Genomic DNA, 53,475 nt, shown 5'->3' with positions numbered 1-53,475 from the left:
GGGGTGTCGCCGTCGGCGAGGTTGGCGTTCTTGACCTTGGCCATGGTGTGCATGGCGTGCACCAGGGGGACGCCCCAGCGCTGGGCGGCGAGCCAGCCGACGTGGCCGGAGAGCCAGTAGTGCGAGTGGACGAGGTCGTAGTGGCCGGGGCGGTGTTCGGCCCACGCCTGCATCACGCCGTGGGTGAAGGCGCAGAGCTGGGCGGGCAGCTCCTCCTTGGCGAGGCCCTCGTAGGGTCCGGCGTCGATGTGCCGGACCAGGACACCGGGGGCGAGTTCGACGGTGGGCGGGAGGGCGGCGGAGGTGGCCCGGGTGAAGATCTCGACCTCGATGTCGATCGCGGCGAGGCGCTGGGCCAGCTCCACGATGTAGACGTTCATGCCGCCTGCGTCGCCGGTGCCGGGCTGGTGGAGGGGGGAGGTGTGCACCGAGAGCATCGCGACGCGGCGCGGCCTGCGGTGGCCGAGGCGCATGCCGCTCAAGCGGGAGGCCGTCGCCGGGGAGCGCCGACCGAGCCTGCCGACGTATTGGCTCACGTGCGGTTCCTCCCTGCCGCGGGCATGCCTGAGGAGGGCGTCCCGCGCCCTCCACGGGGGTGCAACGCCGGAAGGGGGTGCTCCATTTCCTTCGGGTTTCGGACGGGGGTTTCTTTGCCCAATCATTACTGGGGGTCGCTCAACCGTTCGAGTGGGGGGTGGGGGGGGTGGGGGGTGAGTTGGTGCTTGGTGGGGGGTGGGTTCCCGTACGGGCGGAGGCTCGGCGGGGGGGGGCGGCTTGTACGGCTGGATGCTTGGTGGGGGGCGGCCCGTACGGCTGGATGCTTGGTGGGGGGGCGGCTCGTACGGGCGGATGCCCGGCGGGGAGCGGGTGCCCGTACGACCGCGTGCCCGGCGGGACCAGGTGTCCGGCGGTCCGCTTACCCTCGTAGCCATGGCATCCCGTGCGACCTCCCGCCCCGTGGGCACGGTCACGCGGGGGACCACCAACCCCAACCGGCTGCGCCGCATGGACCGCTGGATCGCGGCGACGCACGGCCGTGAGCTGCGCCGGGCCGCCGATCCGGTGGCCGTCGACCTCGGGTACGGCGCCGCCCCCTGGACCGCCGTGGAACTCCTCGCCCGGCTCCGCGCGGTGGCGCCCCGCACCCGTGTGGTCGGGGTGGAGATCGACCCGGCGCGGGTCGCGGCGGCCCAGCCGTACGCGCGGGACGGGCTGGTCTTCCGGCACGGCGGCTTCGAGGTGCCGGTCCCCCGGCCGCCGCTGCTGATCCGGGCGGCGAACGTGCTGCGCCAGTACGACGAGGGGGAGGTCGGCGCGGTCTGGGAGCGCCTGTGCGCGCGGCTCGCGCCGGGGGACGCGGTGACCGGGTCGGCCGGGGGGCTGCTGGTCGAGGGGACGTGCGACGAGATCGGACGCCGGCATGTGTGGGTCGCGCTCGGGCCGGAGGGGCCGCGCACGGTCACCTTCGCCGCCCGCCTCGCCGTCCTGGACCACCCCTCCGACCTGGCCGAACGCCTGCCGAAGGCGCTGATCCACCGTAATGTCCCCGGTGAGCCGGTGCACGCGTTCCTGCGCGACTTCGACCGCGCCTGGGCCGCCGCCGCGCCCTACGCCTCGTACGGCGCCCGGCAGCGCTGGATCCGCGCGGTGCGCGCGCTGACCGCCGACTGGCCGGTCACCGACGGTCCGGGGCGCTGGCGGCAGGGCGAGATCACTGTCCGCTGGGACGCGTTGGCACCCCGTACGTGACGGTTTTCCCCCTCGTTTCCCCGGCGGGCCGAACCGCGCGGAACGATCTCAGTGAGTCGTTCGTCACCAAGTCGGGGAGATCGTCGTACGTCGCGTGCATCCGGGGGAGGGAGTCAGGGCCTCCGCCGGGTCGCGCCGCGTCATGCGCGATGCCTCGGGTGGCGCGGGTTACTGACGGTTAATCAGTGGGGGGCGGGGTTATGACACCGGCAGCAGCACCATCGCCGACGCCGGCGCCGGCATCGGTACCGGCACTCGTACCGGCCTCGGTATCGGCACTCGTACCGGCCTCGACGTCGGCATCGGTATCGGCATCGGGCAGGCGCGGGCTGATCGCGGCGGCGGTCTCCGTCGTCTGCGCGGTGACGATGCTGGTGGTGCCGGGCACGGCAGCCGCCGCGCCGACCCCGGAGCCGACCCCCAGCGCCCCGTCGGCCTCGGGCCCGGCCTCGAACTCGGGCCCGGCCACCACAGCCGAGCTGGAGATCGTACGCATACAGCTGGACGACCTCTACCACGACGCGGCGGTGGCCACGGACGCCTACAACGCGGCTGAGGAGCTGGCCGACCGGCAGTCCGCGGAGATCGTCGACCTGGCGGGGCAGATCGTGGCGGGCGAGGAGAAGCTCGCGGAGCTGAAGGCGCAGGCGGGCGCCGCGGCCCGCGCCCAGTACCGCACGGGCGGGCTGCCGCCCGAGGCGCAGCTGATGCTGAGCGACGATCCGCGCCAGTTCCTGGACGGCGCCGGGCGCATCCTCCAGGGCGAGCGGGCCACCGACAAGACCCTCGCCGAACTGGAGCAGATCCAGGACGACTTGGAGCTGTACGCCAAGGACGCCTCCGCCGGCTGGGAGAAGCTGGAGGCCAACCGCAAGGCCAAGGACAAGGCGAAGAAGGAGATCACGGAGCAGATCGCCGCCGCCGAGCAGCTCGAATCCCAGCTGGAGCAGGACGAGAAGGAGCGCCTCGCCGAGCTGGAGCGGCAGGCCGCCGCCCGCGCCCAGACGGCCTGGGTCGACACCGGGATACTCGACGAGATAAACGAAACAAACGAGACAGATGAGACGAGCGGGATAGCGGGCGGCACGACCACCGCGGGCGAGCAGGCGGTGGCGTGGGCGAAGGACCAATTGGGCAAGGCGTACGAATGGGGCGCCGAGGGCCCGGACACCTTCGACTGCTCCGGACTCACCTCCGAGGCATGGGCCGCCGCCGGTACGCCGATACCGCGCACCTCGCAGGAACAGTGGCGCCAGCTGACCCGCGTCGACGTCGCGGACATGCGCCCCGGCGACCTGATCGTCTACAACTCCGACGCCAGCCATGTGGCGATGTACGTGGGCGACGGCTCCATGGTGCACTCCCCGCGCCCCGGGCGGACGGTGACCATCGCCGGTGCCGGTTCGATGCCGATCCTGGGGGTTGTGCGGCCGGGGGCGTGAGCCTGGGGCGGGGGTGACGGCAGGTGTACGGGCGGCGGTGCCGTCGGGTGACGGGTGGCGGTGCCGCCGGGTGACGGGTGGCGGGCGAAGAGGGCCGACGGGTGGCCGGTGCCGGGCGGCATGTGACCCGGCGCACGCCGCCTCGGGGCCAAACCCCGCACCGACGTGACCTTCGTCATTCCAGGCCAGGGGCGGGGTGCCCAACTGCGGTACGGATCGCGGCATATGACATTGGCCGCCTGCCGAGCGACCTGCCACGCCCCATTCCAATCGGGCGCCACCACCCGCTAGGGTCCCGGTCGGTAGGCCGAGCACCCTCGGCCTGCCGTGCCCTCGGGGGGAGGGAAGGAACCCAGGACCATGCCCGTACCCGTACCGCGGCAGAGAGCGATCCCGGCCGTGGAGAGTGGTCAGGCGCACGCCACGTCCGCGTCGGCGCCCGGCGGCTCCGCCATGGGGTCAGGCCCGGCGTCCGCCGCCGAGCCGGTCACCGAGTCGGTCACCCAGTCAGTCGCCGAGTCGGTCGCCGAGTCGGTCGCTGAGTCGACGGTGGGCTCCGTCATGGGGTCCGCCACGAGACCCGCCGTGAGACCCGCCGTGGGGTCGAGCGCGGGTGGTCCGTCCGCGCTCCCGGTCAAGGATCCCGCCGCCGGTGGCGCGCTCACGCTGCTGCTGATCGAGGACGACCCCGGCGGCTCGGCGATCGTGCCGGAGCTGCTGGACTCCGCCGGACAGCCGATCCGGGTCCGTACGGCCCGCAATCTCACCGAGGCCGGACGGCTGCTCACCGACGATGTGCACTGCATCCTGCTGGACCTCGCGCTCTCGGCGCGCGGGGCCGGATCCGGGGTCGCCGCCGCCGGTACGGCAGGCGCCGTCGGTACGGCAGGTACTCCCGGAACGGCAGGGACGTCCGGCGCCCCGGGCCTGTCGGGCCCCTCCGCCACCACCCCAGCCACGTCCCCCGCATCCACCACACCCACCACCTCCCCCACTATCCCGGCCGACCCCGACGAGCTGGCCGTACTCCGCCACGTACTGGAGCTGGCACCCCGGCACGCCGTGCTCGCGCTCACCGCGTCCGGGGACTCCGAGCGCGGCGCCGAGGCGGTACGGGTGGGCGCGCAGGACTACCTCTTCCGCGATGAGCTGGACGGCCGGCTGCTGAGCCGGGCGATCCGGTACGCCGTGGAGAGGAAACGTTCCGACAGCGCCGAGCGGCGGCTCGCCGAGGGCCGGCTGAGGGCACAGGAGAACGCCCGTCTGGAACGCGGCCTCCTGCCGACGCCGCTGCTGGAGGGCTCGTCGCTGCGGTTCGCCGCGCGGTACCGCCCCGGGCGCTCGCGCGCGCTGCTCGGCGGCGACTTCTACGACATCGTGCGCACGCCCGACGGCACGGTGCACGCCATGATCGGCGATGTGTGCGGCCATGGGCCGGACGAGGCCGCGCTGGGCGTGGCGCTGCGGATCGCGTGGCGGGCGCTGACCTTCGCGGGGCTGTGCGGGGACGAACTGCTGGGGACCTTGCAGCAGGTGCTGGTGCATGAGCGGAACGATGACGAGATCTTCGCGACCCTGTGCACGGTCGACATCGCGCCGGACGCGCGCCGGGCGGGCCTGTGCCTGGCCGGGCATCCGGCCCCGCTGATCGCCCGCGCGGGACGCCCGGCGGGCCTGCTGCCGCAGGACAACAACGGCCCCGCGCTCGGCCTGCTCCCGGGCGCCCGCTGGCCGCGGATGCAGGTGGAGCTGGGGCGCGAGTGGAGCCTGATGCTCTACACCGACGGGCTGATCGAGGGGCGGATCGGCGCCGGGCGGGAACGGCTGGGCCAGGACGGGATGGTCACGATGGTCCGCCGCCAGCTGACGGAGGGGCTGCGCGGGGAGTCCCTGCTCCGGGCGGCCGTCAGCGAGGTACGGCAGCTCAACGGGGGCGAGCTGACGGACGACGTGGCGGTGGTGCTGCTTGAGCGGGGGTGACGGAGGTGACGGGGCGGGAGCAACTGGGCCGAGACCCTGGCGCGAAGGACCTACCACCCACCGTCACGGAAACCACCCTACGAACCGGGCCTACCGCCCGCCGTTGTACGGACCGTAAGGACCGTCGCTGCTGGAGCCGCGGTGGGAGCGACCGCCGCCCGGGAGACCGCGGAGGGCCGGCCGGACATCGACCATGTAGACGATGGTGGCGATGAGGCCGATGATCGGCAGGAACGACAGGACGCCGAAGATCAGGTTCACCACCAGGGCGAGGGCGAGGATGATCAGCCAGAACGGCTTGGTCTTCTTGTCCGCCGCGCGATAGGCGTCCTCACGGCGCGTGGCCGCGTCGATCAGCGCGAAGGCGCTGAACACGGTCAGCGCCAGGTTCAGCAGCCACAGAAATCCCGTGAACCCCTGCATCAGCACAACGTCCACCACCCGTATCGGATCGTCCCTACCCCGTCACCGTACCCGCAACGGCGTCCTCACCACGAGGAGAACGGGCCGGGCACCCAGGAAGTGCCCGGCCCCTGCCGGAGTCACGCCGCTCACTCGGCGGGCGGCGTGGTCTTCTTCGCGGTGGTCCTGCGGGGGGCCGGGGCCTTCTTGGCCGGAGCCTTCTTGGCGGGGGCGGCGGCCTCGGCCTCGCCGTCCTCCTTGACGTGGACGGACTCGACCGGCTCGACGGGCGCCGCCTTCGGCTCGACGGCGACGGCGATGTCCGCGGCGGACTCGGCAGCCTCGCCACGCCAGGTCTTGACGGTCTGCTCGCCGTGCTCGGCGACCTTCTCGTAGGTCTCGCGGGCCTTGACGACGTACTCGGCGGCGACGCCGACACTGCGCAGCGCGAGGTCCGTGGCGCTCTCGCCGAGCTTCTTGAGATCGGTGTCGAGCGTGCTGCCGAGCTTCTTGAGGTCTCCGTCGAGCCCGTTGATGAACTCGTTGACCTTGACCTGGAGGCTCTCCTGGGTCTCCTTGACCCGGGCGCCGGCCTCCTTGGCACGGGTGGCGGCCTTCTCCTGGACGGCCTTGGGGTCGGTGCCGCGCACGGCCTCGATCCGGGCCGGTGTCTCGGCCCGCAGCTGCTCGACCAGCCCCGGCACCTTCTTGGCCTGCTGGTAGGCCAGGTCGGCGGTGCCGGCGGCGAAGTAGAGCGGGGTCGGGTCGCTGAAGGTCTTGCGCAGGTCGTCGGTGATGGCCATGGTGAGGGTCCTCCCGTATTCACTTTCGGCTGAGGGTCGGTGGTGGTCCGCGTCGGTCGCCGGTGTCTCCCTGGTCAGGTTCACCCGGCACCCCGCCGCGGGCCGGCATCGCCGCGGTCGTCGGATACGGGACCGGTGTCGGGGTCCCGCACGTCACGCACATCACGCACATCGCGTACATCGCGTACGAAGTCGTCGCCCCCGGCGGACACGTCCCCGTCCGCCCCGGGCGCCACGAACCCGTTCTCCTTCCGGAACGACTCGTACACCTGGAGCAGCACCTGCTTCTGCCGCTCGTTCAGCGTCGGGTCGGCCAGGATCACCGCGCGGGTCTCGACCTCGACCGGATCACGCTCCGCGTCAAGGATCCCGGCCCGCACGTACAACGTCTCGGCGGAGATCCGCAGCGCCTTGGCGACCTGCTGCAACACCTCCGCGCTCGGCTTGCGCAGCCCGCGCTCGATCTGGCTCAGATACGGATTCGACACCCCGGCAGCCTCCGCGAGCTGCCGCAACGACAACTGCGCGTTGCGCCGCTGCTCGCGCAGATACTCACCAAGATTGCCGACGTTGAGCGATGCCATGCCTCCACCATGCCCCCCACTGCTAACTTTTGCAAGCACCCGCTTGCAAAAGTGCGCTGCGGACTGACTGGGCCTGGCGGAGTCCCACTGTTCTGGCGTCTACCGCGCGGCTGGCCAGTCGGCGCCGACCTGGTCTGCGACGGAGAATTCGGTTTCGCAGTCTGGGCACGTCGCTCGTCCGAACACGTAGGTCAGCGCGTGGGCGACCTCGTGTTGGCCGTCGGAGAGTGCGATGTCGTGGAGGCGTCGACCGATGCCGTCGAGGTTGGCCGGGTTCGCCGGTAGCAGGGGGCTCGTCTCGACGTCGTCGTCCGAGAGCGCGTAGTCCTCGCTGGTGGAGAAGAATCCTCGCTCGCCGAGGACGATGAACAGGCCGGTCTGGCAGCCGGGGCAGTCGACCTCGTACTCCTCGTTGCTCAGCCCCCAGGCCAGGTCTTCGCTCCAGCCCACGACACCTTCGAAGCCCAGCATGGCTTCCAGCAGGTGGATGTAGTCGGTGCGATCGGATGGCGTCCGGAGCTGCTGGTTCACTGCCACCAGGAGGCTCTCGATCTCCGCGGCGTGCCGCGCGCGGACGTCGCCGGCTCCGTGCGGCTGCTCGGCGCCCGCCATGATGGCGCCTGCCAGAACCAGGGCGCTCACCGTCTGCTCTCGGTCGCCACTGCCGGCTACGCCGGCCAGCCAGGGCAGCGCCGCGAAGCTGGCCGAGTAGACGCTGCCCTGGTGGCACAGCGCTGACCACAGGTCGCTCCAGAGCTCGGGCTTCGGTTCCGACGCGATCCGGTCCAGCAGGGCGGGTATGTCTTCTGCCGAGCCGTAGGCGTGGCTGAGTTTCGACCAGTCCGTCATGCACGGATCCAACCAGGTTGATACGCCGACCCTGGTCCCGGCTTCATCCTCATGAGGGGTTTCGCCCCAGATGATCTGGCGGATTCCCAATGTTTCTGGACAGTCGCGTACATGGGGCCGGGCACGGAGGGGTTCGAGGTCAGTTGGCGGGATGCCGGGGGTGAAGGCCGGAGGCCGCTGGCCGAGGCAACGGCTGTCGAGTTCGAGGCGGGGCTGCCGGTACGCGGGTTCCCGTCCTACCGCGGTCAGCGGAACTTTCCAGGGCTGTACTGGTCGGCCACGACCGGCGGGCATGTGGGGTTCGAGTCGTGGCTGGAGCAGGGATCACGCGATGCTGCTGGACTTCATGCCCGAGGGACCGGGCTGCTGTCGCAGCCGTTGTGGCTGTTCTGGCGGAACGAGAAGGGCCGGACGGTCTCGCAGCGCCGGACCACTTCGCGCGGTTCGAGAACGGTAGGGGGCTGCTGTCTCATCTGCTGGCCGCCGAGGATTTCGAGTTCCTCGGTCAGCGGGAGGGTTCACCATTGGTGGCGCCGTCCGCGTTGCTGGACACAGTCCCGCCGCAGGAGGCGGAGAAGGCCGCCGCCTGGGAGCGGCAGCAGCTGGAGCTGGACTCCGGAGGCCGGGGTTGAGGCCGGGCAGCGGCCCGAATACGACCCAGCCCTGCGCACCTTGGAGGAGCGGGTCGCCGCGAAGGCCACTGAGCTGCGTTCCCTTGGCTGGGCGGTGAGCACGCGGACGGTCGAGCGGATGCGGGCTCGCTACCGGGATCAAGGTGTCTGGGGGCTGGCCGATCACCGCAAGACGCGTCTGTCCTCGCCAACAGGCCGCACCGATGAGCGGGTAATGGCAGCCGTCGCGGAGGTGCTCGCGGCGCAGGCAGACGAGTCGACCGGCACGCGGGGCCGGGTGCGGCGCCGAGTCGAGACGCCGCAGGTCGACGTCTCCGCATTGCCTGCTCATTGCCTGCTCACACTGCATGCACCGCCGCGGGATCACCAGGCCCGTCCTCGCCCATCATCCCGCCGATCTCCGGCTCTTCCGCCGACACGGCATCTGGGTACACGGCAACCGCTACTACCCGCGTCGGTCACCTCCCAGAGCACGTTTCCGCTGAGCACCGACACGGAGGATCGCCCGGCGCTTCCCCGACACCAAGGAAGCCATCTACGGGAACGTCATCAGACGACGCGTCGACGAGCGGGAGCACATCGCCACCTATCCAGAGTTCGCCACGCTGCTGGGCATGGTGGCCGATCCTGTTTGGCGGGCACTACGAGCGCTTCGCCGATGAACGAACCTCAGCCAGCACCGGCGCACCATCGACACCGTCTACACAGAGGCCGAGCAGCGGCTGAACGTCCCCGCCCTTCGCGGGACTCCACTCCCACACCTTCTCCAACGACGCTCTCTTCCGCTGCACCGATTCCCTGGGAAGGTCTCCGATGCTGGTGACGACGCCGGACGACTACGACGCCCTACGGGATGAGTCCCACCAGAATCGATACCTCGGCTTCGGCCTGCCGGGCACGCCGCTGCGCACGTACGCCGGTGCCAGGCTTGTCCTCGGCCGACCAGTCTGGCTCGTCCGCGGGATCCTTCGTCGCCACCTTGGTCACCTTCAGCCCGGCGGCCCGGCCTCGGGTGTGCCCGGCTGGTATCAGGTCGTTTGTCCGGACCAAGAAGCGGCCATGTAGGCGAACGCCCCGGAGGGCCGCTGCGGACCTTGATGCCTCGACGATGCTGCGAGGCAAGGTAATCGAGGTAGTCGAGTATTTGCCGGTGACCCGGTAGCCACTCGCGGACACACGAAGGCGGCCCGGCGTCAGCGGGCGGCGGTGCCGTCTGTGGCCTCGGCGCGCAGGGCCTGCGCCACGCGCTCCTCGACGACGCGGGCGACGGCCCAGCAGGCCGCGGCGTCCAGCCGTTTGTACGTGGCCGCCGGACGTACCTCCACGACGGCGGCCATCTCTTTTGGCCCGGTCGTGAGGCGGACCTGTACGGAAACCGTCGTGTCCGACGGCCCGCACAGGGTCAGATCCAGGGTGCCGTGCCCGAACGCGGTGATCTCGTCCAACCGCAGGACGGGGTCCTTCTCGACCGCGCACCGCACGCTGTCTGTCAGCTGGAAGGCGGTCCTGCCCGCGATGGCGGGTACCCGCACCTCACGGACGGAGGGCAGGGCCACGGCTTCGGGGCCGAGCGTGAACCCGTACCGGCGGGCCGTGCGGGCCGCCCTCACCAGTGTGGAGGTGGACAGCACGGCAGCGAAGGCGAGGGCGACCACCGCGCCTGCGGCCAGGGCCTGAGGGACAGCCCCACTCCAGGGTGTGCCGTCGCCCACGACCAGCACGGCGGTCGTGGCTGCCGCGCACACCGCGCCGGTCGCCAGCGCGGGCAGAGCCAGCCGGCGGACGACCCCCAGCCAATAGCCGAGCATTGCATCGTTCCTCTCGCATATGAGGAAATCGAACCATACGACGACCGGCGCCCGGGGGCTCTGCCGCCCCCTGGCGCCGGTCGGCGCGTACGCAGCGTGTCCCCGCAGGCCCCGTGACTCTGGGCGGTCGTCCAGGTACGTCTTCATCGTGATCGGATTCGTGGTCCCCGCAGTCGACGCGGAATACCTACGCGCCGACCTGCGCCGAATCCGAAGGAATCGACCTCAACGAGATCTTTGTCAACGGTGACTTCTCCCTGCTGGACTAGTTCGGAATCCGCGCTCGCTCTGCCCGGCGTTCCCCCACAGCGCAGCCGAGAACGCTGCAACCATCTGAGGGCCGGTGATTGTCTGGGGCTGGCTTGGGGTGTCCATCGGGTGCCCTCCGTGCCGGGTGGTGCAGGTGATCCAGCGTGGAAACTGTTCGGGCGGACCGTGGAGGTATCCGATGGAACGACCCTTGCCGGGCAGGGGCGTTGTGAACCAGGGAGTCAAGGAACATCGGCGTCGAAGCCCGGGACCGGAGGGGTGGGCCGGTGGAGCCGGTGTGGCTCACGGTGGCCGGCTGGGGCTCATTGGTTCCTTGCTTGTGCAACCCATGTCGATGCCAGGCCGTCCAACTCCTTGACGGACGGCTGCCGAGCACGCAGGAGGGCACCTGATGAAGAAGGACCGGACGACGGACGCGGCTGGGGAGAAGGACCGCGAAAAGTGGATGGCTCGTTTCCAGGTGCGACTGGCCATGCAGCCGGGCGTGGACCGGGCGGTCGTGCTCCAGGCGGTCAAGGAGGTCACAACGCACTGCGCGGATACGGGAGAGCACCCGCGGACCGCCTTCGGCGACCCGGACGCCTGCGCCGTGCAGGCCGCCGCACGGCTGGTGCCGGCGGACCGGGCGGCGCACGCGAGGCGGCAGGACGCCGCGGTGGACGCGCTCGACTCCGTGCTGAAGAAGGCCCGGGGCGTCGCCGGTCTTTGACCGGTTGACGCGACTTCCCTCACGGCCCGGCACCCAGGTCCCGTCCTTTGCGGCTGCTGGGCGGCGCGGGCCATCGACGGAGCGTCGGAGCCGGTGGCACCGGTTGTGCCCTTGCGCGCTGCTGGTGACAGGAGGCGTGCCGTCCCGGTGACATCCCTCGTGCTCGCCCGGTCGAAGTCGCAGGCCAGCCGACGCTGCCCGTGCTGAATATCTGCCGTACTCGATGTCCGCCGCCGCGGCCCGCGCCCCGCAGCCCCAAACCTCGCCGCATGCCCCGCGCCCCGCGCTAGCCTCGATCGCATGATCGTATGGCTCAACGGCACCCACGGCGTGGGCAAGACGACGACCAGTGCGCTCGTACAGCCGCTGCTCCCGGATGCGCGGGTGTTCGACGCCGAGAAGGTCGGTGAGACGCTCATGGACATCACGCCGGGGCTGCCCTCGACGGACAACTTCCAGCACTGGCCGCCATGGCGACCGCTCGTGGTCGAGACCGCCCGCCACGTGCTCGACTACACCGGCGGCATCCTGGTGATGCCCATGACCGTCCTGGTCGAGCAGTACTGGCGCGAGATCAGCGCGGGCCTCGCCCGTCACTCCATTCCGGTCCGGCACTTCGTCCTCCACGCCGACCAGGAGACCCTCCGCGAGCGCATCGCGGGGGACACGATTGTCGGCCCCAACTCCTCGTTCCGACTCACCTACCTCGACCCCTACGCCGAGGCGGCCCGCACCTGGCTGCACGCCGAGGCCGAGGTCATCGACACCACCCGCCTCACACCCGCCCAGGCCGCCCTGCGGATCGCGGAGGCCGTCAGTAGCTGGCCTCCTACGTCGGCGGCCGACCGGGCGCCCGCCTCAAGGAACTGGTGTGCCGGAGCACGGCCAAGCAACTCGCCCACGAGGCCCGTAGGCCCGGCGCCCGCAAGTGGTGGGTGAAGGAGGGCAAGCGGGCCCGGCGACTGAAGGACGCGGAGGCCGCGGAGGACCGGACTCCGGCTGCGGCGGAGCGGGCCACCCGGGCGTAGCCAACCAGCAGCAGGCAGCAGGCAGCAGACAGCAGACAGCAGACAGCAGACAGCAGACAGCAGACAGCAAGGATCATGTGACCGGCCGAGGGGCGCAGCCCACGCGGTACGTCATCACCCTCCGGCCACCCCCAGCCAACCCCCAGCCGCCCCGCCCCCCGGCGGCCACCCCCGGCCAGACACCCCCTTACCCCCCGATACCACTTGGGCAAAGATGGCCCCATGCCCCTCCCCGTGCCCTCCGCGCACTCCACGCCCCAGGACGACCTCCGTTTCTATCTCCAGTCCGCCCGCGAGGCCCTGCTCTGGAAGCTCGAAGGGCTCTCGGAGTACGACATCCGTAGGCCCCTGACCCCGACCGGCACCAATCTGCTGGGGCTGGTGAAACACGTGGCCGGCGTCGAACTGGGCTACCTCTGCGACACCTTCGGCCGCGCACACGGCGAGGCGCTGCCCTGGCAGGGGGACGCGGGCGAGACCAACGCCGACATGTGGGCCACCGCCGATCAGTCGCGCGAGGACATCGTGGGCCTGTACCGCAGGGCCTGGGCCCACGCCGACGCCACGCTCGACGCCCTGCCGCTGGACACGGTCGGCCGGGTGCCGTGGTGGCCCAGCGACAGGAACGAGGCGACCCTGCACCACCTCACGGTCCGGGTGATCGCCGACACCGACCGCCACGCCGGCCACGCCGACATCCTCCGCGAACTCCTCGACGGCGCGGTCGGCATGAGCGAGACCAACACCAGCCTGACCACCGACGACAAGGCCTGGTGGGCGGAGTACCGGGACCAACTGGAGCGGTCGGCCAGGGAGGCGTCGGACCGGTCGGAGGCGTAGGCCCCCTCGGACCTGCCGGGTGGGAGGCCCAAGTCCACCTCCCACCCCCCACCCCACCAACACCCACCTTTTTGTACGTACTTGGCATCCGCCCCCACCCGAGCGACGCTGGACGCCTGACGTGATCAGGACGCCGCGAGTCGCTCCAGGCGGCGGTGACCCCAGTCGGAGAGGGGGGCGAGGGCCTCGGACAGTTCCCGGCCGAAATCGGTCAGGGAGTAGACCGTCTTCGGCGGCAGTACGTCGTACACCTCCCGGTGCACCAGACCGTCCTGCGCCATCTCCCGCAGTGCCTGGGTCAGCACCTTCTCGCTGAGCCCGGGTGCCTGGCGGCGCAGCTCGGCGGGCCGCTGCGGGCCGGACTCCAGCAGCCACAGCAGCAACGTCTTCCACTTGCCGTCGATCACGGCGACCGCCGCGGTCACACCGCAGACGTTCAGATCATGGGCACGGCCACGTGTCATACGGAACCCCGTTCCTCACCGATACACCTGAACGCGACGACAAGCACGGCAACGGACACGGCTACAGGCACAACCAAGGCCCCGACCCTGAACGCCACCGTCACCGTCCTCGGCCTCGGCCCCATGGGCCGCGCGCTGGCCGGGGCCTTCCTGGCGGCCGGACTCCGTACGACCGTCTGGAACCGCTCCCCCGGCAAGGACACCGACCTCGTCGCCCGGGGCGCCCACGCCGCCCCCTCCGCCGAGGCGGCCGTCGCCGCGAGTGACCTGATCGTCGTCTGCGTGGTGAACTACGACGCCGTGGAAGCCGTCCTGCGCCGCCCCGAGGTCACCACCGCCCTCAAGGGCCGTACGGTCGCCAACCTCACCGCCGACACCCCCGAACGCGCCCGTGACCTGGGCGGATGGGCGGACAAGCACGGCATCCGCTATCTGGACGGCGCCATCATGACCCCGACGACGACCATCGGCACCCCCGACGCCGTGTTCCTCCACAGCGGACCCGAGGACCTGTACGACGTCCACCGCCCCGCCCTCGGCACGCTCGGCGGCACCCACACCCACCTCGGCACGGATGTCGGCCGGGCCTCCGCCTACGACATCGCGCTGCTCGACATCTTCTGGACGGCGATGTCCGGCTACGCGCACGCCCTCGCGGTGGCCCGCGCCGAGGGCATCACCGCCCGGGAACTGGCCCCCTTCGCCCAGGGCATCGGCGCGATCCTGCCGCCGCTGTTCGACCGGATGGCGACGGACGTGGACGACGGCAGCTACTCCGGCGAAACGAACCCGATCACCTCCGCCGTCTCCTCCCTCGCCCACATCATCCACACCTCCGAGTCGCACGGCATCGACGCGAGCGTCCTGCGCGCGACCGAGGGCCTGGCCCGCCGAGTCATCGCCCTGGGCCACGGCGAGGACGGCTTCCTCCGAGTGACGGACCTCCTCAGCCGCCGCTGAGAACCCGCCCAGCCCCCTCGCCCTGCCCGATCCCTCGCCCTGCCTGATCTCTCGCCCTGCCTGATCCCTCGCCCCGCCCCCTCAGCCCCCGCCCAGCCACTCCCGTACGACCCCGAAGTCCGCCTCCGTCAGCGCCCGCCGGTGATCCACCCGATGCAGCAGGGCCGGGCCGGGGTGGTGGGCGCCGACCCAGGCGTGGTCGGCGGCGCCGATCTCGTCGTCCAGCCAGACGAAGGCGCGGCCGGCCGCGTGCTCGACGAGCGGCCGGGTCTTCCAGTGGACGCCACCGCTCGGCCGCGGCTGGTCGGGCCAGTCCAGCACCGGCAACGGGGGCAGCCCCAGCCAGGGCGCGATCACATCATTGGCGTCGTCCAGCCAGGTCGAGGCCCACACCAGGACACAGTCCAGGTCCCGGAGCCGATGGCCGAGGCCGGGGTCGATCCGGGTGAGCAGCGGATGCGCGTGCGGGTCCGCGCCGCCGGACTCGTACACGGGATACGAGTCCGGCGCCCCGTACGGCAGCAGCGTGCCGTCGACGTCGAGAAACAGCAGTGGGCGCATGGAAACAACGTTGCCGTACCCGCCCGTCAACCGCTAGCGTGAATCGTATGACTGCCGGGTTAGCGGCCTTGTGCCGCGAGCGAGTTAGGTACCCGGCCTCTGAATGAGGCGGGTGCGGGCCAGAGGCCCGCCGTTTCCTCTCTTCACCCTCATCACCCGCACCACCCCAGGGATCATGAAGAGAAGGAGACGAAAGCCCAGCATGCCCAATGATTTCAATCAGCAGGTCATCGACGAGTTCCGGGCCCGGAAGGGCCGCGTCGGCGGCTACTTCGAAGGCGCCCGGCTGATCCTGCTGACCACCACCGGGGCCCGTTCGGGCACCCGGCACACCACCCCTCTCGGCTTTCTCGCCGACGGCGACGGCCGGACCCTGGTCATCGCCAGCGCCGGCGGCTCACCCCGGCACCCCGCCTGGTACCACAACGTGCTCGCCCATCCACGGGTGACCGTCGAGAGCGGTGTCTTCATCTACGAGGCCGACGCCACCGTGCTCACCGGCGAGGAGCGCGAACGGGCCTGGGCACGGGCCGTGGAGACGGACGACGGCTGGGCGGAGTACCAGCGCAAGGCGGGCCGGGTGATTCCCGTGGTCGCCCTCCAGGAGGTGCCGGTCGACGGCCCGCCGCAGATCAACGCCGATTCCCCGGGCGAGGCCCTCAAGGCCATCCATGACGGCTTCCGCTACGAACTCTCCCTGCTCCGCAAGGAACTGACCGAGGCCGACGACGGAACCGGCAACGGGACCGGGGACGAGAACGGGAACCGGACCGGGACGCCCCTCGCCACCCAGATCCGCATCAACTGCCTCACCTTCTGCCACGGCCTGCACAACCACCACACCGGCGAGGATCTCGGCATCTTCCGTGCCCTTGCCGACCGCTATCCCGAGGCCGCACCGGCGCTGACCCGGCTCCGCGAGGAGCACGACCGGATCGCGGAGCTGGTGGCCGAGTTGGAGACGGTGGTCACGGGCGAGAGCCCGAAGGCGGCCGTACGCGCCGAGGTGGAGCGGCTGACGGCCGAACTGGAGGCGCATCTGGCGTACGAGGAGGAGCAGTTGATGCCGCTGCTCGGCTGAGGTGACCCGACGGGAGACCGCCGACCGCACAGCCGGGAACGCGCCGGCGGCACGGCGGCGACGGCAGGCACGGCTGATACGGCAGGCACGGCTGATACGGCTGCGACGGCCGTGCCCGCCTGGGACCCCGAGCCCCTCCGAGCCCCCCAGAGACCCCGAAGACCCAGGTCGGCCATAGCGGCCAGATCAGCCAGAATGGCCAGAATGGCCAGAGCGGGTCCGAAAGGGGGCCGCATCGGGGCCCAACCGAGGCCAGACCAGGCCCGGCCCGCCTAGAACGGCAGCGGTCTCCCGTGCACCACCTCCAGCCCGGACACCGCCCGGGTCAGCACCACGTACAGCCGGTGCAGCCCGCGCTCCTCCGCAGCCACGATGGCGGCGGGCTCGACGGCGACGACATGGTCGTACTCCAGCCCCTTCACATCACCCGCCGCCACCACCGCCAGCCGCGCACCCACAGCCTCGGCCCCGCCCACACCCACCCCGGCCGCGTCCGCCCTCTCGACCCACTCACCCCTCCCCACCCCCTCACTCCTCCCGGCCCTCTCGACGCCTACCCTCGCCTCACCCACCATCTCGGTCCCCTCGGCCCTCTCACCCCCCTCAGCCCCCTCGGACCCCTTGCCTCGCTCAGCCCCCTCGGTCCCCTCAGCCCCCTCAAATCCCACCCCCGCCGCGCGGAGCGCCTCCCGCACCCACCCCACATCGGCGTCCGCCGCGACCACCCCCACCGACCCCTCCCTCTCCAGCGCGTCCCGCGCGGCGGCCACCACCGCCCCCGGCAGATCCCCGCCCGCCGCCCGGATCCGCAACTCGCCGTCCCCGCGCAGGGACCGCCCCGCCGGTACCTCCACGTCCAGCCGGGGCAGCAGCCGGTTGGCGAGCCCCAGGACCACGCCCGGCACCCGGAACCCCGTGGTCAGCGGTACGACCACGGCGTCCGGCTTGCCCAGATGGCGCAGGCTCGTCGCCCAGGAGCGGGCGGCCCACGGGGTGGTGCCCTGGGCGAGATCACCGAGCACGGTCAGCGACCCGAACCGGGCCCGGCGGGCGATCGCCCGGCACTCCATGGGGGACAGATCCTGCGCCTCGTCGATGACGACATGGCCGTACCCCTCGGGATGGGCGATCAGCCCCGCCACCTCGTCCAGCAGCACCAGATCGGCGGCCGACCAGCGCGCCGACCGCCACGACCGGGGCGGGCGCGCCCACCGCAGGGTGTCCCGCTCCCCTTCCTCCAGCAGGCCGTCCGCCGCCCGCGCCAGCGCGTCCGGGTCTCCGAGCAGCCCGGCGACCACCTCCTCGGGCCGCACCCGAGGCCACACGGCGTCGACACCCGGCCCGAGCAGCCGCGAGACCCTCCGCACCCAGGCCGGCGAACACGGCCCGGCCCGCCGCTCGGCCCGCAGCCGCACGCGCTCGACCAGCCGGGTCTGCACCCGCTCCCGCCCCACCGCGTAGGGCGGGGCCTCGCCCAGCACCCCCACGACGACCTCGGCCACCTCCTCCCGCCCGACCCGCCACCGAGAGGACCCGTCCACCACGACGACCGCCTCACCCGCGTCGGGGTCCACCCGCTCGTACAAGGCCCGGCGCAGCACCTCGGCCATCCGGATGTCGTGCTTGAGGCGGGCGGCCGGGGAACTGTCCTCCCCGGACCGGCCCCCCGTGGCCAGCTCGTCCCGCAACGTGGACTGCCGTACGCCGCTCTCGCCGAGGGCGGGCAGGACAGCGGCGATGTACCGGAGAAAGACCCGGTTGGGCCCGAGAATGAGCAGCCCACCGCGCCGCATCCGCTCCGGATGGCTGTACAGCAGATAGGCGGCCCGATGCAGCCCCACGGCGGTCTTCCCGGTCCCCGGGGCGCCCTGCACACACACCGACTCGGTGAGATCGGCTCGTACGAGATCGTCCTGGTCGGGCTGGATGGTCGCCGCGATGTCCCGCATGGGGCCGACCCGGGGCCGCTCGATCTCACGGGCGACGATGGCACTGGTCCGGGACTCGCCGCGCGCGAGCCGCTCGTCCTCCAGCGAGGTCAGGTCGGCGGAGTCCCCCCGGCTGCCGGGCGCCCACCCGAACCGGCGGCGCACGGCGACGCCTTGCGGATCGGCGGGACCGGCCTGGTAGAACGCCCGGGACACGGGGGCGCGCCAGTCCACGACGAGAGGCGGGGCGGCCGGATGCTCACCGACCCGCAGCCGCCCGATGTGCAACGCGGAGTGTCCGCCGCCCGCCGGCTCACCACCCCCATCTCCAGCGTCCGCGAAATCCAGCCGCCCGAAGAACAACGGCCCCTCGGGCAGCTCCCGCAGCGCCTTCGCCCGACTGCGCAACCGATACCCGAGCACCTCGGCATCCGCCCCGGACGCGGAGGCGTTCGCCCCGATCACCACCTGCTCATCGGCCCCGTCGACCATCGCGGCGAGGGCGGCACGGCAGCGGTCGTGATGGGCACGCTCATGGAGAAGGGCCTGGTGGGAAGGATCGGGCGCGTTCATGACCCAAAGATACCCAAAAACGTAACCGAGTTAAATTATTAACCTGGTCACATCACCCGATCGGGTCACTCACCCCGCCGCCCTCAACCCGGTTGACCCACCCTCAACCCGGCCAGCCCACCCTCAAGCCGGTCGAACGCCCGCTCGGCGGCGGCCACGGCATCCCGCCGCACCACCTCCACCGCCTCCCCACCGGCCACCCGCCGCCAGTTCTCCTGCGCCAGAATCCGCTGTACGGCGATGATCTGCCCGGCCGCGAGCCGCGCGTCCAGGTCTCCGCCGAGCGCCTCGGCGAGCGCGGCCTCGGACCGTTCCACATGCGCGGAGGCGCGGGCGACGAGCGACGGAGTCCCGTAGAGCAGGGTGTGAAAGGCGAGCACCTGCGGATGGGCGTTGAGCCCGGTGACCGGGTCCCCCCGCTCCAGCCCCGCCAGAAAATGCCGCCGCAGCGCCGCGATCGGCGTCGGCCCCTCCCCCACCACCCGCGCCGCCTCGCCCTCGTGATCCGCGATCCGGTACAGCACGAGATCCTCTTTCGCGGGGAAGTACCGGAAGAGCGTCGGCTTGGAGATCTCCGCCGCGGCGGCCACCTCCGCCACGGACACCGCGTCGAACCCCTTCTCCAGAAACAGCCCGATCGCGGTCTCCGACACCACCTCGTACATCCGGCGCTTCTTCCGCTCCCGCAGACCACCGGTACCGCTGTCGCTCATGGGGAGAGCCTACGCATCCCGCCCCAGCGGTCCCTTGACTCGGCGACCCGGCGACCCGCTGACCCGGCAACCCAGCGGCTCAGCGGCTGGGCAACCCAGCCGCTCAGCGCCCCCGCTGCCCGGCGACTCGGTTGCCCAGCGGCTCCACGGTCCTCGCCTCCACGGCCCCCGGCTCCACGGCCCCCGGCTCCACGCCGGTTCGCCCCGCCCCGGCGTCCGCGTCCACGGCGACACCGCGCGGCCGGTCGGCAGCGGGGCACCAGCCGGGGCCGAAGAGGCCAGAGGTGCCGGAGGGAGCGGTGGAGGCGGCCGGTGCGGTGGACGTCCGGGTCGCCAGGTCCCGTGCGTGCCACTCACGCAGAGCCCGTACCGCCGCCGCCGGACCGGCGGGGGCACCGGCGTCCTCCAGTTGCCCCCACGCCCGCTCCAGCGCCCGGCACACCCGGCCCGCCGCGTCGGCGTAGTGCTCGGCGCCGGCGTCGTCGGGCAGGGCGAGCGCGGCGCGCATGACATCGGGGAACACCGACTGGACGTACTCGAAGCCCACGTAGGTGCCGAGATCGGGACTCAGACCGACGGTCAGCTCCGGGCGTTTCGCCTGGCGCATCGCGTCTTCCCACCGGTCCTGGGCGAGTTTGCGCTCCCCCGCGTCGTAGTCCATCCGGACCAGATGGGTCGCCAGGTCGTGCAGGGGATCGCCGTACAGGCTGAGTTCCCAGTCCAGGAGGGTGAGCCGCTCGCCGCCCGGGGCCGGGGTCACGATCACGTTCGCCCGGTGGACATCGGTGTGCAGCAGGATGAAGGGGCGTGCGGTGAGCCCCGGGCGGGAGCCGAGGAAGTCGTCGACGAGCGTGGGCCGGATCCCCAGGGCCTCGAAGAGGAGCCGGAAGCGGGGAAGGTTGCGGTCGTGGACCCGGTGCTTCGTGAAATCCGCCAGCCTGCGCAGAAAGCCCTGGCTGTCGCCGCTCTGCGGCCAGTCGGCGGGCAGCGCGGGCAGTTCCTCGGCCGGTACGGCGGCCAGTGCGGCGAAGACGCCGGCCAGTTCTTCGATGCGCGCCTCGGCGAGCGGCCGGTCGGCCGACTCCTCGGACAGCGGGTGGCCTGTGACGTAGGCGTGCAGAGACCATTCTCCGAAGTCCCACAGACAGCGCGGGACATCGTCCAGCCGCTCGCTCACCACACGCAGCACCTCGGACTCCCGCCAGATCCGGGGCACGACCTCGACCGTCTCGAACGGCACCCGGAACTTGGCCCGCACCTGGCCGGAATCCATCCCCAGCAGATAGGCCAGCGGCTGGCCCAGCTCAAGGATGTGGTTGCTGTTGTGGTGGCCGACCACCACGTCCCCGGCGGCCCTGGCGCGGCGACGCCCGGCGAAGTACCGCACCAGTGCGTGGTGCGCCGGATGGGGCGGGTGGTGCTGCATGGACGCAGAGCGTACCCGGGGTGGTGATCGTTCTCACGTTTTGCCCCGGGGATCTCAGGGAGGGCCGACACCCCGCAAGGCCACGACCAGGACACCCCTGTGCGCACCTCGCTCGGTCACCGCCCGGTCAAGACCCCTTCACGGCCTTCAGCAACGGTTCGAGCGAGAGCAGAATGTCCCTTTCCGGCACCCCCGCGTCCCGCATCCGCCGGATCGCCGAGTCACTGCTCGCGTAGCCCAGAAAGGGGACCCCGGCGGTGCGCGCCGCGGCATGGTCGGTGGAGCTGTCGCCGATCATCAGGGTGTCCTCGGGCGCCGCTCCCATCGCCCGCAGGGCGCGGTGGAGCGTGTACGGGTGAGGCTTGAGCAGATCCAGTTCGCCGGTACGTCCGTAGATGTGCGGGGCGAAACAGGACAGCAGGTCGCGGCCCTTGAGGTACTCCTCCGCCGTGCGGGCCGAGTTGTTGGTCACGATGGCCAGCTGAGTACCGACCGCCACCCAGGTCCGGATCAGCGCGTCCGCGTACGGGGTCGGCCAGGCGCCCCCGGCGGCCCGCAACTCGCACTGGGTGAGGTGCTCTTCGAGGTCCAGGACGAGATCGATGCCCGGCTGCCGGGCGGCGAGCGAGCTGAGCACCCAGTGCGGATCGGGGCTGCGCAGCTCCTCGGTGGTGAGCAGATTGACCCGGCCATGTGCCCGCAGCCACTCGACTTGCTCCTCCGCTATCCGCGACGCCGGGTACCCGGCGAACAGCCGACAGATGGGCCCGTCGAAATCGAAGAGGACATACCGCGTGCCCCTGACCAGTTCGCCAAGTTCCTCGGCCGCCAGCGCCACCAGGTCCGTCCGTCCAGTCTCAGGAGTCACCAGCTGAGTGTCTGCCGCACTCAGCTCGATTCCCAGAGGGCATCGAAGCAATTCTGGATGTCCTCGACGATCGCCGCGTCCTGGCCTCCCCGGTCCCGCCGGAACTCGAACAGCGAGGAGTTGAACCCGCTCACATCGAGGACGTCGAAGGGCTCGACGTCCGGCAGCTCCTCGTACGGGATCCTGCTGACCCGGTAGTTGCCCTGAAGCGCGAGGGTGCCGTTGAGTACGTACTGCTTCACGGAGGGCACGAACGGCAGGGGCTTGAAGGTGACCTTCGCGTCGACCCCGTATCCCCCCAGGACCGATGTCACATAGAAGTCCATCACCTTCGTCTGATCCTTGATCTGCTGTTTGAGACGGCTCTGCAATTGCTCCGCCCGCCCCGCGTCCCCATCCACCGGCACCGGATACGGCAACCCCACCTCCGGCCCCGGCAGCAGGCACCGCACCTCCACCGACTGGGGGCGGACGTCGCCGCGTCCCACGGCCGTGCACATCTGGCCGATCGCCCACAGGAGGGTCTCGGCGGTGAAGCAGAGGGCGTCGACGCGGACCCGGGGGGCGCGGAAGGCCTCGGCGAGGTAGGAGATGAGGACCACCCGGGCGGCGCGGGAGCGGTCGGGGTCGGTGCGGTGTTCGGCCACGCGGGGCGGGCTGCCCTTGCTGACGTGGGTGAGGAGGCCGTCCTCCCTGAGGGCGTGCAGGGCCTGGCGGACGGCGCCGCGCTCCACACCGAACTCCTCGACGAGTTCCGCCTGGGTGGGCAGCCGGTCGCCGGCCTTCAGCTCGCCGACGCGGATCCGCTCACGGAGCACGCCGGCGATCTCCTGCGGGGATCGTCTGGTGTCGTTCTCGGAGGTGTCCTGGGTGGCGTGGGCGGATCGGGTGGCGTGGGTGTCCTGGGTGGCGTGGTGCTCCTGGGCATCGCGGAGATCGGCATTCTCGGAATTCCCGGCACTGCCGGCGTTGTCGGCGTTGTCGGCACTGTCGGCGTTGTCGGTGTCGGCGTGGTGGTCGGGGTGGTCGTTCACTGCCACGTACTCCTGGAAGCCGGGATCAGCCGGGATCAGCCGAGGGTCAGATCTGTGGTGATGGTTTCCCAGAGTGCGTCGAACCACTTCTGGGACTCGTCGACGAACGCCCCGTCACGGTGGCTCGCCTGTGCCAGGAAGGAGAAGAGGACGGAGTCGTTGCCCCCGGCGTCGTACAGCTCCGGGATCGCGCCCTCGGCCTCGCGCCGGGTGACCGTGTAGTACGACATCAGCGCCTCCTCCCCGTTGAGCAGGAACAGCTTGAGCGGCGGGGTGAAGGGCAGGGCGCGGAAGCGGACGGTGACGTCGATGCCGTGCGAGCCGCGCAGGGAGCGCAGGTTGTGGCGCAGGACATGGCCCTGGGCGTTGCGCTGGGCCAGCCAGCGCTGGTGCACGGACTCGTCGTCGCCGGTGACCGGCGTCGGGAAGGCCAGGTCGATATGGCGCGAGGGCAGCAGCAGCCGTACGTCGATGGACTCGGGGCGCAGTTCGCCGGAGTGGATGCGCAGCAGCGGTTCGCCCAGGGCCAGCATCAGGATCTCGGCGGTGAGGCAGACGGCGTCGACCCGGACCCGGGGCGCGGCGAACGCCTCCATCAGCCGTGGCGCCAGCCCGACCGCCGTCAGCTGGGGTTCGTCACCGGGCGCCGCCGGGCGGGCGATCCTCGGCGGGCTGCCCTTGCTCACATTGCTGAGCAGCCCGTCGTCCTGGAGCGCGCGCAGGGCCTGGCGGATGGTGCCACGCTCCACGCCGAACTCCTCGGCGAGTTCGGCCTGGGTGGGCAGCCGGTCACCGGCCCTCAGCTCGCCGCGATGAATGCGCTCGCGCAGGATGCCGGCGATCTCCTGCGCTGTGCGCCTACTGCTGCCGTTCACTGCCACGTTCTCCTGGGTCACGACCAAACGCTACAACTCGGATCGGGATGGTGGGAGTTGAAGGAAAGTTGTTTATAAGTATCCACCAAGTGGGGACAACCATTGCAGAGTTGGTAACCAACTTACGGCAGTTGGCGGAAGCTTTGCCTCCCATGCCGAACCGCCGCCCCGGCTGTCCGAAGGGGGACTCACACCATGCCTGCCCTCGCCCTCCTCTCCGCCGTCTTCATCATCGGTTTCCAGCAGCTGGTCCAGTGGAAGTACGGCGCCGCGGGCATCGTCGGCCTGCTGCTGCTGTCCGTCGGCGTCAAGGCCAAGAGCCCGGCCATCACCTCCGCGGGCACGGTCCTGCTGGCCCTGCTGCTCACCGGCCCGGCCATGTGACCGCGGGCACATCGCCCGGGAGCCGGTCAGTCCGCCAGCGTCAGCTCCGAACTGATCGTCTCCCACAACGCGTTGAACCAGTCGTACGACTGCGTCACAAAGGTGGTGTCCCGCAGGTCGTCGCCCTGGTCGAAGGCGAACAGCATCGACCGCGTGCCCTCCGCGTCGTACATTTCCAGCTGCTCGTGCCCGACCTCCTCCTCGCGGCGCGTCAGCGTGTAGTACGCGAACAGCGCCTCCCGCCCATTGATCAGATACAGCTTCACCGGCGGGGTGAAGGGCAGCGCGCGGAACGAGACCCGCACCTCGACGCCATGTGTGGAGCGCAGCGCGAGCAGATTGTGCTGGAGCACCTGCCCCTGGGCGTTGCGGTGCGCCAGCCAGCGCGGATGCACCGGATCGTCCGGCCCGCGGGCCCCGACCCGACGCGGAAAGGCGAGGTCGATGTCGCGCGAGGGCAACAGCACCCGCACATCGACCTTGGCCGGTTTCAGCTCCCCGGCGTGGATCCTGCGCAGCGGCTCGCCGATCGCCAGAGTCAAGGAGACCGAGGTCAGACACAGCGCGTCGATCCGGACATGCGGGGTGGCGAACGCGTCCGCTATCCGATGGGCCAGCGCCACCGTGGTCGGCTGCGGTGAGGCGAACGGACCGGCCGGCACCCGGCCCGGGTCGAGGGCGACGGTCGCCGGGCTCCCCTTGGAGACATTCGTCAGCAACCGCTCCGCCTGGAGCGTCCGCAGGGCCTGACGCACGGCACCCCGCTCGACCCCGAACTCCTCGGCCAGCCGCGCCTGCGTGGGCATGCGCTGACCCGGCCGCAGCGCCCCGGACCTGATCCGGGCGCGCAGCTCCTCGGCGACCTCTCGGTGGGTCCGGTCAGACCGCGCGGACCGCAGAGGCCGTTTGCTCCCCTTGACGGAGGCATTTTCCGGGTCCACAACCAAACACTACAACTTCCCGCCATCTTCAGACAGTTCAAGGAGAGGTGGTTATGAGCCGATCCAAGCGGAGATAACTACAGTGAAGTTGGTCACCAACTTCTACAACATGGTCAAGCTTTCAGAAGGTTGGCCATCGGGGGGATCGGGCTCCCTTCCGGAGGGGAGCCGGGAGTCCGGTCGCTACGGATGCACAGCCACAACCACACATACGAGTACCGCCACAACCGCATACGCGCACAGCCACAACTCCATGCACAGCCACAACTGAACAGCACGCTACGGATGCGTGAGTCCACCGTCACCGGCAGCGAGAGGAGAGATCAGAACATGTCCGGGCACCAAGGCCGCCTGGACGTACGCAGCAGGGCGTCGGCCTTTTGGGCGACGCCCGCTCGTTCTTCCCGGACCCGGCCGAGCGCGGCCAGCCGCACCGCCGACCCGTCCCCGAGCCACAGCTCGCTCAGCGCGGCGATGTCGAGCGCGAGATCGGCGCCGTCGCCCGTCGGCGTGCACGACACCCCCGCCGCACCGGCGTCGAGCCGGAACCGCCCGCCGCTGAGCCCGGCGGCATCGGCGACATCGAGCACCAGCGTCCCCTCCCCGCCGTAGGTCCGCGCCTCAAGGGCGGCCACGACATCGAGGATCCGCACCCACAGCCAGTCCACCTCCCCGGTGAGCTGCGCGGCGCGCGGGTCGGGGAGCAGATCGGGCACCAGGTCGTCCGCGGCCCGATAGCCGGTCCTGACCCGGGTGACCCAGTCGACGGAGCAGAGAAAGCGCCACAGCGCGCGCTCGGCGGCGGGGGTGACGGCGATCAGGTCCCGCACGGTCGCCGTGTTCTGCGGCTGCTTGCGGTCCCCCCAGTGGTCGTCGACGGCGTAGGCCGCGTACCCCTCGACCTCGCCGTCCGCCGAGCGGTAGACGGCGTAGAAGGGCTCGGTCCAGGGGGCCGCGTCCCGCCGTACGACGCCCGTCGTCACGTTCCACCAGCGCTCGCCCCGGTCGATGACGCCGTGCTGGCGGGCGCGGAGCCGCTCATGCAGTTCGGGCCCGGTCCTGCGGACCTCCTCGCCGTCGACCAGGTCGATCCGCCCGCCGTCGCCGGGGACCGGCAGCCGCGGGTCGAGACCGGCGCGCGGCACCTCGATGGTCCATTCGGCGGTCCTGACGGCCGGACCGAAGCCGTACCGCCCGTAGATCGGGTACTCGGCGGCGATGAGTGTCGCGACGACATCGCCGCGCTCGCGGGCCGCCGCCAGGTCCTGGGCCATCATCCGGGTCAGGATGCCGCGGCGGCGGTGGGTGGCGGTGACGGTGACATTGGAGATGGCGTCGGCGGGGACGGACCGCCCGCCGACGGCGGTGAGCGACTGGTCGAAGGACCGGAACGTCCCCACACAGCGCCCGCCGTCGAACGCGCCGAGCGTGCGGCCCGGTTCCACGTACGAGGCCCGGTCCGCGGCCTCCGCCTCCGAGACCTCGGGACTGCGCAGAAACCCGACGTTCAGCGCGCGGCTCCACTCGGCTATCTCGGCGGGGTCGATCGGACGTACGGCGATCTCGGCGGCGTCGGTGACCTCGGCGGTACCGGCGATGGCGTCACTGCGGCTCATGAGATCACGGTAGAGGGAGGGTGCACGGGTGTCGCGGGGTTTTCCCGACACCCCCGCCCGCCCGCACGCCCCTCCCCCTCACTGCTTCACTTCCCCCTCACACTCACACCAGCAGATCGTCCACCTGGGCCTCCCCGTCCCGGTAGCGGCGGGCGATCTCCGCGCTGCACTCGTCGGTCGTGCGTTGCAGGGTCTGGCGGCGGCGCGAGACCTGTTGCTCGTAGCGGACCAGGCGGACCATCGCCGAGGTCAGCTCCAGGTCCGTCCGGGCGTCCAGGGCCGACAGTTCCACCTCGCCGAGCATCTCGGCGGCCAGCCGCCGGTACTCCTCGCTCTGCGGGGTGCCCAGGGTGACATGGCGGGCGGAGGAGCGCTGGCGGGCCGGCCCGTCCGTGAGGATCTCCGGGAGGCGGTCCATCAGCGCCTCGCCGGGCGCCACGAGGGACGCGGTGCCGCGCCGGGCCAGTTCCGCGCGCAGGATGTCGATACGGCCCTGGAGCAGCCGTCGTACGTAACTCAGGTCCGCCTCGTCCCGCTGGGCGTCCCGGCGCAGGGTGCGCAGTTCGGGCAGGCTCAGCGTGGTCAGATCGTGCTCGGGCGCGGCCGGCGGCAGCGCTGGACTGCCGGTGCGCTGTACGGGCGGCTGTGCCGCGCGTGTCAGCGGGACCGGGCTGGGCGGCTGCCCCGTACTCGGTGTGCTCATGTGCCTCAACCGTCCCCTCGACGGGTGTGTGGGCAGCATCGTGCCACCCCAAGTGGCCGCTATGTGACCGAGTGCCCCCGATCGGCCCCAGATGGGGGGTTGGCGGGTGCGGTCCGCAGGCCCGGCATGATGGTCGTATGCGAGCCGTGGTGCAGAGGGTGGACGGTGCGAGCGTCGTCGTGGACGGCGAGACCGTCGGGGAGATCAGTGGTGAGGGGCTGTGCGTGCTGGTCGGTGTCACGCACGACGACACGAAGGAGCAGGCGGCCCGGCTGGCCCGCAAGCTGTGGTCGATCCGGATGCTGCACGACGAGCGGTCGTGCAGCGACGCGGACGCCCCGCTGCTGGTGATCAGCCAGTTCACGCTGTACGGGGACGCCCGCAAGGGCCGCCGCCCCACGTGGAACGCGGCGGCGCCGGGCGAGCTGGCCGAGCCGCTGGTCGAGGAGGTCGTGGCCCAGCTGAGGGGGCTGGGGGCGACGGTGGCGACGGGCCGGTTCGGGGCGGGGATGCGGGTGTCCCTGACGAACGACGGGCCGTTCACGGTGCTGCTGGAGATGTGAGCGCACAGGCCCCGGGCCCCGACAGCGGCGCCTGGGCGCTACGGCGTGACCACGACCTCCTGGGCCGCCGCCGTCTCCCCGGCGAGCAGCCGCGCGTCCACCGGTACATTCCGCTTGACCAGCGCGAGGGCCACCGGCCCCAGCTCGTGGTGGCGGACGGAGGTGGTGATGAAGCCGATCCTGCGGCCCTCGCCGCCGTCGGTGCCGTCGTCCGCCACGCGGATCTCCGTGCCGTGGGGCGGCAGATGCACATCGCTGCCGTCGAGGTGCAGAAAGACCAGCCGGCGCGGCGGCTTGCCCAGGTTCTGGACCCGGGCGACCGTCTCCTGCCCCCGGTAGCAGCCCTTCTGGAGGTGCACGGCCGTCCCGATCCAGCCCAGCTCGTGCGGGATGGTCCGGTGGTCGGTCTCGAAGCCGAGCCGCGGCTGATGATGCTCGACGCGCAGCGCCTCGTACGCCAGCAGCCCGGCCGGCGGCCCCGCCTTCGCCGGGTAGGACTCCAGGTCGGCACGGGGGACGAACAGATCACGGCCGTACGGCGTCTCCCGCACGGCCCCGCCCTCGGGGACCTCGGCGATGGAACCGGCGGGGAGGTACACGACGGCGATGTCGGCGGTGCGGTCCTCGACCTCGACGCGGTAGAAGAACTTCATCGACTCCAGGTACGCGATCAGCGCGCCCTGGGTGCCCGGCTCGACATGGGCCCAGACCGTCGTACCGTCGTCGACCAGATACAGCGCGTGTTCGATATGGCCGTTGGCGGACAGGACCAGCGCCTCGGTGGCCTCGCCGGGCGGCAGCTCGCTGACGTGCTGGGTGAGCAGCAGATGCAGCCAGCTCAGCCGGTCGTCGCCGGTGACGGTGACGACCCCGCGATGCGAGAGGTCGACGAAACCGGTGCCGTCGGCGAGTGCGCGCTGTTCACGGAAGAGGTCGCCGTAGTGGGCGGCCACGCCTTCGTCCACACCCTCGGCGGGAACGGCGCCGGGAAGGCTCAGCAGGGGGCTCTTCATACGCTAAGCCTACGACTCGGTAGTTGAAGCTTTGCCAGAAGCGCCGCCAGAAGTGGCACCGGACGTCCCTGCGGAGGTGCTGCCGGAAGCGGCGGCCACCGCCTTGGCGGCACAGTCCCGGCACCGCCCGAAGATCGCGAAGTGCTTCATGTCGGTGTCGAAACCGAACTGCTCCCGCAGTTTCGCCGTGAAGTCCGCCGCGACGGCCACATCGGCCTCGATCACGTTCGTACAGTCCCGGCACACCAGATGCAGATGGTGATGCCGGTCGGCCAGGTGGTACGTCGGCGCCCCGTGCCCCAGATGCGCGTGGCTGACCAGCCCCAGCTCCTCCAGCAGCTCCAGCGTCCGGTAGACGGTGGAGATGTTGATCCCCGACGCCGTCCTGCGGACTTCGCCGAGGATGTCGTCGGGGGTCGCGTGCTCCAGGGTGTCCACGGCTTCGAGCACGAGTTGCCGCTGCGGTGTCAGCCGGTAACCGCGCTGCCGCAGATCGCTCTTCCAGTCGGTGCTCACCACACCACGAGTCTAGAACTACTTGAAGAAAGCGATCCCGTCGTCCGGCATGTCGTCCGGCAGGGCCTTCGCCCAGCGCTCCACGTCCTCGGGCGTGACGACCTTCTTCAGATGCGCCGACATGTACGGACGCAGCTCGACGTCGGGGGTCTGCTTCTCGCCGACCCACATCAGGTCGCTCTTGACGTACCCGTACAGCCGCTTGCCGCCGGAGTAGGGGCGGGAGCCGGGGGTGCGGGCGACCGCGTCCGTGACCAGGTCGATCTGGGGCTTCTGGTGGGCCAGCTCGCCGTACCAGATCTCGATGACACCGTCGTCGCGGGTCATCGTCACCTCGACCTTGCGGGTCTCCTCGATCCGCCAGAAGCCGTACTCGCTCTCCAGCGGGCGGACCTTGTTGCCGTCGTTGTCCAGCACCCAGGTGTGGGACCGGTACTCCAGGAAGTCCCGGCCGTCATGGGTGAAGGAGACCTCCTGCCCGAAGTTGCACTTCTCGGAGCCGGGGAAGTCGTGCACGCCCGCGCCGGCCCAGTCGCCGAGCAGGAAGACGAGCGGGACAAGGTCCTTGTGGAGGTCGGACGGGATCTCGATCATGAGCAGTGGTTCCTCGGGGACGGGGCAGCCGGACGGGGGAAGGTCAGCGCTGGCCCTGATACAGCTTCTTCACGGCCAGCCCGGTGAACGCGAGAACGCCGACGCAGACCAGGACGAGCAGAGCTTCGAAGAAATAGACCACGGAAATGCTCCTCGGTGAGCGGATACGGCATGCACTGGGCCGGGCCCCAGCTTACGCGTCCGGACCCCGGCCCTCTTTGTGAGGTAGGCCCACCGGGGACACCCCTGCCGGGCACCCCCGACACCCCCGACACCCCGACACCCCGGGCGGCCCCCAGCCACCTCAGCCCTACGGCCGGGTGGCCTGGTGGCCGGGTGACCAGGTGGCCGTCAGCCCAGCAGCTGGCTCTGGAGGACGACGGTCTGCTGGAAGGGCACGTCCGCCACCCCGCCCTTCCTGGACTGCACGATCACCGCGTAGACGTTCCCCGTGGCGAGATACGCCTGACGAACCTGCTCGGCGCCGTACGGCTCGGGCTCGGCGTAGGCGGTGCGCTGGATACCGGACCCGTTCGCGGCCTCCGGGAACGACTCGTCGTAGACCGAATCATGGGCGCCGACCAGCGGATACGTGGGCGAGACGAAGGGGATGGCATCGGCCTCGACCCCCATGTCCACGGCCTCCGCGGTGCCGAACCGGAGCAGATAGATCCGGGTCCGGGTGCCGTCCGGCGTGGTCCAGCCGCGCGCGGCGATGTGGCGCAGACCGGTGTCGACCAGTTGCTGCCCCAGCGCCTCACGGTTCGCCTTCCCCGTGAACTCGGCGAGATAGTCCTCCGTCGGCAGCCAGCCGTCGGCGCCGCGCAGCGCCTTGTTCTCCTTCGCCCCCGAGGGAGCGGGCAGCACCAGGGCCCGCAGATCGGCGTGGTACGCCCCACTGGTGTTGCCCTCCGCGAACGGCCCCGGGCGGCCGGCGGGCAGCGGCGGCCGGACCAGCTCCGGATACTCCCAGCGCCCGTCCGCCTCCGTGGCCAGCCCCGGCACGTCCGTACGGGTCATGCCCGTGATCCCGTACGCGGTCGCCGACCCGACGGCGACGAACACGGCGACGGCGGCGGTCCACCGCAGCACGGCCCGCAGCACCCGCCGCTCACGCGGGGCGGCGGGCGGCGGCACGTCCTCGGCGGATGCCGGTACGTCACCCACGGGCGGCGGTACGTCGTCGGCAGGCGGCCCGGCGGCGAGCGCGCCCACCCCGGCCCCCGCCACTCCGGCCCCCGCCTCCGGCCCCGCCTCGATGCTCTGGTCGCTGTTCATATCGCTTTCCCCGGCTCGGTGATCCGGTCCAGTTGGGTGCGTACGAGGTCGGTGACCCGGACCCTGTCGAGGGACTCGGTGCCGGAGGCGACGACCGACACCAGGACGTCACCGACGGCGGCGGAGCACAGGACCGTACTGAGCCCCCTGGGCTCCCAGAACTCCACGGCGCCGCTCTCGTCGGAGGCCACGAAGCACTCCGCGTCCTCGTACCCCTCGATCTCCAGGCTCTCGCTGTCCGTCAGCGTGCCGAGCATCTCGCGCGCCAGCCGGGAGACATCCTGCACGGCGGTCCGGTTCGCCATCCGCTCCAGCGTGATGTTCGCCGAGAAGATGTCCTCGTCGTAGACGAACGTCGGGGAGTCGGCGCTGAAGTAGCTGCGCAGGGCCAGTCCCTGGCTGCGCTGCCCGTCGATCTCCTCCTCCATTTCCGTGCGCAGCGAGCGCGGCAGCCCGCGCAGGGTCTCCTTGCGCAGGGCGGCGGCCTCGGCCCCGCTGAGCTGGGCGTCGTGGCCGTACTGACCGACGTCGGGACCACGCGACCAGCCGCCCTCACTCCCGTACGGCACCAGCATCCCGGCGAGCCCCTGCGTCACGGGCGCCACAGGCCCCTCGGCGGTGGCCTTGGGGAACGCCCAGCGCGGAGCACCCGCGTCCCGGTCGGCGTTCCGCACGGTCACGACGGTCGCGCCGATGCCCGCGACCAGCGTCCCGGCGAGCACCGCACATGCCGCGACGACGGCGATCCGCCGCCCCCGCCCCGTCCCGCTCACAGCCGCTCCATCTGTCGCTCGGCCAGATCCATGATCATCTTTTGGGTGACCGGCCGGTCCCGGTAGACCCAGATCTCCATCGCGATGTCACCGCGCGAGGCATGCGCCTCGGCCGAGTACCGCGTCTCGTACGCCAACTCGGTGTCCGGCTCCGGGTCGACGTAGGCCGTACCGTCGCCGGTGCCGGGAATGTGCCAGCTGTCCACGTCGCCGTCGGCGTCCGCCCAGTCCTTGTGGTTGGCGACGGATTCCACCGAGGCCAGGGACTCCTCGTTGCGGAACTGCAAGAGCCGCACGGTCACCCGGGTACCGTCGCCGGTCTCCCAGCCCGCGATGGCGGACCGGCGGAACTCGCTCTCGACGAGTTCGGTGAACTTCCGCGCCCGGTCGGTGAAGCCAAGGGCGTACATGCCCATGTCCTCCCACCCGTCCGAGTCCACCAGCCAGTCGGCCTCCGTCGCCCCGGCAGGCTTCTGCACGAGCAGCTCGCGCAGATCGCCGTCTGTGCGCACCTGCCGGTCCTGAGCGGCCGACAGCACAGGGACCTCGCCCTCGGCCTGCCCCATCGAGGGCTGCGACAACGGCGGCAACGGTGTGGGCGCGCGTCCTGCCTGGACGACGTATCCCGTACACGTACCCGCGACGACACCGAGAACGGCCGCCGCGGCGATCAGCAGGGCGGTACGGCGGACCCGCCCCCTGCGGCGGCCCTCGGGCGCGGCCTCCGGCGCCTCCTCCGGTACTCCCGGTTCCTCCGGTACTCCCGGTTCCTCCGGCGCGGCTTCCTGGGCGTCCGGTCTTTCAGAGTCTTCCAACGTGTCCCCCCAGAGGACATGAAGCGCGGATTCCGTTCACGCGCTGCACAGGTGACTCGTGGCTGCCGCCGCGGGTTGCAGGGAAGTTGATTACGATTCGGCGATCATGAAGGCCCTGGACGACGCCTCTGGGTGGCCGCCGGGCCGGCGGGCCCGGTTACCCTGCGGGCATGGCGAAGAAGCTCGTGATCAAGGTGACCGCGGGGGCCGATGCCCCCGAGCGCTGCTCGCAGGCGTTCACCGTCGCCGCGGTGGCCGTGGCCAGCGGGGTGGACGTGTCCGTGTGGCTGACCGGTGAGTCCGCGTGGTTCGCGCTGCCGGGCCGGGCGGCGGAGTTCGAGCTGCCGCACGCGGCGCCGCTGCCCGACCTGATCGAGTCGGTCCTCGCGGCGGGCCGCCTCACCCTGTGCACCCAGTGCGCGGCCCGCCGCGAGATCACCGAGAAGGACGTCATCGAGGGCGTGCGGATCGCCGGCGCCCAGGTCTTCGTACAGGAGGCACTGGCCGACGACACGCAGGCGCTCGTCTACTGACCCCTCAGGGCCTCGCCGTCTCGATCCACAGGCAGAAGGGGTGGCCCGCCGGGTCGAACAGGACGCGTACGTCGTCTTGGGGCTGGTGGTCGGCCGGCCGGGCTCCCGCCGCGACCGCCCGGGCCGTCTCGGCCGCCAGGTCGTCCACCTGGATGTCGAGGTGCAGCATCATCTGCTGCGCGCCGGGTGCGCGGGAGGGCCAGACCGGGGGAACGTACTCCGGTTCGGTCTGGAAGGAGAGGGCCAGGCCAGGGGTGCCCTCGGGCGGCCCGATGAGCACCCAGTCGGGTTCCTCGCGGCGTACGACGTAGCCGAGCAGCCGCTGGTAGAAGCCGGCGAGTACGTGGGCGTCGGGGGCGTCGAGAACGACCGTGGACAGTCTGGTGGGCGACATAGGGTCTTCCTACCAGGCGGGATTCCTACCGGGACGGGATTCCTACCAGGGCGGGATTCCTACCGGGGCGGCTTCTTGCCGTCCAGTTCGTCCCACCACTCGTCCGACTTGGGATCCCCGGAGGGGGCGTCCCACCAGCGGTCCTCGGGGCCCCGGCGGTTCGCGACGATCGCGGCCACGGGCGGGATCACCATCGCGACGACGCACAGCGCGACCGCCGCCGGGATCGACCAGATGCGGACGACCCCCCACGCCAGGACGAAGAGGCCGATACACGTCCCCATCATGGCGAAGTAGACATGACGCCTGCGCGCGTACATAGGTCCAGCTTAGGCCCGGACACGCCGAAGGGCCGCGCCCCGGGAGTCCAACCCGTGGGACGCGGCCCCTGTGCCGGGGTGCGCGATCAGACGGCGATCGCGACCTCCGCGAGACCGCCCTGCTGGGCGACGACCGTGCGGTCGGCGGTGCCGCCGGGTACGAGGGCGCGGACGGTCCAGGTGCCCTCGGCCGCGTAGAACCGGAACTGGCCCGTGGCGGACGTGGGGACCTCGGCGGTGAACTCGCCCGTCGAGTCCAGCAGCCGCACATAGCCCACGACCGGCTCGCCGTCGCGGGTCACCTGGCCCTGGATGGTGGTCTCACCGGGCTTGATCGTCGAGGCGTCGGGGCCGCCGGCCTTCGCTCCACACATGCTGTCTCTCCAGAAGGGTCGGTCGGGGTGGATCTGGTGTCGATCGGGATCGATCAGGGTCGATCGGGGTCGATCGACAGGGGATTGCTCTTGGTGCGTGGCTTACTTGTTGGCGCCCAGCTCGATCGGCACGCCGACCAGGGAGCCGTACTCGGTCCAGGAACCGTCGTAGTTCTTGACGTTGTCGACGCCGAGCAGCTCGTGCAGCACGAACCAGGTCAGGGCCGAGCGCTCACCGATGCGGCAGTAGGCGATGGTGTCCTTCGCCAGGTCGACCTGCTCGTCGGTGTACAGCTCCTTCAGCTCGTCGTCCGACTTGAAGGTGCCGTCGTCGTTGGCGTTCTTCGACCACGGGATGTTGCGGGCGCTGGGCACGTGGCCGGGGCGCTGCGACTGCTCCTGCGGCAGGTGGGCCGGGGCGAGCAGCTTGCCGGAGAACTCGTCGGGCGAGCGGACGTCGACCAGGTTCTGCGCGCCGATGGCGGCCACCACGTCGTCGCGGAAGGCACGGATCGAGGTGTCCTGGGCCTTCGCCTTGTACTCGGTCGCCGCGCGCTCGGGCACCTCGGTGCCGTCGACCAGCTCGCGGGCGTCCAGCTCCCACTTCTTACGGCCGCCGTCGAGCAGCTTGACGCCGTCGTGGCCGTACAGCTTGAAGTACCAGTACGCGTAGGACGCGAACCAGTTGTTGTTGCCGCCGTAGAGGATCACCGTCTGGTCGTTGGCGATGCCCTTCTCCGACAGCAGCTTCTCGAAGCCGGCCTGGTCGATGAAGTCACGGCGGACCGGGTCCTGGAGGTCCTTGGTCCAGTCGATCCGGATCGCGTTCTTGATGTGGTTCTTGTCGTACGCGGACGTGTCTTCGTCCACCTCGACGATCACCAGAGACGGGTCGTCCAGGTGCTCCTGAAGCCAGTCGGCGTCAACCAGGACGTCGCTGCGGCTCATGCGCTTTCTCCTCCGGGGCAGTTGCGGCGGGGCGTGCGAAATAGCTGAAAAGTCTTCGAAGGCGGTGCGCTCGCGCTCGGGGCGGGCGCACGCGGGCCCTGAGCAGGGCCGTGCGGGGGGAAGCGGAAAACAGAAAGCTTCCGCTGATCAGAACGGGCGACAGAGCATGGCGGCAACGCGGCACAGGTCCACTGCCCGCCGCTTGGTGAGATCCGCCTGTCGCTTCATGGGCTCGATCGTAAGGACGGACGGGTCGGCATGTCACCGCCGTGTCGTATATTGAGACGCGATCGTCCGCAATGTGGGATGTGTATCGGGTCCGGGCCGTCGCCGCCCCGCCCCCGGGCACCCACGCGCCGGATCGCACCTGCTGGGCGGACGCCTTGTCTCACCCACCGGACGGCGCTCGGCCGCCGCCGGTTCTCGGCTTACCCGGCGAGCACCACGTTCGAACCCGTCACGGAGATCTCCACACCATTGCTCGCGGCCTGCACCTTGTCCAGCCGGATGCCGCCCGGGAGATCGTCGATGGCCTGCTGGAAGTCGGTGATCCGGCGGATCGCGTCCTCGGCCAGATCGACGCCTGCCAGTTCGGGCAGCGAGTCCGTGCGCACCTCGACGTTGTCGCCCTCGACACTGACCGTGCTGAGCACGGACATCTCCTGGGTGCCGATGACCGGCGCCTCGACCTCCACGGCGACCTTGATCTTGCCGTCGCCGCCGTCGGAGAGGCCGGTCACCCGGGCGGTGACGCCGGGGGCGACCTCGACGGGCTCGGACCGCGCGGCCTTGAGCAGTTCGGCATAGTCGATGATCGCGGTGCCGGTCGCGCCGGCCGCGGTCGCGGAGCTGAAGTCGCCGGAGAAGTCGACGCCCTTCATGTTCGCCTTGAGGTCGTCGATCCGGATCTGCTCACCGTCGCCGGTGGGCGCCTCGTAGGTGTCGATCCCGACCTCGACGTCGTCCAGCGTGCCGCCGATGAGCTGGGTGAGGAACGGGAAGCCCTTGATCGACACGTCCGGTTTCTGCGCGAGGCCCTCGGTGCTCTGCAATCTGCCCGCGGCCTCACCCTCCGCGAAGTTCACGGCCAGCCGGTCCGCGGCGACGAACAGCCCGCCCAGGATCACCACGACGATCAGAAGTATTCGCAGCGCGCGCATGTTCCCCACCTCGGGCGGACTCGACGGACGGCAGTCACGGTAACCCCGGCGGAAAGTCCCGACGGCGAATTGTCGATCACCTGTGACAACGGGGCCGGGCGCCGAACCGGCGGGGGCGCGGGGAGGGACAGTTCGGCGCCCCCTCCGCCTCCCCTCCCCCCACCCCTCGGTCTCAGCCGATCGCCCGCCCCAGTACCCACACCACCGGTGCCGCCGCGGCCAGCGGCAGGGCCACGCCCGCGGTGAAGTGCACGAACCTCGACGGGTAGTCGTAGGCGGCGACCCGGTGCCCGATCAGGGCGCCTGCCGCGGCCCCGGCGCCCAGCAGCGCGCCCCCCGCCCCGAGGCCGGTGGCCCCGCCCACCGCGATGCCCGCACCGGCGGCGGCCAGCAGCGCCACCGTGACGGAGGCGGGCGTCGGCAGCGGGAGCGCGCGGGCGAGCAGCGCGATGGCCACGGCGGCGGCCCCGGCGCTCACCGCGGCGGGCTCGGCCGCGAGATACCCGGCCGCGACGATCGCCAGCGCGGCGGAGACCACGGTCGCCATCAGCCCGTACATCCGCTCGTCGGGGTCGGCGTGCGAGCGGAGCTGGAGGACCAGCGTGAGCAGCACCCAGACGCCGAGGGTCCCGAGGATCGCGGCGGGGCCGTGGTCCCGGCCGACCGCGAGCAGTACGGCATCGGCGGCGAGCGCCCCGGCGAAGGCCAGCGCGATGCCCTGCCGGGCCGGCCACATCCCGTTCAGCCGGAACCACCCGGCGGCGGTGACGCCCTGGAGCGCGACGAGGGGGATGAGCAGCGCGTACGGCCCGAAGGGCGCGGCGGCGGCGAGCAGCACCCCCAGCAGCGCGGTGAGCGCGGCGGGCTGCCCGCCGGGCTCGATGATCGGTGACCGGCCTTCGAGCCGGGCGCGCTGGGCGTCGGTGACGCGGGCGTTCCCGGCGAGCGTGGCTGGACCGTACCCGGGCCCCTGCTCTGCTGCCCCGCCCTCGGCGGGCGAAGGCCGCTGACTCTGCGGAGACGGAGACGGAGACGGAGGCGCAGAGGACGAGGGAGAGGGAGAGGGGACGGGAGCGGGCGTGGGCGTGGGAGGCAGATATGAGGTCTGTTCGGCCGCGTTCACCGGGGGGTGCGTCTGGGTCTCCCAGGTCTGCCCCTCCCACTGCTGGGTGTACTGCTGCTGGGCCTGCGGGTCCTCGTAACCCTGCTGCCAGTTGGGGTCGTACGCCTGCGGGTACGGCTGTTGCGGGTACGGCTGTTGCGGGTACGGCTGCTGGGGATACCCCTGCTGTGGATATCCCTGCTCGTACCCCTGGTGGTACGGGTGCTGCCCCTGCTGCCCCTGCTGTTCCTGATAGGGCGGGTTCGGCTGCTGCGCTTGATAGGGGCCCTGATACGGGCCCTGTCCCTCATACGGCTGGTAGCTCATCCGTCGTCATCCTCCTGCGAACGGCGGGAGCACCTCGACCGTGCCGCCCTCGGCCAGCCGTACCGTCTCATGCGCGCGGGTCCCGACGGGGTCGCCGTCGATGAGGAAGGAACAGCGGCGCAGTACGCGGTCCAGTTCCCCGGGGTGCCGCTCGCGCACGGCGGTGAGCAGCGCGGCGAGGTCGGCCGCGTCGTACGGCTCCTCGGCGACCCCGGCGGCGGCCTTCGCGGCGGCCCAGTAGCGCACCGTGACCTTTGCCATCTCGTCCCTCTGTCGGTCCTTCTGCCGGTTCTTCTGCCGGTCCTGGGTCGGACCGGTCCGGCGGTGAACAAGGATCAGGCTAGCCCGCCCGGCGCAGGGCCCAGTGCCCGATGCGGGCGAGGAGTTCGTCGGCGGCGGCGTGCTCGGCGTGCCCCATGCCGCCTTCCAGCCAGAGTTCGCCGTGGTCACCGGCAGCGGCGGCCAGCATGCGGGGGTGGTCGACGGGGAAGTAGCCGTCGCGGTCGCCGTGGACGATGAGCAGCGGGGTCGGGGCGATCCTCGGCACCGCCTCGACCGGGGAGACGGGGACGGGGTCCCAGCCGCCGTTCTGGATGCGGGTGCGCAGGCCGTACCGGCTGACGAGGCGGCCCTCGGGCCGGGTCACCAGCCAGTGCACGCGGCGCATCGGGGCGGTGCCCCGGTAGTACCAGCGGGCCGGGGCGCTCACCGAGACGACGGCCGCGCTCTCGCGCGCGTGCAGCGCCCCGTGCCGCAGCACCACGGAGCCGCCCATGGAGAAGCCGACGGTGACCACGCGCGCGTGCCCCTGTTCCCGCGCCCAGGCGACGGCCGCCGCCAGATCGAGGACCTCACGGTCACCGACGGTCGAGCGCCCGCCGGAGGCGCCGTGGCCTCGGAAGGAGAACGTGACGACGGCACCGTACCGGCGGAGCGCCCGGGCGATGCGACGCACGTGCGGCTTGTCCACGTCCCCGGTGAAGCCATGCGCCACGACGAACGCGATCTGGCCGGAGGGTGACGTCAAAGTGTCGTATACAACGTGACCCCGCTCGTATACGGCCTCGACGCGCACACCGTCCGCCGTCTGCAAAAACGTCCGCGAGGCCGCTGAGCTGGCCGTCTCGGGCGTCTCACTCTGCGGACGGACGGTAGTGGATCGGGCCACATGACCTGCCGGACCGTTGCTCATGTGGGTATTCTGCTGGGCAGAGGACTCGGGCAACGTAGCCCCCGAGTCCTTTTGTGCTTTCGAACGCGTTGTATACGAAACGGGAAACCCCAGGTGACCGGGGGACCGTGGCTGTGTACGGGCCGACGGGATCGCAGCGCAGCGACGCACCGCAGTGACGCACCGCACACGTCCTCGCAGGGACCGAGGAGGAACCAGACATATGAGTTCTCTGCTGCTCCTGACCAACGCCCTCCAGCCGTCGACGGAGGTGCTCCCCGCGCTCGGCCTGCTGCTGCACAACGTGCGGGTGGCCCCCGCCGAGGGCCCCGCCCTCGTCGACACCCCCGGTGCCGACGTCATCCTGATCGACGGCCGCCGCGATCTGCCGCAGGTCCGCAGCCTGTGTCAGCTGTTGCGCTCCACCGGCCCCGGCTGTCCGCTCATCCTGGTCGTGACCGAGGGCGGCCTGGCCGCCGTCACCGCCGACTGGGGCATCGACGACGTCCTGCTCGACACGGCCGGTCCGGCCGAGGTCGAGGCCCGGCTGCGGCTGGCCACCGGCCGTCAGCAGCTGGTCAACGACGACTCCCCCATGGAGATCCGCAACGGCGATCTCTCCGTGGACGAGGCCACCTACAGCGCCAAGCTCAAGGGCCGGGTCCTGGACCTGACCTTCAAGGAGTTCGAGCTGCTGAAGTACCTGGCCCAGCACCCGGGCCGGGTCTTCACCCGCGCCCAGCTGCTCCAGGAGGTGTGGGGGTACGACTACTTCGGCGGCACCCGGACCGTGGATGTGCACGTACGGCGGCTGCGCGCCAAGCTCGGCCCCGAGCACGAGTCGCTGATCGGGACCGTGCGCAACGTCGGCTATCGGTTCGTCACGCCGGAGAAGGTGGAGCGGGCCGCCGACGAGGCCAAGGCGAAGGCCGCGCGGCCGACACCGGAGAGTGCCGGGAGTGCCGGGAGTGCCGACAGCGTGGTCGCCGTGGCGGCCTTGGAGGTCCCGGCCGAGACCTGATGGGCGGGGGGCCGGATCATCGCCCCGGCCCCCGACCGCCCTCGGCGGCGCCCCGGCGGCACCCGAAGGCTTCGGCGAGGCGTTGCTCCCGCACAGAAAGCCCACAGCCGGTACCGCTCTCTCCCTGCCCAGGGCGGATCAATCCGCGTAGACTCCGCGCGTGGCCAAGGTGACTAGAGATGACGTGGCGCGGCTGGCGGGAACGTCCACAGCCGTCGTCAGTTACGTCATCAACAACGGACCCCGGCCGGTCGCCCCGGCCACGCGCGAACGCGTGCTCGCCGCCATCAAGGAGCTGGGCTACCGCCCGGACCGGGTGGCACAGGCCATGGCGTCCCGGCGTACCGATCTCATAGGTCTGATCGTGCCGGACGCACGCCAGCCGTTCTTCGCGGAGATGGCGCACGCGGTCGAGCAGGCCGCGTCCGAGCGCGGGAAAATGGTGCTGGTCGGGAACTCCGACTACGTGGGCGAGCGCGAGGTCCACTATCTGCGCGCCTTCCTGGGGATGCGGGTCTCCGGCCTGATCCTGGTCAGCCACGCGCTGAACGACCTGGCGGCGGCGGAGATCGACGCGTGGGACGCCCGGGTGGTGCTGCTCCATGAGCGCCCCGAGGCGATCGACGACGTGGCGGTCGTCCTGGACGACGTGGCGGGCGCCCGCGCGGCCGTCGCGCATTTGCTGGAGCACGGCTACGCGTACGTGGCCTGTGTCGGCGGCACCGCGGACACCCCGGCGGTGGGCGACCCGGTCTCCGACCATGTCGAGGGCTGGCGCCAGGCGATGACCGACGCCGGGCTGCCGACCGAGGGCCGGGTCTTCGAGGCCCCGTACAACCGCTACGACGCCTATCGCATCGGCCTGGAGATCCTCTCCGGCCCGAACCGCCCGCCCGCCGTCTTCTGCTCGACCGACGACCAGGCCATCGGCCTGCTCCGGGCGGCCCGCGAACTGCGCATCGACGTCCCCGGCGAGCTGGGGGTGGCCGGCTTCGACGACATCAAGGAAGCGGCCCTGACCGACCCGCCCCTGACGACGGTAGCCTCCGACCGCTCCGGCATGGCCCGCGCGGCGGTGGACCTCGTCCTGGACGACGGCCTGCGCGTCGCCGGTTCCCGCCGGGAACGGGTGAAGGTCTTCCCGACCAGCCTGGTCACCCGGAGATCCTGCGGCTGCGAGTAGCCACCGCCCGGCGGTAGGGGGCAGCCCTACGGGCGTTCCCTGTCGATGAGCAATTCGGCCCAGACGACTTTCCCCTCGCCCTTGTGGGCACAGCCCCAGTCCCGCGCGAGCGCGTCGACGAGGAACATGCCTCTTCCTGTCGTGGCACCGGCGTCACCAAGGGTGGGCCACTGCGGAGGCGTCTCGATCTCGGTGTCCCGCACGGAGATCGCGAGAATGCCTCCGTGAAGCTCCAGGGTCACGGAGTACGACCCCGAGGAACTGGCGTGGCACACCGCGTTGCCCGCCAGTTCGCTCGCGACGAGAACGGCGTTCTCCGCGCTCTCGTTGCCGTGCGGTTCGATACCCCGGGACGCCAGTAACTCCCGTACCTGTGTGCGCACTTGGGCGACAGATTCGGGCCTGGTGGGATACTGGCGACGCGTGGACTGTTCGGGCATGGCGCACCCCTATGACGACCAGTGCGTACGGATGGCCCGCGTTCGGTTACGGAGCGCGAGTAGTTGCAAGTCTGCGAATGCCACGCCTTGCGTGCAAGCTTGCAAATCGATGTTCCCTCGTACGAGGGACACGCGCTTGCCCTGGCCCGCACCGCGGTTGGACCCTCTGGGGATGTCACACAACGGATGGGGGACCTGCGATGGCTAGCCAGCCGCGTGAACCAACCGCGCGTCAGGTCCGGCTGGGGCGTGTCCTCAAGGCGCTGCGGGTGGACGGAGGACACGGCTCCCAGGACTCCGTCGCCGAAGCGCTGGGGTGGTCCGAGAGCAAGGTCAGCCGCATCGAGAGCGCCAAGATCGGAATCACGGACCATGATCTGACCCGGCTGCTCGACCTGTACCAGTTGGACAACGAGGACCAGCAGGCGTACATCTGGCAACTCAAACGCGGTGGAAATCAGCCGGGTTGGGAAAGCAAGGTGCGCCGCACGGTGCCTTCCGGATACGCCGATTACATCGGGTACGAGGATTACGCGGTGGAGACGTACAACGTCGAAACCGTCCTGATCCCGGGGTTGTTGCAGACGCGGGAATACGCGGCGGCGATTCTCGACCACCATCTGCCGGACCTCGCCAAGGACGAGAGGGAGGCCCGGCTGACCATTCGCGAGCGCCGCCAGGCCGTGTTCTCCCGCCCGACCCCCTTGATTTTCTGGGGAGTTGTCTCGGAGTCCGCGTTCCGGCACGTGATCGGCTCTCGCGAGATCATGGCGGCCCAGCTGGAACACCTGGTCACCACCGGCGAGAAACACCCGCACACGATCCATCTGCTGGTGCTGCCGGAAGCAGCCGCGAGCCACGCGGCGCTCTTCGGCGGCTCTTTCGTGGTACTGAGCTTCCCGGAGCGGTGGGAACCCGACATCGTCTATGTCGAAGGTCTCACCTCGACCCGGTTCATCAAGGATTCCGCCGAGGTACGGGAGTACGGGCAGCTCTTCAGACGGCTCATGGCGGACGCCCTGCGCGGCGCCGAGTCGGCCGCACTGATCCGGAAGTACCGGGACTCCTACAACAAGGGACAGGTTCCATGACTGATCACGTCATCGATGACGCCTCGGCGCTGGACGCCCAGTGGCAGCGAGCCGAAGCCTCCGGCGGCAATGGGAACTGCTTCGAATTCGCGTCCATAGACGGCAAAGTCGCCGTCCGTCACAGCAAAGCCCCCCACGGCCCCGCGCTCCTCTTCACCACCTCCGAACTCGCCGCCATGCTCGACGGAGCCCGCAACGGCGAGTTCGACCACCTCACCCGGCCGTAGCCCGGACATGGTTCAGATGCCGGGCGGTGGCGCTCAGGTCTCCGTCCGGTACATCAGATCCGTCTCGTACGTCGTGAAGCCCAGCCGCTCGTACACCGTCACCGCCGCCTTGTTGTCCGCGTCGACGTAGAGCATCGCCGTCGGGACGCCCTGGGCCGCGAGGTGGCGGAGGCCGATCGTGGTGAGGGACTTGCCGAGGCCGCCGCCCTGCGCGGTGGGGGACACGCCGACGACGTACACCTCGCCCAGTTGCTCCTCGGCGTGGACCTTGGTCCAGTGGAAGCCGATGACCGTGCCCGCGCGCTCGGCGAGGAAGAAGCCCGCCGGGTCGAACCACGGCTCGGACATGCGGTCGTCCAGGTCGCGCTGGGTCAGCGAGCCCTGCTCGGGGTGGTGCGCGAAGGCCGCGGAGTTCACCGCCAGCCATGCCGCGTCGTCCTGGCCGGGGACGAAGGTGCGCACGCTCACGCCGGGCGCGAGGACCGGGTCGGGGAGTTCCAGGCCGGTCAACGGGCGGCGCATCTGGCGCAGTTCGCGGAACAGGGTGAGGCCCAGGACCTGGGCCAGATGACGGGCCGCCGCGTGACCGCCGTGCGCCCAGACCCGCAGCCGCTTGCCGGACGCGGCCAGCAGGGCGGCGCCCAGCGCGCGGCCATGGCCCCGGCCGCGATGCTCGGGGTGCACGACCAGTTCGGCGGCCGGCGCCTCCACCGGGTCGGTGTCCTCCAGCTGCGCGTATCCGACGAGTTCGCCCGCCAGTGTGAGCAGGAGATGGGAGACGCCCGGACGCGCCCCGCCGCGCAACTGGAGCCGGCCCTGCTCCGACACCGCCTGCTGGCCGTCGTGGCGCGCGGCCTCCGTGAGCAGGTCGAGGACGGCCTCGATCTGCTCCGGGGCCAGCGCGGCATGGGTCTCGATGGTCCGGGCCTGGCCCTGGCGTGCGCTGTCGTCGCTGGTCATGCCTACGAGGGTACGGGGCCGCCCGCGCGATCGTGGCGGCCTGCCATTGGGGCGGCGGAAACCAAGAAGTAACCCGGTAACCCCTGTCGCGCTACGCGCGTTGACTCTAGGCTGCCGCCCGGACGAGACCTGCCTCAGCGGGCCTCGGGCCCACCACCAGATCCACCACCAGATCCACCACCAGATCCATCAGCAGATCCACCGACAAGTCCACCGGCAGATCCACGCAGACCCACAGGGGGGCGCATGCCACTCACCACCCATCAGCCCGACCGCCGCGGCAGACGCGGCCGGACCCGGCTGCTCGCCGCCGTCGCCGGCCTGACCACCGCGGGCGCGCTCGCCGCCGCGCTTCCCGGCACCGCCAGCGCCGGAGAGGCCCAGCACAAGCCGGGCCGCTACCAGGACGTGCAACTGCTGTCCTTCAACGACCTGCACGGCAATCTGGAGCCGCCCGCCGGGTCCTCCGGCCGGGTCACCGAACTCCAGCCCGACGGCACCACGAAGACCATCGACGCGGGCGGTGTCGAGTACCTCGCCACCCATCTGCGCGAGGCCCGCGAGGGCGAGAAGTACTCCATCACGGCGGCCGGCGGCGACCTGGTCGGCGCCTCCCCGCTGATCTCCGGTCTCTTCCACGACGAGCCCACCATCGAGGCGCTGAACAAGCTCGACCTCGATGTCACCTCGGTCGGCAACCACGAGTTCGACGAGGGCGCCAAGGAACTGTCCCGGCTCCAGAACGGCGGCTGCCACCCCACCGCGGGCTGCTACACCGACAAGAAGTTCAAGGGCGCCGACTTCCCCTACCTCGCCGCCAACGTGCTCGACGAGAAGACCAAGAAGCCGGTCCTCAAGCCCTACTGGGTCTGGAAGCAGAACGGCGTCAAGGTCGGCTTCATCGGCGTCACCCTGGAGGCCACGCCCGACATCGTCTCCGCCGAGGGCGTCAAGGGCCTCACCTTCAAGGACGAGGTCGAGACCATCAACAAGTACGCCCAGGAGCTTCAGCGCCAGGGCGTCAAGTCCATCGTCGCCCTCGTCCACGAAGGCGGCTTCCCGGCCTCGTCGTCGTACAACTACGACTGTGACTCCCCGGGCGCCGGCGACGGTATCTCCGGCCCCATCGCCGAGATCGCCGAGAATGTCTCCCCGCAGGTCGACGCGCTGGTCACCGGTCACACCCACGCCGCCTATGTGTGCACCGTGCCCGACCCGGCGGGCAACCCCCGCATGGTCACCTCGGCCTCGTCCTTCGGCCGCCTCTACACCGACACCACGCTGACCTACGACCGGTGGACCGGGGACATCGCCCGTACGGCGGTCACCTCCGCCAACCACGTCGTCAGCCGTGACGTGGAGAAGGCGCCGGACATGACGTCCCTGATCGGCAAGTGGAACGCCCTCGCGGCCCCCATCGGCAACCGCGCCATCGGCTACATCTCCGCCGACATCAACAACTCCGGCACCGAGTCCCCGCTGGGCGACCTCATCGCCGACTCCCAGCTCGCCCACGGCAAGGGCCTGGACCCGGCGGCCGATGTCGCCCTGATGAACCCCGGCGGCATCCGCGCGCCCCTGACCTACGCGGCCAAGGCGGGCGAGGGTGACGGCGTGGTGACGTACGCGGAGGGCTTCACGGTCCAGCCGTTCGCCAACACCGTCAATCTCCAGGACCTCACCGGCGCCCAGCTGATCCAGGTGCTGAAGGAGCAGGTCAGCGGGGCCAACGCGGCCTCCCCGAAGATCCTCCAGCCGTCCGCCGGACTGACGTACACGCTGGATCTGACCAAGACGGGCGCGGACCGGGTGGTGACCGACTCGATCAGGCTGGGCGGCTCCCCGATCGACCCCTCGGCGGTCTACCGCGTCGTCACCAACAACTTCCTCGCGGGCGGCGGCGACGGCTTCCCGACCCTCGCCCTCGGCACCAACGACCTGGTCGGCTCGGACGACCTGACCGCGCTGGAGCAGTACCTGACGGCGAATTCCTCCGCCGCCGACCCGATCGCGCCGCCCGCGGCCGACCGGATCACCGTCGTGCGGTAGCCACAGCCGTTCGGTTCAGAAGTGACGTACGAGGCGGGGTCCGGGGCCACCCGGCCCCCGCCTCTCGTTCGCTCCCCGCCCGTTCTACGACATCCCCGGTGTTTCCGGTGTTTCCGGCGGGGGCATCGGCGCCCCCGGCAGCCGTACCGTCGCCACCGTGCCGCCGCCCTCCGCGTGGGCCAGGGTGACCTCGCCGCCCGCCTGGTGGATCGTACGGACCACGATGGACAGGCCCAGGCCCGAGCCGGGGAGGGCGCGGGCGCTCGGGGAGCGCCAGAAGCGGTCGAAGACGTGCGGGAGTTCCTCGGCGGGGATGCCGGGGCCGTGGTCGCGGACGGTGAGGATGCCGCTGCCCAGCACGACCTCGATGGTGCCGCCCTCGGGGCTGAACTTCACCGCGTTGTCCAGGATGTTGACGACGGCCCGCTCCAGCGCGGCGGGCTCCGCGCGGACGTACCAGGGGTGGAGGTCGGCGGTGATCGTCAGCTCCGGGCCGCGCAGCCGGGCCCGGCGCAGGGCGCTCTCGACGGTGTCCTCGAACGACACCACCTGCACCCGCTCGCCACGCTGGCCCTCCGAGCGGGACAGCTCCTGGAGATCGCCTATCAACGCGGCCAGCTCGGTCATCTGCGCCTTGACGGAGGCGAGCAGCGCCTTGCGGTCGGCCTCCGGGAGCGGTCGGCCGGTCTCCTCGCTGCGGGTGAGGAGTTCGATGTTGGTACGGAGGGAGGTGAGGGGGGTGCGCAGTTCATGGCCCGCGTCCGCGATGAGCTGTTGCTGGAGTTCGCGGGAACTGGCCAGCGCGGAGGTCATGGAGTTGAAGGAACGGGAGAGCCGGGCCACCTCGTCCTCGCTGTCCTGGTCGACGGGGATGCGGACGGTGAGGTCTTCCGTGCGGGCCACGTGTTCGACGGCTTCCGTCAGCTTGTCGACGGGGCGCAGTCCGGCGCGGGCCACTGCGAGCCCGGCGGCGCCCGCGCCGAGGACTCCCACGCCGGAGGCGATGAGCAGGACCAGCGCGAGTTCGTTGAGGGTGTTGTAGGTCTCCTTCAGCGGCACCCCGACCTGGAGGGCGACATCGGGGACGAGCTGGGAGACGGGGCCGGTGCGCAAGGTGATCGGCGAGGTCTTCACCCGTACCTCGTTGCCCTGCGCGTCCGTGGTGTTGTGGAAGGCGGGCTTGCGCTCGGGGTTGGCCGCCACCTCCTGATCCTGGGACATGACCTTGAGGACACCCGTCGAGTTGCTGAAGACGCAGGCGGTGCCGTCCGCCTTGGCGACCTGTATGTAGTAGTCCCTGGGTTGCAGGTCCCCAGGGGCGTCCGACACCTCCTGCGGACACGCGGTCAGCAGCGCCGACAGCTGCGCCTCGTTCAGTTCCAGATTGGCCGAGTCGAGCTGCGTGTCCACCTGCTCGTACAGCTTCTGCTGCACCACGAACCAGGCGGTCACCGACACCGCCGCCACCGCGAACGCCACCGCCGCCGCCACCAGCAGGGCCAGCCGGGAACGGATCGGGAGGGATCGCAGGCGGCGGGCGACCTTGTTCACTCGGCGCCGCCCTGGCGCAGGACATACCCCACGCCCCGCACGGTGTGCACGAGACGCGGCTCGCCGCCCGCCTCGGTCTTGCGGCGCAGATACATGACGTACACGTCGAGGGAGTTGGAGGACGGCTCGAAGTCGAAGCCCCAGACCGCCTTCAGGATCTGCTCACGGGTGAGCACCTGGCGCGGGTGTGCCATGAACATCTCCAGCAGGGTGAACTCGGTACGGGTCAGCTCGACCTGCCGACCGCCGCGCGTCACCTCCCGCGTCGCCAGATCCATCCGCAGATCGCCGAAGCTGAGCGCCTCGTCGTCGGGGACGTTGCCGTTCGCCGACGCGTAGGTGCTGCGGCGCAGCAGCGCGCGGATCCGGGCGAACAGCTCGTCCAGCTCGAAGGGCTTGACCAGGTAGTCGTCCGCCCCGGCGTCCAGGCCGGTGACCCGGTCGCCCACGGTGTCGCGGGCCGTCAGCATCAGGATCGGGGTGGTGTCGCCCGCCCCGCGGATCCGGCGGGCGGCGGTCAGGCCGTCCATGCGGGGCATCTGGATGTCGAGGACCACCAGGTCGGGCCGGTAGGCGCCGGCCTTCTCCAGCGCGTCGGCGCCGTCGACCGCGACCTGGGTGTCGTAGCCCTCGAAGGCAAGGCTGCGCTGGAGCGCTTCGCGCACGGCGGGCTCGTCGTCGACGATCAGGATGCGCTGGGGGTCGCGGTCGCCATCGGCGGGGCTCATGCTCATGTCCTCGGGTGCGGTGGGAAGGGGCCGGTCCGACGTTCTCAGCATTCAGCCTCGCACGTCAGCCGGTCGTGCCGGAATGTCCTGGTCGTACGGCGGCGGATGTCAGCCGCGCAGGGCGGGCCGGCGCCGGGCCTTGGCGCGGTGGGTGCCGGAGCCGCTGCCCGCGGGTGCCAGCTCGGGGGCCCGGGTGACCGGCCCGTGCAGTCGGCCGGCCACCTCCAGGGCGAGGGCGAATCCGGCCGGGTCGTGACCGGGGGCGCTGTGCTCGATCCGCCGGACCCTGTCGATCTCGTAGCGCATGTCGTGCTCCTAGCTGGTCGTGCTGGTCGTGCTCCTGGTTGCTGGTGCCGGTGGTGCCGCGGGCCGCTGGTGCCGGTCGGTACTGTGCTGGACGCTGATGCCGGTCGGTACTGCTGGCCGCTGGCCGCTGGTGCCGACGTGCTGCCGGCCGTGCCGGCCGCCCCGCCGTCAGCTGCCGCTGCCGCCCGCCTGGAGGGTGCTCAGGTCGCTCTTCACGGTGTTGATCGGGATGGCGAAGCCGAGGCCGACGCTGCCCGCGGTGGAGGAGGAACCGGCCGCCGAGTACATGGCCGAGTTGATCCCGATGATGTTGCCGTTCATGTCGATCAGCGCGCCGCCGGAGTTGCCCGGGTTGAGCGAGGCGTCGGTCTGGAGGGCCTTGTACGTCGTCGTGGACGACCCGGTGTCGCCGTTGAACTGCTGGCCGCCGAACTCGAACGGCCAGCCGCCGCCCTGCTGCTGCTGGGGCTGCTGTCCCTCGCCGGTGGAGACGGTCACATCGCGGTCGAGCGCGGAGACGATACCGCTGGTCACCGTGCCGGTCAGGCCCTCGGGCGAGCCGATCGCCACGACCTCGTCGCCGACCTGGACACCATCGGAGTTGCCGAGGGTGGCCGCCTTGAGGCCGGAGGCGTTGTCCAGCTTGATCAGGGCGAGGTCCTTGGCCGGGTCGGTGCCGACGACCTGGGCGCTGTACTGCTTGCCGTCGTCGGTGGTGACCTGGATCTGGGAGGCGCCGGTGATCACGTGGTTGTTGGTGATGATCTCGCCGTCACTGGTGATGATCACGCCCGAGCCGGTGGAGGAGCCGGCGTTGGAGGTGGCGTTGATCTCGACGATGCTCGGGCTGACCGCCGAGGCGACCCCCGCGACCGTGCCCTGCTGGCTGGACGGCACCACACTGGTGCTGGAGGAGCTGGTGGCGACGGTGTCGTTGCCGCCGGTCAGCTCCTGGATGCCGTACGCGGTGCCGCCGCCGATCATCGCCGCCACGATCGCCACGGCCGCGATCAGCGCCACCGGACCCCGGCCGCGCCCCCGCCGGGCGGAACGGGCGACCGGCTCGTTCAGCAGCGCGGTGGCCCCGGTGCCGGGCTCCGGCTGTCCGGCCATCGGCTGGTACGGGGGCGGCGGGGGCCACTCCGGGTTCACGGGGGAGGACGCCGGTGCCTGCGACGGGACGCCGGACGGGGTGTCCGAAGAAGAGGGGGAAGAAGACGAGTGCTGCGCGGCCCCCTGGTACGGGTCCGCGGCCTGGTAGGGGTTCCCGGGCGACTCCCCGGGCGAGGAAGCGTGCTGCTGGGCGCCCTGGTGAGGGTTCGTGTACTCGCTGTCGTACTCGCCGTCGCGGCGGAAGCTCTCGGTCATGTCCATGAGCTTGTCCGCCGCCCATGAGAGCTTCCTGAGCGCTCGCTGAGAAGCCCGGCAGAACCTTGTTTGCCCGATATAAGGCCGCTTCTCGCGGTCCATGGGGGCCCCTCAGGAAAGCCTCATAGAGCCCGGTCACGGCAAGGAGGGCCTAGGGCCATTGTGGGACGTATGTTCGGGGACGTACGGAAAGAGTGCGGCCACGCTGCGGAGGTCCCCTGCGAGCCGCCCCCCGCTATCCCGCACGTCATGTCTCCGTAACCATTGATTCAGACGGTCTTGCGACGCTCAGCGAATGAACCCCGCCGTGCCCGAGCCGTCGCCGCCCCCGGAGGCAATCGTCGTCGCGCTCCCGCCCGTCGCGCTCCCGCCCGCGCGCTCCGACGCGCCCATTGGCGTCCGCGCGCGGAACAATGGGTCCATGAGCCAGCAAACCACCCCCGACGCAGAGATCCAGCACCCGCAGCCCTCCGTGGGCTCCATCGCGGCCCACCGCACGAACACGGTCGCCGCCACGGTCTCCGATCTGGAGCCCGACATAGACGCCGACCTCGACGCGTACGAGGAGTCCGGCGAGGGGGACCAGCTGCCGCAGGGCCGCTTCCTCGACCGGGAGCGCAGCTGGCTCGCCTTCAACGAGCGCGTCCTGGAACTCGCCGAGGACCCGAACACCCCGCTCCTGGAGCGCGCCAACTTCCTCGCGATCTTCGCGAGCAACCTGGACGAGTTCTTCATGGTCCGGGTGGCCGGACTGAAGCGCCGGATCGCCACAGGCGTCGCCACCCGCTCCGCCTCCGGCCTCCAGCCCACCCAGGTGCTGGAGATGATCTGGGCCCGCTCCCGCGAGCTGATGGCCCGGCACGCCGCCTGCTTCCACGAGGACGTCGCCCCGGCCCTCGCCGAGGAAGGCATCCACCTGGTCCGCTGGAACGAACTCACCGAGAAGGAGCAGGCCCGCCTGTTCACTCTCTTCCGGCACCAGATCTTCCCGGTCCTCACCCCGCTGGCCGTCGACCCGGCCCACCCCTTCCCGTACATCTCCGGCCTCTCCCTGAACCTGGCCGTCGTCGTACGCAACCCGGTCAGCGGCCACCGGCACTTCGCCCGGGTGAAGGTCCCGCCGCTGCTCTCCCGCTTCCTGGAAAGCTCCCCCGGCCGGTCCGTCCCCATCGAGGACGTCATAGCCGCCCACCTGGAGGAACTCTTCCCGGGCATGGAGGTGCTGGAGCACCACGCCTTCCGGATCACCCGCAACGAGGATCTTGAGGTCGAGGAGGACGACGCCGAGAACCTGCTCCAGGCCCTGGAGAAGGAGCTGATGCGGCGCCGCTTCGGGCCGCCGGTGCGCCTGGAGGTCGAGGAGTCCATCCACCGCGAGGTGCTCGACCTGCTGGTGCGCGAGCTGAAGATCACCGAGGCCGAGGTCTATCCGCTGCCCGGCCCGCTCGACCTCACCGGCCTGTTCCGCATCCACGGCCTGGACCGGCCCGAGCTGAAGTACCGCAAGTTCATCGCGGGCACCCACCGGGACCTGGCCGAGGTCGAGTCGGCCTCCGCGCCGGACATCTTCGGCGCCCTGCGCCAGCGCGACGTCCTGCTGCACCATCCGTACGACAGCTTCTCCACCTCCGTCCAGGCGTTCCTGGAGCAGGCGGCCAAGGACCCCGACGTCCTCGCCATCAAGCAGACCCTGTACCGCACCTCCGGCGACTCCCCCATCGTGGACGCGCTGATAGAGGCCGCGGAGGCGGGCAAGCAGGTCCTGGTCCTGGTGGAGATCAAGGCCCGCTTCGACGAGCACGCCAACATCGAGTGGGCCCGCAAGCTGGAGGAGGCCGGCTGCCATGTCGTCTACGGCCTGGTCGGCCTCAAGACCCACTGCAAGCTGTCCCTGGTGGTCCGCCAGGAGGGCGAGACGCTCCGCCGGTACTGCCATGTCGGCACCGGCAACTACCACCCCAAGACCGCCCGGCTGTACGAGGACCTCGGACTGCTGACCGCCGACCCACAGGTCGGCGCGGACCTGTCCGACCTGTTCAACCGGCTCTCCGGCTACTCCCGCCGGGAGACCTACCGCCGGCTGCTGGTCGCCCCCCGCTCCTTGCGGGACGGCCTGATCTCACGGATCAACAAGGAGGTCCAGCACCACCGTGCCGGACGTCCCGCGTATGTCCGTATCAAGGTCAACTCGATCGTCGACGAAGCCCTCATCGACGCCCTGTACCGGGCGTCGCAGGCAGGCGTGCCGATCGATGTCTGGGTGCGCGGCATCTGCGCGCTGCGCCCCGGAGTGACGGGGCTGTCGGAGAACATCCGGGTCCGCTCGATCCTCGGCCGCTTCCTGGAACACTCCCGGGTCTTCGGCTTCGGCAACGGCGGCGAACCCGAGGTGTGGCTCGGCAGCGCCGACATGATGCACCGCAACCTCGACCGCCGCATCGAGGCCCTCGTGCGGGTCGTGGACCCGGCCCACCGCGCCGCCCTCAACCGGCTGCTGGAGACGGGTATGTCCGACGCCACCGCTTCCTGGCACCTGGGCCCGGACGGCGAGTGGACCCGGCATGCGACCGATGCCGACGGCGGGCCCCTGCGGAACATCCAGGAGATGCTCATAGACGCCCGGAGGCGCCGGCGTGGCACAGCAACACCTTGATCCGACGGACCCGATGGCCGGGGCGGTGACCGGGGAGGCCCTCGCGGGCTACCTGCGCGCCCAGGCCATGGAGTTCCTCCGCGCCCTGCGGCTCCACCGGGAGACCGGCACGGGGGCGCACGGCAACGGCACGGAGGAGTCCGTCGACGCGGCGCGCGCCCTGCGCCGCTCGGCCCGCCGCATCAGCGGCAGCCTGCACACCTTCCGCCCCCTCCTCGACCCCGACTGGTCGGAAGGCATGCGCCCCGAACTGGCCTGGCTCTCCGGCACCCTCGCCCTGGAACACGCCTACGAGTCCCGCCTGGACCGCCTGCTCAACGCCCTGCACCGCCTGTCGGGCTCCACCCCCCTCCCACCCCAGCCCGCACCGGCGAAGCCCGGCACACCGACGGGCAGTCGCGCCACCAGCACGACAACGGGCAGCCACCCAGCCGACGTGACCGCGAGCGGTCGCACCACGGAGGCGGGTGGGGGCAGTCGCGGCCCGGATGGGGCTACGGGCAGCCGAGCCACCGATGTGGCGGGGGGCAGTCGCGCCACGGATGCGGGTGGGAGCGGTCGCGGCCCGGATGGGGCTGCGGCTGCGGCTACGGGCAGTCGCGCCACGGACGTGCCCCTGGGCAGCCGCGCCGCCCACCTGGCCGCGGGCAGCCGCCCCACCGACCTGGCCGCGGGCAGCCGCGCCGCCCACGTGGCTGCGGGCAGTCGTGCCGCGGCCGACAAGCGGGTCACCCCGGGCGAGCGAATCCTCGACCGGGGCAGCGTGGCCGGGGGGGGGGCCCCCGCACGAGCCC

The 53,475-nt window shown here is 71.1% G+C and carries 60 protein-coding genes and 1 pseudogene (1 of these 61 only partly in view); 20 read left to right on the top strand and 41 right to left on the bottom strand.

Annotated elements, in window-relative coordinates:
• Positions 1-536 carry the 5' end (the start) of a D-inositol-3-phosphate glycosyltransferase gene (gene mshA / locus ACFXAZ_RS22645; RefSeq protein WP_384594065.1) on the bottom strand. The gene continues 814 nt to the left of window position 1, outside the view, so 536 of the gene's 1,350 nt are visible here — the first part of the coding sequence; the start codon lies at positions 534-536; its stop codon lies off the left edge, out of view.
• Positions 537-930: 394 nt separating this feature from the next.
• On the opposite strand from mshA, the gene ACFXAZ_RS22640 reads away from it, so the two are divergent.
• Positions 931-1,749 carry a class I SAM-dependent methyltransferase gene (locus ACFXAZ_RS22640; RefSeq protein WP_384594061.1) on the top strand — a complete coding sequence of 273 codons (819 nt, stop codon included), beginning with the start codon at positions 931-933 and terminating at the stop codon, positions 1,747-1,749.
• Between the two features lie 178 nt (positions 1,750-1,927).
• On the opposite strand, the gene ACFXAZ_RS22635 is transcribed toward ACFXAZ_RS22640, so the two are convergent.
• Positions 1,928-2,137: a hypothetical protein gene (locus ACFXAZ_RS22635; RefSeq protein ID WP_384594058.1), complete on the bottom strand. Its 210-nt coding sequence runs from the start codon at positions 2,135-2,137 to the stop codon at positions 1,928-1,930.
• On the opposite strand from ACFXAZ_RS22635, the gene ACFXAZ_RS22630 reads away from it, so the two are divergent.
• Positions 2,118-3,191: an NlpC/P60 family protein gene (locus ACFXAZ_RS22630; RefSeq protein ID WP_384594105.1), complete on the top strand. Its 1,074-nt coding sequence runs from the start codon at positions 2,118-2,120 to the stop codon at positions 3,189-3,191. The genes ACFXAZ_RS22635 and ACFXAZ_RS22630 overlap by 20 nt on opposite strands.
• Positions 3,192-3,601: 410 nt before the next feature.
• Here the strand turns inward: ACFXAZ_RS22630 and ACFXAZ_RS22625 are convergent, their stop codons facing one another.
• Positions 3,602-3,754: a hypothetical protein gene (locus tag ACFXAZ_RS22625; protein ID WP_384594108.1), complete on the bottom strand. Its 153-nt coding sequence runs from the start codon at positions 3,752-3,754 to the stop codon at positions 3,602-3,604.
• On the opposite strand from ACFXAZ_RS22625, the gene ACFXAZ_RS22620 reads away from it, so the two are divergent.
• Positions 3,753-5,171, top strand: coding sequence for a PP2C family protein-serine/threonine phosphatase (locus ACFXAZ_RS22620; protein WP_384594102.1), 1,419 nt, complete (start codon positions 3,753-3,755; stop codon positions 5,169-5,171). The genes ACFXAZ_RS22625 and ACFXAZ_RS22620 overlap by 2 nt on opposite strands.
• A 90-nt stretch (positions 5,172-5,261) precedes the next feature.
• Here the strand turns inward: ACFXAZ_RS22620 and ACFXAZ_RS22615 are convergent, their stop codons facing one another.
• The 4 genes from ACFXAZ_RS22615 to ACFXAZ_RS22600 form a co-directional block, all read right to left on the bottom strand.
• Positions 5,262-5,594 (bottom strand): DUF2516 family protein, encoded by a 333-nt coding sequence (locus ACFXAZ_RS22615; protein ID WP_384594099.1) that lies wholly within the window; start codon positions 5,592-5,594, stop codon positions 5,262-5,264.
• A gap of 128 nt (positions 5,595-5,722) precedes the next feature.
• On the bottom strand, positions 5,723-6,376 hold the full coding sequence (locus ACFXAZ_RS22610) for a hypothetical protein (protein WP_384594055.1): 654 nt from the start codon (positions 6,374-6,376) through the stop codon (positions 5,723-5,725).
• Positions 6,377-6,456: 80 nt separating this feature from the next.
• Positions 6,457-6,960 (bottom strand): helix-turn-helix domain-containing protein, encoded by a 504-nt coding sequence (locus tag ACFXAZ_RS22605; RefSeq protein WP_384594052.1) that lies wholly within the window; start codon positions 6,958-6,960, stop codon positions 6,457-6,459.
• A gap of 99 nt (positions 6,961-7,059) precedes the next feature.
• Positions 7,060-7,809 carry a hypothetical protein gene (locus ACFXAZ_RS22600; protein ID WP_384594049.1) on the bottom strand — a complete coding sequence of 250 codons (750 nt, stop codon included), beginning with the start codon at positions 7,807-7,809 and terminating at the stop codon, positions 7,060-7,062.
• Positions 7,810-8,189: 380 nt separating this feature from the next.
• Here ACFXAZ_RS22600 and ACFXAZ_RS22595 point away from each other — a divergent pair, with 380 nt between their 5' ends.
• Together ACFXAZ_RS22595 and ACFXAZ_RS22590 are read left to right on the top strand one after the other, a co-directional pair.
• Entirely contained in the window at positions 8,190-8,441 is a 252-nt protein-coding gene (locus ACFXAZ_RS22595) for a hypothetical protein (protein WP_384594046.1), read from the top strand.
• 813 nt (positions 8,442-9,254) lie between these two features.
• Positions 9,255-9,506 (top strand): hypothetical protein, encoded by a 252-nt coding sequence (locus tag ACFXAZ_RS22590; protein ID WP_384594043.1) that lies wholly within the window; start codon positions 9,255-9,257, stop codon positions 9,504-9,506.
• A gap of 128 nt (positions 9,507-9,634) precedes the next feature.
• On the opposite strand, the gene ACFXAZ_RS22585 is transcribed toward ACFXAZ_RS22590, so the two are convergent.
• The gene (locus tag ACFXAZ_RS22585; RefSeq protein ID WP_384594040.1) at positions 9,635-10,249 is read right to left on the bottom strand and encodes a hypothetical protein; all 615 of its coding nucleotides are present in this window, start codon (positions 10,247-10,249) and stop codon (positions 9,635-9,637) included.
• Positions 10,250-10,907: 658 nt separating this feature from the next.
• Between ACFXAZ_RS22585 and ACFXAZ_RS22580 the strand changes: the two genes are divergently transcribed.
• The 3 genes and pseudogenes from ACFXAZ_RS22580 (at position 10,908) to ACFXAZ_RS22570 (ending at position 13,096) form a co-directional block, all read left to right on the top strand.
• Complete coding sequence (locus ACFXAZ_RS22580; protein WP_384594096.1) at positions 10,908-11,228, top strand: hypothetical protein; 321 nt, start codon at positions 10,908-10,910, stop codon at positions 11,226-11,228.
• A gap of 300 nt (positions 11,229-11,528) precedes the next feature.
• Positions 11,529-12,050: pseudogene (locus ACFXAZ_RS22575) on the top strand (AAA family ATPase); the annotation flags it as partial.
• Positions 12,051-12,478: 428 nt separating this feature from the next.
• Positions 12,479-13,096: a DinB family protein gene (locus ACFXAZ_RS22570; protein WP_384594037.1), complete on the top strand. Its 618-nt coding sequence runs from the start codon at positions 12,479-12,481 to the stop codon at positions 13,094-13,096.
• Positions 13,097-13,221: 125 nt separating this feature from the next.
• Here ACFXAZ_RS22570 and ACFXAZ_RS22565 read toward each other — a convergent pair whose 3' ends face one another.
• Complete coding sequence (locus ACFXAZ_RS22565; protein ID WP_384594034.1) at positions 13,222-13,560, bottom strand: winged helix-turn-helix transcriptional regulator; 339 nt, start codon at positions 13,558-13,560, stop codon at positions 13,222-13,224.
• Between ACFXAZ_RS22565 and ACFXAZ_RS22560 the strand changes: the two genes are divergently transcribed.
• Positions 13,540-14,520: an NAD(P)-dependent oxidoreductase gene (locus ACFXAZ_RS22560; RefSeq protein WP_384594031.1), complete on the top strand. Its 981-nt coding sequence runs from the start codon at positions 13,540-13,542 to the stop codon at positions 14,518-14,520. The two genes, ACFXAZ_RS22565 and ACFXAZ_RS22560, sit on opposite strands and share 21 nt — an antisense overlap.
• Positions 14,521-14,601: 81 nt before the next feature.
• Here the strand turns inward: ACFXAZ_RS22560 and ACFXAZ_RS22555 are convergent, their stop codons facing one another.
• A complete protein-coding gene (locus ACFXAZ_RS22555; RefSeq protein ID WP_384594028.1) occupies positions 14,602-15,081 on the bottom strand; it encodes an HAD domain-containing protein in 480 nt (159 codons plus the stop codon).
• A gap of 202 nt (positions 15,082-15,283) precedes the next feature.
• Here ACFXAZ_RS22555 and ACFXAZ_RS22550 point away from each other — a divergent pair, with 202 nt between their 5' ends.
• Positions 15,284-16,162: a nitroreductase/quinone reductase family protein gene (locus ACFXAZ_RS22550; protein ID WP_384594025.1), complete on the top strand. Its 879-nt coding sequence runs from the start codon at positions 15,284-15,286 to the stop codon at positions 16,160-16,162.
• Positions 16,163-16,434: 272 nt separating this feature from the next.
• Here the strand turns inward: ACFXAZ_RS22550 and ACFXAZ_RS22545 are convergent, their stop codons facing one another.
• The 6 genes from ACFXAZ_RS22545 to ACFXAZ_RS22520 form a co-directional block, all read right to left on the bottom strand.
• Complete coding sequence (locus ACFXAZ_RS22545; RefSeq protein ID WP_384594022.1) at positions 16,435-18,663, bottom strand: HelD family protein; 2,229 nt, start codon at positions 18,661-18,663, stop codon at positions 16,435-16,437.
• A gap of 83 nt (positions 18,664-18,746) precedes the next feature.
• Positions 18,747-19,376 carry a TetR/AcrR family transcriptional regulator gene (locus ACFXAZ_RS22540; protein WP_384594019.1) on the bottom strand — a complete coding sequence of 210 codons (630 nt, stop codon included), beginning with the start codon at positions 19,374-19,376 and terminating at the stop codon, positions 18,747-18,749.
• A gap of 103 nt (positions 19,377-19,479) precedes the next feature.
• Positions 19,480-20,802 carry a phosphotransferase family protein gene (locus tag ACFXAZ_RS22535; RefSeq protein WP_384594016.1) on the bottom strand — a complete coding sequence of 441 codons (1,323 nt, stop codon included), beginning with the start codon at positions 20,800-20,802 and terminating at the stop codon, positions 19,480-19,482.
• Positions 20,803-20,929: 127 nt separating this feature from the next.
• Complete coding sequence (locus tag ACFXAZ_RS22530) at positions 20,930-21,670, bottom strand: HAD family hydrolase (RefSeq protein ID WP_384594013.1); 741 nt, start codon at positions 21,668-21,670, stop codon at positions 20,930-20,932.
• Between the two features lie 20 nt (positions 21,671-21,690).
• Entirely contained in the window at positions 21,691-22,710 is a 1,020-nt protein-coding gene (locus ACFXAZ_RS22525; protein ID WP_384594010.1) for a GntR family transcriptional regulator, read from the bottom strand.
• A gap of 29 nt (positions 22,711-22,739) precedes the next feature.
• A complete protein-coding gene (locus ACFXAZ_RS22520; protein WP_384594005.1) occupies positions 22,740-23,606 on the bottom strand; it encodes a GntR family transcriptional regulator in 867 nt (288 codons plus the stop codon).
• A 168-nt stretch (positions 23,607-23,774) separates the two neighbouring features.
• On the opposite strand from ACFXAZ_RS22520, the gene ACFXAZ_RS22515 reads away from it, so the two are divergent.
• The gene (locus tag ACFXAZ_RS22515) at positions 23,775-23,963 is read left to right on the top strand and encodes a hypothetical protein (protein WP_384594002.1); all 189 of its coding nucleotides are present in this window, start codon (positions 23,775-23,777) and stop codon (positions 23,961-23,963) included.
• A 26-nt stretch (positions 23,964-23,989) separates the two neighbouring features.
• On the opposite strand, the gene ACFXAZ_RS22510 is transcribed toward ACFXAZ_RS22515, so the two are convergent.
• From ACFXAZ_RS22510 to ACFXAZ_RS22500, 3 genes are all read right to left on the bottom strand, one after another.
• Positions 23,990-24,910, bottom strand: coding sequence for a winged helix-turn-helix domain-containing protein (locus ACFXAZ_RS22510; RefSeq protein WP_384593999.1), 921 nt, complete (start codon positions 24,908-24,910; stop codon positions 23,990-23,992).
• Positions 24,911-25,227: 317 nt separating this feature from the next.
• Positions 25,228-26,520 carry a GNAT family N-acetyltransferase gene (locus ACFXAZ_RS22505; protein WP_384593996.1) on the bottom strand — a complete coding sequence of 431 codons (1,293 nt, stop codon included), beginning with the start codon at positions 26,518-26,520 and terminating at the stop codon, positions 25,228-25,230.
• A gap of 103 nt (positions 26,521-26,623) precedes the next feature.
• Complete coding sequence (locus ACFXAZ_RS22500; RefSeq protein ID WP_384593993.1) at positions 26,624-27,223, bottom strand: aerial mycelium formation protein; 600 nt, start codon at positions 27,221-27,223, stop codon at positions 26,624-26,626.
• A 137-nt stretch (positions 27,224-27,360) separates the two neighbouring features.
• Between ACFXAZ_RS22500 and dtd the strand changes: the two genes are divergently transcribed.
• Positions 27,361-27,786 carry a D-aminoacyl-tRNA deacylase gene (gene dtd, locus ACFXAZ_RS22495; protein WP_382683895.1) on the top strand — a complete coding sequence of 142 codons (426 nt, stop codon included), beginning with the start codon at positions 27,361-27,363 and terminating at the stop codon, positions 27,784-27,786.
• A 38-nt stretch (positions 27,787-27,824) separates the two neighbouring features.
• Here dtd and ACFXAZ_RS22490 read toward each other — a convergent pair whose 3' ends face one another.
• The 6 genes from ACFXAZ_RS22490 to ACFXAZ_RS22465 form a co-directional block, all read right to left on the bottom strand.
• Entirely contained in the window at positions 27,825-28,799 is a 975-nt protein-coding gene (locus tag ACFXAZ_RS22490; RefSeq protein WP_384593989.1) for a YgfZ/GcvT domain-containing protein, read from the bottom strand.
• A 9-nt stretch (positions 28,800-28,808) separates the two neighbouring features.
• Positions 28,809-29,318, bottom strand: a complete 510-nt coding sequence (locus ACFXAZ_RS22485; RefSeq protein WP_384593986.1) for a Fur family transcriptional regulator — start codon at positions 29,316-29,318, stop codon at positions 28,809-28,811.
• Between the two features lie 15 nt (positions 29,319-29,333).
• Complete coding sequence (locus tag ACFXAZ_RS22480) at positions 29,334-29,909, bottom strand: FABP family protein (RefSeq protein ID WP_384593983.1); 576 nt, start codon at positions 29,907-29,909, stop codon at positions 29,334-29,336.
• A gap of 351 nt (positions 29,910-30,260) precedes the next feature.
• Positions 30,261-31,187, bottom strand: coding sequence for a hypothetical protein (locus ACFXAZ_RS22475; RefSeq protein WP_384593980.1), 927 nt, complete (start codon positions 31,185-31,187; stop codon positions 30,261-30,263).
• Complete coding sequence (locus tag ACFXAZ_RS22470) at positions 31,184-31,960, bottom strand: hypothetical protein (RefSeq protein ID WP_384593977.1); 777 nt, start codon at positions 31,958-31,960, stop codon at positions 31,184-31,186. The genes ACFXAZ_RS22475 and ACFXAZ_RS22470 overlap by 4 nt, the downstream gene beginning before the upstream one ends.
• On the bottom strand, positions 31,957-32,775 hold the full coding sequence (locus tag ACFXAZ_RS22465; RefSeq protein WP_384593974.1) for a hypothetical protein: 819 nt from the start codon (positions 32,773-32,775) through the stop codon (positions 31,957-31,959). The genes ACFXAZ_RS22470 and ACFXAZ_RS22465 overlap by 4 nt, the downstream gene beginning before the upstream one ends.
• Before the next feature lie 170 nt (positions 32,776-32,945).
• On the opposite strand from ACFXAZ_RS22465, the gene ACFXAZ_RS22460 reads away from it, so the two are divergent.
• Entirely contained in the window at positions 32,946-33,308 is a 363-nt protein-coding gene (locus ACFXAZ_RS22460; RefSeq protein WP_382683884.1) for a DsrE family protein, read from the top strand.
• A gap of 4 nt (positions 33,309-33,312) precedes the next feature.
• Here ACFXAZ_RS22460 and ACFXAZ_RS22455 read toward each other — a convergent pair whose 3' ends face one another.
• From ACFXAZ_RS22455 to ACFXAZ_RS22415, 9 genes are all read right to left on the bottom strand, one after another.
• The gene (locus ACFXAZ_RS22455) at positions 33,313-33,702 is read right to left on the bottom strand and encodes a VOC family protein (RefSeq protein WP_384593971.1); all 390 of its coding nucleotides are present in this window, start codon (positions 33,700-33,702) and stop codon (positions 33,313-33,315) included.
• Between the two features lie 59 nt (positions 33,703-33,761).
• Positions 33,762-34,022, bottom strand: a complete 261-nt coding sequence (locus tag ACFXAZ_RS22450; protein WP_384593968.1) for a DUF3099 domain-containing protein — start codon at positions 34,020-34,022, stop codon at positions 33,762-33,764.
• Positions 34,023-34,108: 86 nt separating this feature from the next.
• Positions 34,109-34,396, bottom strand: a complete 288-nt coding sequence (locus ACFXAZ_RS22445; RefSeq protein ID WP_007382995.1) for a DUF1416 domain-containing protein — start codon at positions 34,394-34,396, stop codon at positions 34,109-34,111.
• Positions 34,397-34,498: 102 nt separating this feature from the next.
• A complete protein-coding gene (locus ACFXAZ_RS22440) occupies positions 34,499-35,344 on the bottom strand; it encodes a sulfurtransferase (RefSeq protein WP_384593965.1) in 846 nt (281 codons plus the stop codon).
• 147 nt (positions 35,345-35,491) lie between these two features.
• Entirely contained in the window at positions 35,492-35,572 is an 81-nt protein-coding gene (locus ACFXAZ_RS22435; protein ID WP_350751515.1) for an Ms5788A family Cys-rich leader peptide, read from the bottom strand.
• A gap of 200 nt (positions 35,573-35,772) precedes the next feature.
• Positions 35,773-36,504 (bottom strand): DUF2993 domain-containing protein, encoded by a 732-nt coding sequence (locus ACFXAZ_RS22430; protein WP_384593962.1) that lies wholly within the window; start codon positions 36,502-36,504, stop codon positions 35,773-35,775.
• 172 nt (positions 36,505-36,676) lie between these two features.
• Positions 36,677-37,933, bottom strand: a complete 1,257-nt coding sequence (locus tag ACFXAZ_RS22425) for a hypothetical protein (protein ID WP_384593959.1) — start codon at positions 37,931-37,933, stop codon at positions 36,677-36,679.
• Positions 37,934-37,939: 6 nt separating this feature from the next.
• Positions 37,940-38,194: a MoaD/ThiS family protein gene (locus ACFXAZ_RS22420; RefSeq protein ID WP_382683869.1), complete on the bottom strand. Its 255-nt coding sequence runs from the start codon at positions 38,192-38,194 to the stop codon at positions 37,940-37,942.
• Between the two features lie 79 nt (positions 38,195-38,273).
• Positions 38,274-39,125 (bottom strand): alpha/beta hydrolase, encoded by an 852-nt coding sequence (locus tag ACFXAZ_RS22415; RefSeq protein ID WP_384593956.1) that lies wholly within the window; start codon positions 39,123-39,125, stop codon positions 38,274-38,276.
• A 202-nt stretch (positions 39,126-39,327) separates the two neighbouring features.
• Between ACFXAZ_RS22415 and ACFXAZ_RS22410 the strand changes: the two genes are divergently transcribed.
• Positions 39,328-40,125, top strand: a complete 798-nt coding sequence (locus ACFXAZ_RS22410) for a response regulator transcription factor (protein ID WP_384593953.1) — start codon at positions 39,328-39,330, stop codon at positions 40,123-40,125.
• A 160-nt stretch (positions 40,126-40,285) separates the two neighbouring features.
• Positions 40,286-41,308, top strand: coding sequence for a LacI family DNA-binding transcriptional regulator (locus ACFXAZ_RS22405; protein WP_384593950.1), 1,023 nt, complete (start codon positions 40,286-40,288; stop codon positions 41,306-41,308).
• Between the two features lie 26 nt (positions 41,309-41,334).
• Here ACFXAZ_RS22405 and ACFXAZ_RS22400 read toward each other — a convergent pair whose 3' ends face one another.
• Positions 41,335-41,748: an ATP-binding protein gene (locus ACFXAZ_RS22400; RefSeq protein WP_384593947.1), complete on the bottom strand. Its 414-nt coding sequence runs from the start codon at positions 41,746-41,748 to the stop codon at positions 41,335-41,337.
• Between the two features lie 200 nt (positions 41,749-41,948).
• On the opposite strand from ACFXAZ_RS22400, the gene ACFXAZ_RS22395 reads away from it, so the two are divergent.
• Together ACFXAZ_RS22395 and ACFXAZ_RS22390 are read left to right on the top strand one after the other, a co-directional pair.
• Entirely contained in the window at positions 41,949-42,839 is an 891-nt protein-coding gene (locus ACFXAZ_RS22395) for a helix-turn-helix domain-containing protein (protein WP_384593945.1), read from the top strand.
• On the top strand, positions 42,836-43,066 hold the full coding sequence (locus ACFXAZ_RS22390; RefSeq protein ID WP_384593943.1) for a DUF397 domain-containing protein: 231 nt from the start codon (positions 42,836-42,838) through the stop codon (positions 43,064-43,066). Before ACFXAZ_RS22395 ends, ACFXAZ_RS22390 begins: the two co-directional genes overlap by 4 nt.
• A gap of 33 nt (positions 43,067-43,099) precedes the next feature.
• On the opposite strand, the gene mshD is transcribed toward ACFXAZ_RS22390, so the two are convergent.
• Positions 43,100-44,026, bottom strand: coding sequence for a mycothiol synthase (gene mshD, locus ACFXAZ_RS22385; RefSeq protein WP_384593940.1), 927 nt, complete (start codon positions 44,024-44,026; stop codon positions 43,100-43,102).
• Positions 44,027-44,132: 106 nt separating this feature from the next.
• The gene (locus tag ACFXAZ_RS22380) at positions 44,133-44,279 is read right to left on the bottom strand and encodes a hypothetical protein (protein WP_384593937.1); all 147 of its coding nucleotides are present in this window, start codon (positions 44,277-44,279) and stop codon (positions 44,133-44,135) included.
• Here ACFXAZ_RS22380 and ACFXAZ_RS22375 point away from each other — a divergent pair.
• Positions 44,273-46,075 carry a bifunctional metallophosphatase/5'-nucleotidase gene (locus ACFXAZ_RS22375; RefSeq protein ID WP_384593934.1) on the top strand — a complete coding sequence of 601 codons (1,803 nt, stop codon included), beginning with the start codon at positions 44,273-44,275 and terminating at the stop codon, positions 46,073-46,075. The two genes, ACFXAZ_RS22380 and ACFXAZ_RS22375, sit on opposite strands and share 7 nt — an antisense overlap.
• Before the next feature lie 84 nt (positions 46,076-46,159).
• Here ACFXAZ_RS22375 and ACFXAZ_RS22370 read toward each other — a convergent pair whose 3' ends face one another.
• From ACFXAZ_RS22370 to ACFXAZ_RS22355, 4 genes are all read right to left on the bottom strand, one after another.
• Positions 46,160-47,626 (bottom strand): sensor histidine kinase, encoded by a 1,467-nt coding sequence (locus ACFXAZ_RS22370; protein ID WP_384593931.1) that lies wholly within the window; start codon positions 47,624-47,626, stop codon positions 46,160-46,162.
• The gene (locus ACFXAZ_RS22365) at positions 47,623-48,354 is read right to left on the bottom strand and encodes a response regulator transcription factor (protein ID WP_384593928.1); all 732 of its coding nucleotides are present in this window, start codon (positions 48,352-48,354) and stop codon (positions 47,623-47,625) included. Before ACFXAZ_RS22365 ends, ACFXAZ_RS22370 begins: the two co-directional genes overlap by 4 nt.
• 108 nt (positions 48,355-48,462) lie before the next feature.
• Positions 48,463-48,660 (bottom strand): hypothetical protein, encoded by a 198-nt coding sequence (locus ACFXAZ_RS22360; protein WP_384593925.1) that lies wholly within the window; start codon positions 48,658-48,660, stop codon positions 48,463-48,465.
• 168 nt (positions 48,661-48,828) lie between these two features.
• Positions 48,829-50,028, bottom strand: a complete 1,200-nt coding sequence (locus ACFXAZ_RS22355) for a S1C family serine protease (protein WP_384593922.1) — start codon at positions 50,026-50,028, stop codon at positions 48,829-48,831.
• A 295-nt stretch (positions 50,029-50,323) separates the two neighbouring features.
• Here ACFXAZ_RS22355 and ACFXAZ_RS22350 point away from each other — a divergent pair, with 295 nt between their 5' ends.
• Together ACFXAZ_RS22350 and ACFXAZ_RS22345 are read left to right on the top strand one after the other, a co-directional pair.
• Entirely contained in the window at positions 50,324-52,681 is a 2,358-nt protein-coding gene (locus ACFXAZ_RS22350; protein WP_384593919.1) for an RNA degradosome polyphosphate kinase, read from the top strand.
• Positions 52,662-53,475, top strand: an 814-nt coding sequence (locus ACFXAZ_RS22345; RefSeq protein ID WP_384593916.1) for a CHAD domain-containing protein, incomplete at its 3' end; no start/stop codon positions are given. The genes ACFXAZ_RS22350 and ACFXAZ_RS22345, both read left to right, overlap by 20 nt.

Source organism: Streptomyces sp. NPDC059477 (genome assembly GCF_042749375.1).
Classification (GTDB): Bacteria; Actinomycetota; Actinomycetes; order Streptomycetales; family Streptomycetaceae; genus Streptomyces.
Note: the sequence above shows the minus strand (reverse complement) of the source record. Positions and strands in the feature narration are given on the sequence as shown.

Coding starts and splice junctions, on each gene's coding strand:
- ACFXAZ_RS22640 (WP_384594061.1), top strand. CDS start 931: ATGGCATCCCGTGCGACCTCCCGCCCCGTGGGCACGGTCACGCGGGGG.
- ACFXAZ_RS22630 (WP_384594105.1), top strand. CDS start 2,118: ATGCTGGTGGTGCCGGGCACGGCAGCCGCCGCGCCGACCCCGGAGCCG.
- ACFXAZ_RS22620 (WP_384594102.1), top strand. CDS start 3,753: ATGGGGTCCGCCACGAGACCCGCCGTGAGACCCGCCGTGGGGTCGAGC.
- ACFXAZ_RS22625 (WP_384594108.1), bottom strand. CDS start 3,754: ATGACGGAGCCCACCGTCGACTCAGCGACCGACTCGGCGACCGACTCG.
- ACFXAZ_RS22615 (WP_384594099.1), bottom strand. CDS start 5,594: ATGCAGGGGTTCACGGGATTTCTGTGGCTGCTGAACCTGGCGCTGACC.
- ACFXAZ_RS22610 (WP_384594055.1), bottom strand. CDS start 6,376: ATGGCCATCACCGACGACCTGCGCAAGACCTTCAGCGACCCGACCCCG.
- ACFXAZ_RS22605 (WP_384594052.1), bottom strand. CDS start 6,960: ATGGCATCGCTCAACGTCGGCAATCTTGGTGAGTATCTGCGCGAGCAG.
- ACFXAZ_RS22600 (WP_384594049.1), bottom strand. CDS start 7,809: ATGACGGACTGGTCGAAACTCAGCCACGCCTACGGCTCGGCAGAAGAC.
- ACFXAZ_RS22590 (WP_384594043.1), top strand. CDS start 9,255: ATGCTGGTGACGACGCCGGACGACTACGACGCCCTACGGGATGAGTCC.
- ACFXAZ_RS22585 (WP_384594040.1), bottom strand. CDS start 10,249: ATGCTCGGCTATTGGCTGGGGGTCGTCCGCCGGCTGGCTCTGCCCGCG.
- ACFXAZ_RS22570 (WP_384594037.1), top strand. CDS start 12,479: ATGCCCCTCCCCGTGCCCTCCGCGCACTCCACGCCCCAGGACGACCTC.
- ACFXAZ_RS22560 (WP_384594031.1), top strand. CDS start 13,540: ATGGGCACGGCCACGTGTCATACGGAACCCCGTTCCTCACCGATACAC.
- ACFXAZ_RS22565 (WP_384594034.1), bottom strand. CDS start 13,560: ATGACACGTGGCCGTGCCCATGATCTGAACGTCTGCGGTGTGACCGCG.
- ACFXAZ_RS22555 (WP_384594028.1), bottom strand. CDS start 15,081: ATGCGCCCACTGCTGTTTCTCGACGTCGACGGCACGCTGCTGCCGTAC.
- ACFXAZ_RS22550 (WP_384594025.1), top strand. CDS start 15,284: ATGCCCAATGATTTCAATCAGCAGGTCATCGACGAGTTCCGGGCCCGG.
- ACFXAZ_RS22545 (WP_384594022.1), bottom strand. CDS start 18,663: ATGAACGCGCCCGATCCTTCCCACCAGGCCCTTCTCCATGAGCGTGCC.
- ACFXAZ_RS22540 (WP_384594019.1), bottom strand. CDS start 19,376: ATGAGCGACAGCGGTACCGGTGGTCTGCGGGAGCGGAAGAAGCGCCGG.
- ACFXAZ_RS22535 (WP_384594016.1), bottom strand. CDS start 20,802: ATGCAGCACCACCCGCCCCATCCGGCGCACCACGCACTGGTGCGGTAC.
- ACFXAZ_RS22515 (WP_384594002.1), top strand. CDS start 23,775: ATGCCTGCCCTCGCCCTCCTCTCCGCCGTCTTCATCATCGGTTTCCAG.
- ACFXAZ_RS22505 (WP_384593996.1), bottom strand. CDS start 26,520: ATGAGCCGCAGTGACGCCATCGCCGGTACCGCCGAGGTCACCGACGCC.
- ACFXAZ_RS22500 (WP_384593993.1), bottom strand. CDS start 27,223: ATGAGCACACCGAGTACGGGGCAGCCGCCCAGCCCGGTCCCGCTGACA.
- dtd (WP_382683895.1), top strand. CDS start 27,361: ATGCGAGCCGTGGTGCAGAGGGTGGACGGTGCGAGCGTCGTCGTGGAC.
- ACFXAZ_RS22490 (WP_384593989.1), bottom strand. CDS start 28,799: ATGAAGAGCCCCCTGCTGAGCCTTCCCGGCGCCGTTCCCGCCGAGGGT.
- ACFXAZ_RS22480 (WP_384593983.1), bottom strand. CDS start 29,909: ATGATCGAGATCCCGTCCGACCTCCACAAGGACCTTGTCCCGCTCGTC.
- ACFXAZ_RS22475 (WP_384593980.1), bottom strand. CDS start 31,187: ATGAACAGCGACCAGAGCATCGAGGCGGGGCCGGAGGCGGGGGCCGGA.
- ACFXAZ_RS22460 (WP_382683884.1), top strand. CDS start 32,946: ATGGCGAAGAAGCTCGTGATCAAGGTGACCGCGGGGGCCGATGCCCCC.
- ACFXAZ_RS22455 (WP_384593971.1), bottom strand. CDS start 33,702: ATGTCGCCCACCAGACTGTCCACGGTCGTTCTCGACGCCCCCGACGCC.
- ACFXAZ_RS22450 (WP_384593968.1), bottom strand. CDS start 34,022: ATGTACGCGCGCAGGCGTCATGTCTACTTCGCCATGATGGGGACGTGT.
- ACFXAZ_RS22445 (WP_007382995.1), bottom strand. CDS start 34,396: ATGTGTGGAGCGAAGGCCGGCGGCCCCGACGCCTCGACGATCAAGCCC.
- ACFXAZ_RS22440 (WP_384593965.1), bottom strand. CDS start 35,344: ATGAGCCGCAGCGACGTCCTGGTTGACGCCGACTGGCTTCAGGAGCAC.
- ACFXAZ_RS22435 (WP_350751515.1), bottom strand. CDS start 35,572: ATGAAGCGACAGGCGGATCTCACCAAGCGGCGGGCAGTGGACCTGTGC.
- ACFXAZ_RS22430 (WP_384593962.1), bottom strand. CDS start 36,504: ATGCGCGCGCTGCGAATACTTCTGATCGTCGTGGTGATCCTGGGCGGG.
- ACFXAZ_RS22425 (WP_384593959.1), bottom strand. CDS start 37,933: ATGAGCTACCAGCCGTATGAGGGACAGGGCCCGTATCAGGGCCCCTAT.
- ACFXAZ_RS22420 (WP_382683869.1), bottom strand. CDS start 38,194: ATGGCAAAGGTCACGGTGCGCTACTGGGCCGCCGCGAAGGCCGCCGCC.
- ACFXAZ_RS22415 (WP_384593956.1), bottom strand. CDS start 39,125: ATGAGCAACGGTCCGGCAGGTCATGTGGCCCGATCCACTACCGTCCGT.
- ACFXAZ_RS22410 (WP_384593953.1), top strand. CDS start 39,328: ATGAGTTCTCTGCTGCTCCTGACCAACGCCCTCCAGCCGTCGACGGAG.
- ACFXAZ_RS22400 (WP_384593947.1), bottom strand. CDS start 41,748: ATGCCCGAACAGTCCACGCGTCGCCAGTATCCCACCAGGCCCGAATCT.
- ACFXAZ_RS22395 (WP_384593945.1), top strand. CDS start 41,949: ATGGCTAGCCAGCCGCGTGAACCAACCGCGCGTCAGGTCCGGCTGGGG.
- ACFXAZ_RS22390 (WP_384593943.1), top strand. CDS start 42,836: ATGACTGATCACGTCATCGATGACGCCTCGGCGCTGGACGCCCAGTGG.
- mshD (WP_384593940.1), bottom strand. CDS start 44,026: ATGACCAGCGACGACAGCGCACGCCAGGGCCAGGCCCGGACCATCGAG.
- ACFXAZ_RS22375 (WP_384593934.1), top strand. CDS start 44,273: ATGCCACTCACCACCCATCAGCCCGACCGCCGCGGCAGACGCGGCCGG.
- ACFXAZ_RS22365 (WP_384593928.1), bottom strand. CDS start 48,354: ATGAGCCCCGCCGATGGCGACCGCGACCCCCAGCGCATCCTGATCGTC.
- ACFXAZ_RS22360 (WP_384593925.1), bottom strand. CDS start 48,660: ATGCGCTACGAGATCGACAGGGTCCGGCGGATCGAGCACAGCGCCCCC.
- ACFXAZ_RS22355 (WP_384593922.1), bottom strand. CDS start 50,028: ATGACCGAGAGCTTCCGCCGCGACGGCGAGTACGACAGCGAGTACACG.
- ACFXAZ_RS22350 (WP_384593919.1), top strand. CDS start 50,324: ATGAACCCCGCCGTGCCCGAGCCGTCGCCGCCCCCGGAGGCAATCGTC.